Origin of the sequence: Nonomuraea sp. NPDC049624 (assembly GCF_040675255.1) — a bacterium.
Taxonomy (GTDB): domain Bacteria; phylum Actinomycetota; class Actinomycetes; order Streptosporangiales; family Streptosporangiaceae; genus Nonomuraea.
The window spans coordinates 486512-543333 of sequence record NZ_JBFAOR010000003.1; the positions used below are offsets into that span (position 1 = coordinate 486512).

Here is a 56822-nt window from a genome sequence, read left to right on the forward strand (position 1 = left end):
TCCGGTCCAGGCGGGCGGCGGCGTAGCCGAGCGTGGACAGCGCGACGACGATCAGAAGGTCTCCCGGCGACAGCGGCCGGGTGCCGAGCAGTTCGCGCAGCGGCGGCAGGTAGATCCCGGCCAGCTGCAGGACGAACGCGCCCGCCACGGCGAGCAGCAGCATCGGGTTGGCCAGGGTGCCGGGGCGGGTCCGGGTGCCCAGCGCCACGCCGAGCTGGGTGGCGCCGAGGGCGAAGAAGGCCATGCTCTGCCAGGGCCGCCCGGTCATCGACCCCCAGACGGCGACGCCGAGCGTGACGGCGGTGAGCACGACCGCGATGCGCAGGACCCGCTGCCACAACCCCGCCCCCATGATGCTCTGACCCGGCGGACGCGGCGGCTGCGACATGGTTCCCGGCACCGTCGGCTCGCCGCCCAGGGCCACGCCGGGCAGGCCGTGGGTGAGCAGGTTGATCCACAGGATCTGCGCGGGCAGCAGCGGCAGCGGCAATCCGAGGAACGGGCCCAGCACCATCACGGCGATCTCGGCCGCGCCGCCCGACAGGCCGTAGACCAGGAACCGGCGGATGTTGGCGTAGACCCGGCGGCCCTCCTCGACGGCGGCGACGACGGTGTCCAGGTTGTCGTCGGCGAGCACGAGGTCGGCGGCCTGCCGGGCGACCTCGGTGCCGCGCCTGCCCATGGCCACGCCGATGTCGGCGCGGCGCAGCGCGGGGCCGTCGTTGACGCCGTCGCCGGTCATCGCCAGGACCTCGCCCCGGGTGCGCAGGCTCTCGATGATGTCGAGTTTCTGCTCGGCGGTGGCCCGCGCGTAGACGCCGGCCGGGCCGTTGTCGAATGCGCCCGGTTCGCGGCAGTCGACGACCCGGTCGGCGGCGCCGATGATGCCCAGGTCGGCGGCCACGGCGCGGGCGGTGCCCGGATGGTCGCCGGTGATGAGGACCGTCCTGATGCCGGCCCGCGCACAGTCGGCCACGGCCGCGGCCGCCGCCTCACGTGGCGGGTCGAGGATCGCGACGAGCCCGAGCAGCCTCAGCCCGTCCTCCCGTACGGGCTGCGGGACGGCGTCCAGGTCGGTGCTCGCCACCGCGAGGACGCGGTAGCCGTCCCGGGCGTACCGGTCGGCGCGTTCGGCGGCGCCGGCGAGCAGCTCCGGGGCGTCGGTCAGCACGGACGGGCGCAGCAGCGCCTCGGGGGCGCCCTTGCAGATCAGGCGGACGCCGTCGCCCGGCAGCAGGTGCACCGTGCTCATGCGCTTGCGGTCGCTGTCGAAGGGCAGCTCGGCGACCCTGGGGAACCGTTCCTGCAGGCCCGCGCGGTCGAGGCCGAGCCGGGCGGCGGCGGCCAGCAGCGCGGCCTCGGTGGGGTCGCCGAGCGCCGTCCACTCGCCACCTGGGTCCCGGGGCGGGCGCAGGCGGGCGTCGTTGCACAACGCCGCGGCGGTCAGCAGCGCGGCGGACTCCTCCGGGTCCCCGCCGGTGATCTTGCCGTCGGGCGCGTAGCCGGAGCCGGTGACCGCGGCCTCGGCCGCCGGGGTCCACAGGTGCCGGGCGACCATCCGGCCCTCGGTGAGGGTGCCCGTCTTGTCGGTGGCCAGCACGGTCACCGAGCCCAGCGTCTCCACGGCGGGCAGGTTGCGGACGAGCGCGTCGCGGGCCGCCATCCGGCGGGCGCCCAGGGCCAGGCTCAGGGTCACGACCGCGGGCAGCGACTCGGGCACGGCGGCGACCACCAGGCTGATCGCGGTCACCACCATCAGCTCGACCGGCTGGCCGCGGACCAGGCCCAGGGCCAGCACCAGCGCCGACAGCAGCACCGCGACACCGGCCAGCAGCCGGCCGACCCCGACCAGACGGCGTTGCAGCGGCGTGAGACCGGCGCCCTTGACCATGAGTGAGGCGATGCGCCCGCTCGCACTCGCCGCGCCGATCGCGGTGACGACCGCCCGGCCCCTGCCGCGGGCCACGACGGTGCCCGAGGAGACCGCCGCGCCCGCGTCCTTGTCCACCGGGACCGACTCGCCCGTCAGCGCCGACTCGTCGACCAGCAGCGCCGCCGACTCCACCACCTCGGCGTCGGCCGGGACGATGTCCCCTTCGGCGAGCACCAGCAGGTCCCCGACCACGACGTCACCCGCCGGGACCTGCCGCTGGTGGCCGTCGCGCACCACACGGGCGTCAGGAGTGGCCAGCTCGGCCAGGGCCGTGATGGCGCGGTCGGCGCGCACCTCCTGCGTCACGCCGACCGCCGTGTTGACCACGATCACCAGGCCGATGACGGCCGCGTCGGTCCAGTCGCCGGTGGCGACGGTCAGCGCCGCCGCGATCAGCAGCACGATGATCAGCGGATCGCGGAGCTGGGTGACGACGCGCCGCCACAGCGGGGTGGGCGGTTTGCGCGGGAGCAGGTTGGGGCCGTCCCGTTCCAGGCGGACGGCTGCCTCCGCCGACGACAGGCCAGAGGACGAGGGCGTCACGTGGGTGTCCTTCCTGCCGTGGCCCTCGGGCCGGCGGAGTCGCTGCGAGGTGTCTTCAGGATCTAGTCTTCGCCCTGCTCAGGGCGGTAAACGTGCACCCTCCAGCCTCCGGGGACCGGCCGGACGGCGGCAGGGTCGAAAGTCACCGGAAGCGGGGCCTTCGGCACTGTTCCGCCCCCATCGCGCGGGCCGATCGTGGAGGTATGAGCATTCGCCTGATCGTGGCCGGGACCGACGGCACCGAGGACTGCGCGGCCGCGCTGCTGTGGGCCGCCGACGAGGCGGCCCGTCGCGGGACGCGGCTGGTCGTGGTGCAGGCCGCGGGGACGGACGGCGGGACGCCGGCGAGGCCGCCCGCCCTCGCCGGACGGCATGCGGGAAGGCCCTTCGGCCCTGGCCCGGCCGACCTTCGGCTCTGCGGGGGACGGCGGGAGGCCGGGTCTCTGGGTCGCGGTGCTGGCCCGCCAGCTGCGCTCGCCCCTGCTGATCCTGCTGGCGGTCACCGCCGCCGCGTCGTTCTTCCTCGGCGAGTCCACGGGCGCGATCATCATCGGCGTGATCCTGACGGTGTCGGTCGGGCTGGGCTTCTTCAACGAGTACCGGGCGGAGAAGGCCGCCGAGGCGTTGCACTCCCAGATCCGGCACCGCTGCCTGGCCCTGCGGGACGGCGGTCCCCGGCTGGTGGACGTGGTCACGCTGGTCCCGGGCGACGTCGTCACGCTGCGGCTGGGCGACATCGTCCCGGCCGATCTGCGGCTGGTGTCGTCGGCGGGGCTGGAGTGCGAGGAGTCGGTGCTGACCGGCGAGTCGATGCCCGTGGCCAAGGCCGTCGAGCCCGTCGGCCCGGACCGCCCGCTGGCCGAGCTGGCCAGTTGCGCGCTGATGGGCACCGTCGTGCACGCCGGGTCCGGCACCGGCGTGGTGGTGGCCACCGCCGGACGGACCGAGTTCGGGCGCATCGCGCTCCGGCTCGGCGACCGCCATCCGGACACCGCGTTCCAGATCGGGCTGCGCCGGTTCTCCATGCTGCTGGTGCGGGTCGCCGCCGCGCTCACCGCCGGGATCTTCGTCGTCAACCTCGTGCTGCACCGCCCGGTGCTGGACGCGCTGCTGTTCTCGCTCGCGATCGCCGTCGGCATCTCCCCGCAGCTCCTGCCCGCCGTGGTCTCGACCGGCCTGGCCGCCGGCACCCACCGGCTGGCCCGGCAGGGGAGCCGGGCCACTCGGCGAGCGGCAACCCCCTGGACGTCGCCCTGTGGGACGCGCCCGCCGCGCTCCGGCCCGGGCCGCCCGGCCGGCGGCTGGCCGTCGTGCCCTTCGACCACGAGCGCAGAACCGCCTCGGTCCTGGTCGAGGACGACGACGGCCGGATGATCGTCACCAAGGGCGCGCCGGAGGCCGTGCTGGCGCGCTGCGCCCCCGTCGCCGACCAGGCCAGGGCCGTGCTGGAGGCCGAGTTCGCCGCCGGCAACCGCGTGGTGGCCGTGGCCACCCGGCGGCTGACCGGCGACGCCGCCCGCCGGACGACCCTCAGCCAGGCCGACGAGCACGACCTCGCCTTCCGCGGCCTGCTGGTCTTCCTCGACCCGCCCAAGGCCGGCGCCGAGCAGGCGCTGCGCCGCCTGGCCGGCCTCGGCATCACCGTCAAGGTGCTCACCGGGGACAACCCCGCGGTCGCGGCCAAGCTGTGCGCCGATCTGGGCCTGCCCGCCGGACGGGTGCTGACCGGCCAGGACGTCGAGGCCGCCGACGACTCCCGGCTGGCCGCGCTCATCGAACAGGCCGTCGTGTTCGCCCGGGTCAGCCCGGAGCACAAGGCGCGCATCGTGCGGGCCCAGCGGCGCAACGGCCTGGACGTGGCCTTCCTCGGCGACGGCGTCAACGACGCGCTCGCGCTGCACGCCGCCGACGTGGGCATCTCCGTCGACGCGGCCACCGACGTCGCCAAGGACGCCGCCGACGTGCTGCTGCTGGAGAAGGACCTCGCCATCCTGGCCGACGGCGTCATCCAGGGCCGGCAGATCTTCGCCAACACCATGAAGTACGTGTTGATGGGGACGTCCAGCAACTTCGGCAACATGTTCTCCGCCGCCGCGGCCTCGGCGTTCCTGCCGTTCCTGCCGATGCTGCCGTCCCAGATCCTGCTCAACGACCTGCTCTACGACTCCAGCCAGCTCGCCATCCCCACCGACAACGTCGATCCCGAGCAGCTGCGGCGCCCGTCCCGGTGGGACGTGTCGTCGATCCGGCGGTTCATGTTGTTCTTCGGGCCGGTCAGCTCGCTGTTCGACTTCGTCACTTTCGCCGTCATGCTCGGTGTCCTGCACGCCGGGCCGCCGCTGTTCCGCACCGGCTGGTTCGTCGAGTCCCTGGCCACCCAGGTACTGGTGGTCTTCGCGATCAGGACCAGGCGGGTGCCGTTCTTCCGCAGCCGTCCGAGCCTGCCCCTGACGGTCGCCGCACTGAGCGTCGTGGTGCTCGGCGCGGTCATCCCGGTCACCCCGCTCGCCGGCGCCCTGGGCTTCCAGCCGCTGCCCGGCCCGTTCTTCGCGGTGCTGGGCCTGATGGTGGTCGCCTACCTGGCCCTCGTCGAGCTGGCCAAGCGCCGCTTCTTCCGGGCCGCCCCGGAGAGCCTGGCCGGGGGCGGCCGCACCGCCGCCCATCCGACGCATCGCAGGGCCCACCGGTTCAGCACGGTGGCCGCCGCCCTCGCCGCCGGACGTCCGCCCTCCGCCCCCCGAGAAGGGGACCAAGGTCCCTAGGGCGCGGGCGCGCATCCGGAAATCATCGTCATCATGACGACGACGCAGCACATCGACGCTTACTGGCGCGCGGCGAACTACCTGTCCGTCGGGCAGATCTACCTGCTGGACAACCCGCTGCTGACCGAGCCGCTGCGGCCGGAGCACGTCAAGCCGCGGCTGCTCGGCCATTGGGGCACCACCCCGGGGCTGAACTTCTGCTTCGCCCACCTCAACCGGATCATCGCCGAGCGCCGCCAGGAGATGATCTACATCGCCGGCCCCGGCCACGGCGGGCCCGCCGCCGTCGCCCATGCCTGGCTGGAGGGCTCCTACACCGAGCGTTATCCGGACGTCTCGCAGGACGTCGAGGGCATGCGGCGGCTGTTCCGCCAGTTCTCCTTCCCCGGCGGCATCCCCAGCCACGTCGCGCCCGAGACGCCCGGCTCCATCCACGAGGGCGGCGAGCTCGGCTACTCGCTCGCGCACGCGTTCGGCGCGGCCTTCGACAACCCGCGCCTGGTGGTGGCCTGCATCGTCGGCGACGGCGAGGCCGAGACCGGGCCGCTGGCCGCGAGCTGGCACTCCAACAAGCTGCTCGACCCCTACCGCGACGGCGTCGTCCTGCCGATCCTGCACCTGAACGGCTACAAGATCGCCAACCCGACCGTCCTGGCCCGCATCCCCGAGCAGGAGCTGCTCAAGCTCATGGAGGGGTACGGCTACCGCCCGCACCTGGTCGGCCCTTCACACGAGGAGATGGCCCGCACCCTCGACACCGTCTTCGACGAGATCGCCGCCTACAAGGAAGGCCGCCTGGAACGCCTCCCCATGATCATCCTGCGCACGCCGAAAGGCTGGACCGGCCCGCGCGAGGTGGACGGCAAGCCGGTCGAGGGCACCTGGCGGGCCCACCAGGTGCCGTTGGCCGGGGTCCGGGAGAACCCCGAGCACCTCGCCATGCTGGAGGAGTGGATGCGCTCGTACCGGCCGGAGGAGCTGTTCGACGCCGACGGCCGCCCGGCGCCCGTCCTGCTGGGGACGGTTCCCGAGGGGCCGCTGCGGATGAGCGCGAGCCCGCACGCCAACGGCGGCGAGCTGCTGCGCCCGCTCGCGTTGCCCGACTTCCGCGACCACGCGGTGGAGGTCAAGTCGCCCGCGACCCAGTCCACCGAGCCCACGCGCGTGCTGGGCGCGTTCCTGCGCGACGTGATCAACGCCAACCCGCACACCTTCCGGCTGATGGGTCCCGACGAGACGGCGTCCAACCGGCTGCAGGCCGTCTTCGAGACGACCACGCGGGCCTGGAACGCCGAGGTCGAGCCCACCGACGAGCACCTGGCCCCGGGCGGCCGGGTCATGGAGGTGCTGAGCGAGCACCTGTGCCAGGGCTGGCTGGAGGGCTACCTGCTGACCGGCCGGCACGGCCTGTTCAACTGCTACGAGGCGTTCATCCACATCATCGACGCCATGTTCAACCAGCACGCCAAATGGCTGCAGTCGGCGAAGAGGATCCCGTGGCGGCGGCCCGTCGCCTCGCTCAACTACCTGCTGTCGTCCCACGTGTGGCGGCAGGACCACAACGGCTTCAGCCACCAGGACCCCGGCTTCCTGGACGTGGTCGTCAACAAGAAGGCCGAGGTCGTACGCGTCTACCTGCCGCCGGACGCCAACACCCTGCTGTCCGTCGGCGACCACTGCCTCCGCTCCCGCGACTACGTCAACGTGATCGTCGCGGGCAAGCAGCCGGTGCTGGACCTGTTCACCATGGACGAGGCGGTCGCCCACTGCACCCGCGGCGTCGGCGTCCTGCCCTGGGCGTCCTCGGACGAGGGGGCCGACCCGGACGTGGTGCTGGCCTGCGCGGGCGACGTGCCCACCCTGGAGACGCTGGCCGCCGCGGCCATCCTGCGCGAGCACCTGCCGGAGCTGAAGGTGCGGGTGGTCAACGTGGTGGACCTGATGCGGCTTCAGCCGCCCTCGGAGCACCCGCACGGCATGCCCGACGCCGAGTTCGACACCCTGTTCACCACCGGCAAGCCGATCATCTTCAACTTCCACGGCTACCCCTCGCTCATCCACCGCCTCACCTACCGCCGCACCGGCCATCCCAACATCCACGTGCGGGGCTACAAGGAGGAGGGCACCACGACCACGCCGTTCGACATGGCCATGCTCAACGACATCGACCGCTACCACCTGGTCATCGACGTCATCGACCGCGTCCCCGGGCTCGGCGCCACCCAGGCGCACCTGCGCCAGCGCATGGCCGACGCCCGGCTGGCGGCCCGCGCGCACACCCGCGAGCACGGCGAGGACGCCCCCGCCGTCCGCGACTGGACCTGGTGACGCGCGAAGGACCGCCGGCCCGCGCGGCCGGAAAAGGAGGGCCAAGGTCCCGTCAAGGAGGGCCGCTGCACCAGGGGCGGCCGGCCTCGCGGGACCGAGGCTGAATGCCAGCGACGTCTGAAGGGATCAGGGCCATGGATCGCATCGTGCTCGGCTACGACGGCTCGGACTTCTCCGTCCAGGCCCTGGACTGGGCGCTGGACGAGGCCGAGCTCAGGAACCTGCCGCTGACCGTCGTCCACGCCTGGCAATGGCCGTACGGGGACGCGGACGAGGAGGCCAAGGCCCACCTGCGCAAGGCGGCCGAGCACGTCCTGTGGCACGGCGCCGAGTGCGCCCGCTCCACCAGTTCGGGCGTCCGCGTGGAGACCGACCTGTACGAGGGCCCGGCCGCCCAGCGGCTGGTGGAGCTGTCCGCCGACGCCACGCTCGTGGTGGTCGGCTCGCGGGGGCTGAGCGCGCTGCCCAGGGTGGTGGTCGGCTCGGTGGCCGGGTACGCCGCCGCGCACGCCGAGTGCCCGGTGATCGTCGTACGCGGTCCGGGGCCGCTGCCCAAGGCCACCCGGCCCGGCCCGGTCGTCCTGGCCGAGCGGGAGCCGGACGCGGCGGCCGTCGAGTTCGCGTTCGCCGAGGCGGCCATGCGCGGGCTGCCGCTCGCGGCCTCCGCCGACCTGGGGGAGTGGGCGGCTCGCCGTCCGGAGGTCCAGGTGGAGCAGGGTGAGCCCCGCGAGCGGGCGACGCTGGTCGTGGTCGGCCGGACGCGGGCGGCGCATCTCGGCACCGCGAGCTCCCTTCCGCAGCACGCGCCCTGCCCTGTCGCGGTGGTACCGGCGACCGCCCCCGAGAGCTCCTGAGACCTCCCGGATCACCCGGACGCGGGCGGCAGCCGCGGGTTCGGCACGGCCGCGGGCGTCACCGCGACCGGGCACCCGGACTCCAGCAGGGCGGCCTGCGTCACCGCTCCGAGCAGCAGGCAGGGAGGGGCCTCGTTCCCCCGGTTGCCGAGCACGAGGAGCGTGGCGTCCTTGGAGGCCTCCAGCAGCACGCGCGCGGGGCGTTCGGTCAGGAACTCGGTGACCACCGTCACCTCGGGACGTCTGCGGGCCAGGTGGGAGACGACTTCGCGGAAGCGGTTCTCCGCGCCCTTGCGCAGCGCGTGCGAGTCCACGAAGGGCAGCGGCTCCTGCCAGGACGACGACCCGCAGTCGGTCCAGCAGCACAGGGCCGTCACGGTGCCCTCGCGCAGGGCGGCCTCGTCCAGGGCGAGGTCGAAGGCGGCCAGGCTGGCGGGTGAGCCGTCCAGCCCTGCCACGATCCTGACGTCCTGGCGGGCGGGCGGCCGGAGCGGCGGCCGGACGACCACGACCGGCGTGACGCTGTGCGCGGGCACCTGGACGGCGGCCGACCCCACCTGAAGGCCCTCGAACCCGCCCTGCCCGCGAGATCCGAGCACCGTCAGCTCCGCCTCGCGCGCGGCCTCCAGCAACACCGCCGAGGGGGTGCCCCGGCCCAGGAGCGGCTGCACGTCCAGCTCCGGCGCCAGCTCCCTGGCCCGCCGGACGCCCTCGTCCACGACGCCGAGCGCCACCGGTTCGACGTGCCGCATGATCTCCTGGGCGACGGGCCTGGGGGCGTAGGGCCAGTGCAGGGCGTGGCAGACCAGGACGGGCAGCCCGCGCAGGCGCGCGTCGGCGACCGCCCAGTGCAGCGCGTGGCGGCTCTCGGTCGAGTCGTCGTACCCGACGAGCACGGGCCGGCCCGCGTGTGCGTCGATCACTGCCGCCTCCGGGAGCGAGATCTGTCCGGTCACCTGCCGGATGAGCCTGCCCGAGAGCGGCGGGACGAGCCCCACAGGCGCGGAGATTCTTGGCCTAGCCTGCTTGCCCGTCACGCAGCGGCGTCCCGAAGTTGGAGGGGAAAGCGGCGACTTTTGGTGGGTTTACGCCCCTTATATCCGTTTTGGCGGGTATGGGGACGTCGAAGGCGCGAAGGAGGCAGGATGCGCGGACGGATCGTGGCCGCGGTGGACGGCTCCGCGTCATCGACCGCCGCGGTGGAATGGGCCGCCGGCGACGCGCAGCGAAGAGGGCTGCCGCTCCGGCTCGTGCACGTGTGCGAACAGTGGGTGCTCGGCGTGGACGGCGCCCGCCACTGCGCGGGCGCGCTGGAGGCCGCCGCCGGCCGGGCCCGCGCGATCGGCGGCGGCGTCGAGGTCACCACCGAGATGCTGGCGGGCAACGTGATCGACGCGCTGATCGTCGAATCGGCCGCGGCCGACAGCCTGGTGCTGGGCAGCAGGGGCATGGGCGGCTTCGCCGGCATGGTGCTGGGGTCGGTGGGCCGGGCGGTGGCCGGGCACGCCTCGGGGACCGTCGTGGTCGTCCGCGGGGTGGTCGCCGTCCGGCACGACCTGGTAGTGGCCGGCGACGACGGCTCGGCGGGGTCGCGGCAGGCCATGGCGTACGCCGTCGAGCAGGCCCGTGCGCGGCGCGCCCGTCTGCACGTGGTCTACGCCTGGCAGGCGCCGGCGGTCTCGCCGTACTGGGCGGCCTACAGCCACCTGCTGGCCGACTCCTTCCAGGAGGAGGCCAGGGCGGCCCGGGCGCGGGTGAACCCGTGCCGGAGCGAGAACCCCGACGTCGAGATCACCGACGAGCAGGTGCGCGGGCACCCGGTGGCCGCGCTCACCGAGGCGGCCGCCGCCGCGGACCTGGTCGTGGTCGGCTCGCGCGGGCGGGGCGGCTTCTCCTCCGCGGTGCTCGGCTCGGTGAGCCACGGCGTGCTGCACCACGCGGCCTGCCCGGTCGCGGTGGTACGGCCGCGTGCGGAGCAGGCATGACGGGACCGGGGGGGTTCGGAGTGCCGGAGGAGGGGGCGTCATGGCCGGTGTGATCGTGGTGGGAGCCGACGGCTCGGCCCCCGGCGCCGCGGCGGTCGGATGGGCCGCCGACGACGCCGCGCGGACCGGCGCGGAGCTGCGGATCGTGCACGCTCTGGACCGGCAGCCGTACGCCGTCACCAGGTTCCCCGACTACGGCCAGGGCAACTACCTGCTGATGGCGGCGGCCAAGGTGCTGGAGGCGGCCGAGGTCACCGCGCGCGCCCGGCAGCCGTCGCTGCGGCTGCACGCCCAGGTCGTCGAGGGCACGCCCGCCGCCGTCCTGCTGGATCAGGCGCGGCAGGCGGACGAGCTGGTCATCGGCAGCCGGGGGCTGGGCGGGTTCGCCGGCGCGCTGCTGGGATCGGTGACCATGCACGTGGCCGGGCACGCCGCCTGTCCCGTGGTGGTGGTGCGCGCCGAGGGCGGCGGACCGGTCGGCGAGATCGGCGTGGGGATCGGCGACTCCGACGTCTGCGAGCCGGCCATCGGCTACGCCTTCGAGCAGGCCAGGCTGCGCGGCGCCCGGCTGCGCCTGATCCGCGCCTGGCAGATCCCCGTGCACGCCTTCGCCCCGGAGATCGCCTACGACGTGGACGAGGTCCGCGCCGCCCAGCACGAGGCGGTCCGCGCCAGGACGGCCGGATGGCGGGAGAGCTGTCCCGAGGTGACGGTCGTGGAGGACGTCCAGAGCGCGCACCCGGTCGAGGCGCTCACCGGGGCGCCCTGCGACCTGATCGTGGTCGGCTCCCACGGGCGGGGCGCGTTCGGCTCGCTGGTGCTCGGCTCGGTCAGCAGGGGGGTGCTGCACCACGCCCGCTGCGCCGTCGCGGTGGTCCGTCCCTAGAGGTCGTCCCTGGTCAGGAGGGTCGAGAAGCATGCAAGCTGAAATTATGAGGCAAACCCTGCGCTTCGGACGGGTGGCGGGGATTCCCGTCGGCGCTCACTGGTCCGCGCTGGCCATCGTCGTGCTCGTGGCGGTGGGTCTGGGCTCCGGGGTCCTGGCCGTCGCCGCCCCGGGCGCGGGCAGGACGGCGTACTGGGTCGCCGGCGCGCTCACGGGGCTGTTGCTCATGGTGTCCCTGCTCGCGCACGAGCTGGCGCACGCGCTGGTGGCCAAGCGGTGCGGCATGGAGGTGGAGTCCGTCACGCTCTGGGCGCTGGGCGGCGTCACCCAGTTCCGCGACGAGGCGCGCACGCCACGGGCCGAGGTGGTGACGGCGGCCGCCGGCCCCGCCGCCAGCCTGCTGCTCGGCGGTCTCGCCCTCGCCGTCACGGCCGTGCTGCCGCCCGGGGTGCCCAGGGCCGCCGTGGCATGGCTGGCCATGATGAACCTGATCCTGGGCGTGTTCAACCTGCTGCCCGGCAGCCCGCTCGACGGCGGGCGGGTGCTGCACGGCCTGATGTGGAGCCGCCACGGCGACCGCGCCCGCGCCGACGCCGGCGCCGCGCGGGCCGGTTACGCGATCGGCATGATGCTGACCTTCATCGGGTTCGTCGTGATCTGGGTGTGGAACCCGCTGGGCGGGATGTGGGTGGTGATCACCGGCTGGTACATCGCGGGCGCGGCCCGCGGCGAGATCATGAGCAGGGCGGCCCGGCGCGGCCTCGGGGGAGTGCTGGTGCGGGACGTCATGACGGCCACACCGGACCTGGCTCCCGCGTGGCTGACCGTGCAGGGGCTGGTCGACGCGGTGGTGCTCGGCTCACACCAGTCCGTCTTCCCCGTCGTGGGGTTCGACGGGGCGCCGCTCGGCGTGGTCTCGCTGGAGACCCTGCTCGCCGTGCCCGCCGAGCGCAGGGGGGACACCCGGGTGGAGACGCTGGTCGCCGCCCAGAAGCCGCCGCGCGCGCTGTCGCCGGACGACGACGCGGCCGCCCTGCTGGAACGTCCGTCGCGGGTCGGCGGCCTGTCGGCGGTGGTCGTCGAGGGCGGCCAGGTCACCGGCATGATCACCGACGCCGACCTGGGCAGGGCGCTGCAACAGGCCCTGCTGCGGCCCGCCGCCCCCGTGTGACGCGGGCCCACGGCGGCGGACGGTTCACAGGCCGTGCACGCGGCGGCCCGTGACCTGGTGCGGCACGACGCGGATGTAGAGATGGCGCTCCCCGCCCGCCCAGGGCGTGACGCCCGCGTCGGCCAGCTTGGCGACCTCGTCCTCGGGCACGTGGTGGGCGGGCCCCTGGATCAGCACGCTCCAGCCCTCCTTGCGCACCTCGTCGATCCGGTCCACCTGGAAGCCGATCATGATGTCCACGCCCTCCAGGCCGGTGCGCAGGTCCTGGTCCATGGGGCCGCCGCGGGACGTGCGGAACAACACGGCGCCCTCGTGCAGCCGGTAGTTGACGGGCAGCACCGTGGGCCCGTGCGAGCCGTTGAACGCGATCCGCCCGATCCCGCCCGGCGCGACCAGACGCAGGCACTCCTCGGGATCGAGGACCTCCAGGACCGGCTCGTCCGGGCCGGCGCCGGGGCCCGGCGGGCGGTCGCGGCCACCGCCCAGCAGGTCCTGCGGGGTCGTCTCCAGCGCGGTGGCCAGGCGGGTCACCGTGTTCCTGTCCGGGATGCCGAGGTGGCCCTCCAGGTACGTGACGTACCCGGGGGACATGTCGGCGCGCTCGGCCAGCTGGTCGACGGTGAGGCCCAGCCGGTCGCGGTGGTGGGCCACCCGGCGTCCGAAGTCGCCGCTGTTCGTCATGATCATCTCCTTCTCCGTGAGGACGAGGCCCGCACCGCCCGGCACGGGGACGCCGTCGACCCGCGTGCCGTCGTGGCCGGCCTCGATGGTGATCCGGCGTCCGCGGAACAGGACCGGCAACGAGAGCGTGCCGAGCCGTCCGGGCAGCAGCGGGTCGAGGAACAGGCCGTCGGGCCTCGGCTCCAGGCCCAGGTAGCAGCGTTGCAGCATGTCCACGGTCCCGGCCATCGCGCCCAGGTGCACGCCCTCGGCGGTGGTGCCGCCCTGGACGTCGTACACGTCCCCGACCAGCGCCTCGGCGAAGAACTGCCAGGAGCGCGCCCGGTCGCAGCGCGACAACACCCAGGCGTGCACGACCGCGCTCAGCGTGGAGCCGTGACTGGTGCGGTCGAGGTAGTAGGCGGTCGTCCGCGGGATCAGGCCGGGCTCGGCCGGGTAGCCGAGCCCGTCGAGGATCGCCAGCAGCTCGTCGGCGCCGAGCAGGTAGAACAGCATCAGCGTGTCGGCCTGCTTGGACGCCTTGTAACGGTTCACGTCGTCGCCGTCGGCCTCCAGGGCGCGGTCGAGGCGGCGGACGCCCGCGTACCGCTCCCAGTCGAGCTCGGCCAGCCCGGCGTACCCGGTGAACTGGCTGATGACGCCGTCGTGGAAGTCGACCCGCATGCGGCGGGTGATGTCCTCCCACCGCGCCGCCTCCCGCGCGCCGGCCACGCCGAGCCGGAGGGCGTGCCGCAGCAGCCACACGGTCATGACGTTGGTGTAGGCGTTGTTGGCCAGGCCCGGTTCGGCGGCGCCGGGGTAGGCGGTGTGGTACTCGTCCGGGCCCATGACGCCGCGGATCTCGTACCGGCCGGAGACGGGGTCGAGCACGGCCAGCGAGGCGAAGAACCGCGCGATGCCGATCAGCAGGTCGGCGCACCACGACGGCATGGAGCCGGTGGCCAGGCGGTACTGCCACACGTTGTAGGCGATGGCCAGGCCGACGTGGCGCTGCAGGTGGGAGACGTCCGGCAGCCAGCGCCCCGAGTCGGGGTTGAGATGGTAGGTCTGGGTCTCCTCCCGGCCGTCGCTGCCGCTCTGCCAGGGGAACATCGCGCCGTCGTACCCGGCCGACCGGGCGGCCGCGCGGGCCTCGGGCAGGCGGCGCCACCGGTAGCGCAGCAGGCCGCGGGAGATCTCGGGGAAGCGCAGGTTGAGCCAGGGCAGGACGAACAGCTCGTCCCAGAACACGTGCCCCCGGTACGCCTCGCCGTGCAGGCCCCGCGCCGGCACCCCGGCGTCGAGGTCGGCGGTGTGCGGCGACAGGGTCTGGAGCAGGTGGAAGATGTGCAGGTGGACGATCTGCGACAGCTCCGGCCCGTCCACGTTCAGCTCGGCCCGCTCCCACAGCCGCTCCCAGGCCGCGGCGTGCGCCTCCAGCAGCTCGGCGAAGCCCGGGGCCGTGGCCGCCCGCCGCAGCGCGGCCGACAGCGGGTCGTGCACGGCGGGATCGCGCGAGGTCAGCAGCGCGACGACCTTGGTGAACGTCACCGGCGCGCCCTCGGCGAGCGCCAGCACGTGCTCGCTGCCGACGTGATCGGGCTCCAGGGCGGGCGAGCCGGGGGAGGGGGCGTCGGCGCGGGCGGCCAGCGCGACGGTGACGCGGGAGGAGCGGGTGATCGCGGTCAGCCAGGTCAGCCCGTCGCGGTGGCCCGTCGCGTGCTCCGTCAGGTGGTCGCCGCGCAGGTCGCGGTAGCGTGCGACGCCGCTGTTGGTGACGCGCCCGTCCAGCCCGGCGCGGACGCGCAGCGGGCCCGACCAGTTCTCCGCGGTGAAGGTCGTCTCCAGGGCGGCCAGGGCGGGATCGGCCATGGAGACCAGGCGGCGTTGCCGCACCCGGGTGACCCGGCCGAGCGCGTCGCGCCAGCGCAGCTCCCGCCGCAGCACCCCGTGGCGCAGGTCGAGCTCCTGGGTGTAGCCGAGCAGTTCGGCCAGCTCGGGGCTGAACCAGTCCTGGCCGGGCGTGGCGAAGCCGAGCGGCAGCCAGTCGGGCAGGTTGACCAGGTCCTCGTTGATGACCGTCCGGCCGCCCACCTGCGAGGCCAGGCGGTCGTAGCAGCCCGCGTGGTAGGTGCCGGGCGTGCGGATGCGGCCCTCGGGCGTGGCTCCGCGGGTGGCGAAGCGGCCGTTGCCGAGCGTGCACAGCGCCTCGCGCAGCCCGGCCGAGCTCGGCGCGAAGCCCTCGTAGGTGAGCGTCCACGGGTTCCCCACGCCGAGGACGCTACCCACCTGCCCTTCCCCCAAGACAGGGACGTTGGTCACCTCCCCCGGGGGCGTACGACACTGATCCGGGCCCGATGGCGTTCCGGACCCGGCGAGGGCGTCGAGAATGAGGGGCATGACACGAGCTGTGTATGTCGCCGCCGGCGAAGCGGGAAGCAACAAGGGGACCGTCGCCCTCGGGCTGGTCGAGCTGCTGTCCCGGCAGGTGGGAAGCGTGGGCGTGTTCCGCCCCGTGGTACGGGCCGGGCGCGAGGACGGCCTGGTCAACACCATCCGCAGCCGGTTCCAACTCGCCCTGCCCTACGAGGCGTGCGCGGGCGTCACGTATGACGAGGTGCACGCCGACGTCGAGCGGGCGGCCGGCGACATCGTGGCCCGCTTCCGCGCGCTGGCCCGGCGCTGTGACGCGGTCGTGGTGGTCGGCACCGACTACACCGACGTGGGCGCGCCGACGGAGTTCGGGTTCAACGCCCGGCTGGCCGCCGACCTGGGCACTCCGGTGATCAACGTGGTGAGCGGCAGGGGCCGGACGGCCGCCCGCACCGCCGCGGCGGTCGAGGTGTCCGCCAGGGAGCTGGCCCACCATCACGCCCGGGAGCTCGCGGTCGTGGTCACCCGATCGACCGGCGGGCCGTTCACGTTCAGCCATGCGACGCCCGTGTTCGTGCTGCCGGAGACCCCTTCGCTGCGCGCGCCGACGGTCGCCGACCTGCTCGACGCCTGCGACGGCCGGTTCTTCCTGGGCGAGCGCGACGGGCTCGGCCGGGAGGCGAGCGCGCTGATGGTGGGCGCGATGTCGCTGCCCGGCATCCTGGAGCGGCTCACCGAGGGCGCGGCGGTGATCATCCCGTCCGACCGGGCCGCCGCGCTGCTGCCCGGCCTGATCGCCGCGCACACCTCGCCGGGCTTCCCGGCCCTGTCGGCGGTCGTGCTCACCGGCGGCACGGAGCTGCCCGGCTCGGTGGAACGGCTGCTGCGCGGCATGGAGATCCCGCTGCCGGTGATCGCCACCGGTCACGACACCTTCGACACCGCGACCCGGCTGTCGGCCGTGGAGGGGCGGTTCACGCCCGAGGCGGGCGGCAAGATCGACGCGGCGCTGCGCCTGTTCGCCGCGCACGTCGACGGCCCGCTGCTGCTGGAACGGCTGGACATCGCCAAGACCGACGTGGTCACGCCGCTGATGTTCGAGTACGAGCTGCTGGACCGGGCCCGCGCCCGGCGCAGGCACATCGTGCTGCCCGAGGGCGAGGAGCCGCGCATCCTGCGCGCGGCAGACATCCTGCTGCGCCGCGACGTGGCCGACCTCACCCTGCTCGGCGACGCCGAACGCATCAGGGTCCAGGCCGCCCAGCTCGGCCTCGACCTGGCCGCGGCCAGGGTGCTCAGCCCGTTCGACCCGGAGCTGCGCGAGCGGTTCGCGCACGCCTACGCCGAGGCGCGGGCCCACCGGGGGATGACCGTCGAGCTGGCCCGCGACACCGTCACCGACGTCTCCTACTTCGGCACGCTCATGGTCCACGCCGGCCTGGCCGACGGCATGGTCTCCGGCGCGACGCACACCACCGCGCACACGATCAGGCCGGCGTTCGAGATCCTGCGGCTGGGGCTGGTCTCCAGCGTGTTCTTCATGTGCCTGGCCGACCGGGTCCTGGTCTACGGCGACTGCGCGGTCAACCCCGACCCCACCGCCGAGCAGCTCGCCGACATCGCGATCGCCTCGGCCGGCACCGCGGCGATGTTCGGCGTCGAGCCCAGGATCGCGATGTTGTCGTACTCGACGGGCACCTCGGGCGCGGGCGCCGAGGTCGACAAGGTGCGCGCCGCCACCGAGCTGGTCCGTCAGCGCCGCCCGGACCTCCAGGTGGAAGGGCCGATCCAGTACGACGCCGCGGTGGACCCGGCCGTGGCGCGGGCCAAGATGCCCGGCAGCCAGGTGGCCGGGCACGCCACCGTCTTCGTGGTGCCCGACCTGAACACCGGCAACAACCTGTACAAGGCCGTCCAGCGCAGCGCGGGGGCGGTCGCGGTGGGGCCGGTGCTGCAGGGGCTGCGCAGGCCGGTCAACGACCTGTCCAGGGGCGCCACCGTGGCCGACATCGTCACCACCGTGGCGGTCACGGCCGCCCAGGTGCGCGACGAACCGGCGTCCTCGGGCCCGTCAGCCGGCGCCTGAGGCGCGCCACCGGCGGGCGGCGAGGACGGCGGCCAGCACGGCCACGACCCCCGCCCACGTGGCCGGATGGCTCCAGACGGCGGCGCCGGCCTGCTGCACGAGCACGAACACGCCCATGACGACGACGAACCAGCCGAACGCCGTGCGCAGCGCGTCCTGCGGGATGCGGCCCGCGAGCCGGCCGCCGGCCAGGCTGCCGATCACCGCGGACGCCGTCACGATCAGGGCGAGACGCCAGTCGATCGCGACGCCCGCCAGGTGCCCGGCGAGGCCGGCGAACGACTTCATCGCGATGACGAGCAGCGAGGTGCCGACCGCGACGCCCATCGGCAGCCCGCCCAGCAGGGCGAGCGCCGGGACGACGAGGAAACCGCCGCCGGAGCCGACCAGCCCCGTCACCGCCCCGACGACCAGGCCCTCCGCCGCGATGTGCGGCAGCGGCAGGTCGCCGTGGGCGGGCCGCGCCCGCTTCCTGGGGTTGCGGGGCCGGCGCAGCATCGCGACCGCCGTGGCCAGCATCATCAGGGCGAAGGCGACGAGCAGCGCCGTGCCGGGGACGTACTCGGCCAGGCGTCCGCCGCCGTACGCGCCGGCCATGCTGAACGCGCCGAAGAGCAGCCCGGTCCGCCAGCGGATCCGCCGGGCCCGCGCGTGCGGGACCAGCGCGGCCAGGCTGGTGACGCCGACGACGAACAGCGAGGTGGCGATCGCCTCCTTGGTGTCCTGCCCGGCCAGGTAGACCAGGATCGGCACGGTCAGGATCGAGCCGCCGCCGCCCAGCACGCCGAGGCTGACCCCGACGAGCAGCGACGCCGCGACGATCAGCACGGTCACGGGGTGCTCCGCAGCTCCGCGAGCACCGTGCGGATGTCGGTGCGCGGCCCGCGGTTGTAGGGCAGCCGGGACAGCAGGACGCCCATGGCACAGGAGTTGCTGACGGCCGCGTACGTCAGGCCCGCGCCGATCGCGGTGCCGATCAGGTGCGCGCCGGGCAGGAAGATCCCGGCCAGACCGGTGACCAGGACGACGGAACCGGCCACGAGCCGCACCTGGCGCTCGATGTCCCACCGCTCGGGCCCCCGCTCCAGGGACGCGCCGGCCGTCTCCCACGCGACGATGCCGCCCTCCAGGACGCGCAGGTTCGGCAGCCCGGCCTCGGCGAGGGCCTGCCCGGCCTGCGCGGCCCGCGCCCCGGAGCGGCAGACGAGCACGACGTCCTCGTCCAGGTGGGCCAGCAGCTCGGCCCGGTGCTCGCGCAGGGTGTTCAGCGGCACGTTGTACGAGCCGGGGATGTGCGCCGTGCGGAACTCGCCGGGCGTGCGCACGTCGAGCAGGCGCGGCGCCCGCCCTTCCTGGACGAGCCGCTGCAGCACGGTGGGGGTGAGGACGGAGGAGGTGTTCATGGTTCTTTCCTTCGCTGATACCCGGGGGGGGTATTGAGGAGACATATGTGTAGGACAGGGACGGGGAACGGTCCGGTCAGACGCCGGCCGGCTCGGCCGACAGGGCCCACGCGGCGTAGCCGCCGAGCACGTCGGAGACGTCCTGGAAGCCGCGGTGCCGCAGCAGGCTCGCCGCGACGGAGGAGCGGTGACCGCCCGCGCAGTGCAGGACGACGGGCCGGTCGGCGGGCAGCTCGCCGCTGCGGGCGGGCAGCTCGCTCAGCGGGATGTGCAGCGCGGCGTCGATGAAGCCGTTCGCCTCGCGCTCGCCCGCGGTGCGCACGTCCACGACGACGGGCGGGGCGTCGCCGGCGAGCGCGGCGCGCAGTTGCGCGGCGGTCAGGCGGCTGGCCGGGGCGACCTCGGCGGCCAGGGCCACCAGCGCGTCGTCGGGGTTGCGCAGGTAACCCGCGACGCGGTCGAAGCCGATCCGGGCCAGGCGGGTGACGACCTCCTCCTCGCGGTTCTGCGGCGCCATGACGACCAGCTCGGCGGCCGGGTCGAGCACGGTGCCCGCCTGCTCGGCGAAGCGCCCGTCGGCGGGCACGTTCACCGCGCCGCGCAGGTGCCCGGCGGCGAAGTCCTGCGGGTCGCGGGCGTCCACCACGACCGTGCCGGCGGCCCTCAGTTCGGTGAACCCGTCGAGGGTCAGCGGCACGGGCGCCGCCGAGGCGCCGTAGCGGGCGCGGTCCCTGCGGTTGAGGTCGGCGTCGTAGGCGAAGTAACCGGGGGCGGCGGGCTGCCCGGCGGTGACCAGCGCGACGAACGTCTCGCGGTCCATCGGCGCGCACGCGTAGTTGGTGGCCCGCTGCTCGCCGATGGTCGACTGCTTCTCGGCCGAGAGGTTCTTGCCGCAGGCCGAGCCGGCGCCGTGGGCGGGGAAGACCCGCACCGCGTCGGGCAGGCCCATGAGCCTGTTCTGCACGCTGTCGTACAACATCGCGCCCAGTTCCCCGGGGGTGACGCCGACGGAGGCGAGCAGGTCGGGGCGGCCGACGTCGCCGATGAACAGGGCGTCGCCGGTCAGCACCCCGTACGGGACGGGGTCCTCGGCGTGCTCGTAGACCAGGACGCTGATCGACTCCGGGGTGTGGCCGGGCGTCTCCATGATCTCCAGGGTGACGTCGCCGAGGGAGATGCGCTCGCCGTCGCCGAGCTTGCGGATGGGGTATTCGGTCTCGGCGCGGCGGCCGTAGCCGATCCAGGCGCCGGTGCTGTCGGCCAGCTCCAGGTGGCCGGCGACGAAGTCGGCGTGGAAGTGGGTGTTGACGACGCCGACGACGGTCAGGCCGTGCGCGCGGGCGTCGGCCAGGTACTCGGAGACGTCCCGCCGGGGGTCGACGACCACCGCGCGACCGGTCCCCTCGTCGGCGATCATGTACGACGCCTGCGAGAGGCAGTCCAGGTAGTACTGGGTGAAGAACACGGCAATCCCTTCGTGAGGAACGCGGCCAGGGGGTTGATACCCCGGGGGGTATCGCCTACCCGACAGTAGGTTCTCCGCGGAGAGGATGTCAAATACCCCCCGTGGTATTGCCCAGAATACCTGGGGGGGTATGGTGACCTGGACATATCCACCCGGCAATCCAGGCGCGAAGGGACCTCCGTCGTGCAGAACACCTCCGCTCCCGCCCCGGCCGGTCGGCCTCCCGTACGCCTAGGGCTCCGGGCGAACGCCCTGCAGTTCTCGCTGCTGGTCGTCGTCAACGTCGCCGTCGGCGGCCTGGTGGGCCTCGAACGCACCACCGTGCCGCTCATCGGCACCCACGCCTTCGGCCTGACCAGCGACCTCGCCGTCTTCTCCTTCATCGTCGCCTTCGGGCTCACCAAGGCGGTCACCAACCTGGCCGCCGGAGCGCTGACGGCCCGGTTCCGCCGCAAGCAGCTCCTGGTGGCCGGCTGGCTGATCGGGATCCCCGTCCCGTTCGTCCTGGCCTGGGCGCCCTCCTGGGGGTGGATCGTGGCCGCGAACGTCCTGCTCGGCCTCAACCAGGGCCTGACCTGGTCGATGACCGTCAACATGAAGATCGACCTGGTCGGGCCCGCTCGGCGGGGGCTGGCCACCGGCCTCAACGAGGCCGCCGGGTACACCGCCGTCGGCGCCACCGCCCTGCTCACCGGCTACCTCGCCACCCGTCACGGCCTGCGGCCCCTTCCCGAGCTCGTCGGCGTCGTCTTCGTCGCGGCCGGGCTGGCCCTGGCCCTGGCCGTCCGCGACACCGCCGCCCACGTGGCCCTCGAACTCGACCGGCACCCCCGGCCGGCCGGCGGGGACATCGGTCCGGCGGCCGCGTTCGCCCGCACGTCCTGGCGCGACCGCTCGCTGCGCGGCGTCAGCCAGGCCGGCCTGGTCAACAACCTCAACGACGGCCTCACCTGGGGCGTCTTCCCCCTCCTGTTCACCGACCACGGCCTGGGCCTGGCCGCCGTCGGCCTGATCAAGGGCCTGTACCCGCTGCTGTGGGGCGTCGGCCAGATCCCCGCCGGGCACCTCGCCGACCGCCTCGGCCGCAAACCTCTCATCGTCACCGGCATGCTCGTCCAGGCCGGCGGGCTCCTCCTGGCCGTCGCCCCGCTGGGCGACGCCCTGCTCGCCGGAGTCCTGTCCGCCGTCGTCCTCGGGCTCGGCACCGCCATGGTCTACCCCGCCCTCATCGCCTCGGTCTCCGACCGCGCCCACCCCTCCTGGCGGGCCAACGCCCTGGGCGCCTACCGCTTCTGGCGCGACGTCGGCTACGCGGCGGGAGCCCTGGTCGCCGGGGTGCTCGCCGACGTGCTCGGCCTCGGCGCCACGGTCGTCGCGGGGGCCGTCCTCACCGCCGTCTCCGGCCTGCTCGCCGCCCGCTGGATCACTGACCGTACGGCGGGCTGACGGGGGGCCCGTCCCAGGTCAAGCGCGTCCCAAGGTGCGGTCGGCATTGATCGCGCGGCCGGGGACGGCGGAAGCGCCCTTTGATCCACTCCTGGTTACAGTCCGTAGTGATCAGATCGCTCTGGGGGGAAGATGAAGAGTGTTCGCGTAGTCGCCGGCAGGATGGCGAAAGTGTTGTGCGCGGGGCTGCTCGCGGTCCCGTCGTCCCCGCTGGTCGTGCCCGATCCGTCGCCGGACACCTCGGTCGTGACGGTGCGCACCGGCGGCGACCGCACCGGCGACACCACCGTGGGGCCGCTGGCCGGGGTCGAGCTCGGCCTGTTCGCCACGCCCGACGCGGCCGTCCCGGTCGACGCCGACTGGGGCGTGTGCGTCTCGGACGACGACGGCGACTGCAGCTTCGTCGTCCCCGGCACCGAGCCGGGCGGCGACAACGCCGGCGCCCGCTTCTACGTCAAGCAGATCTCCGCCCCCGGCGGCTGGTACACCAACCCCGAGCTGCGCACCGGCCGCGGCAGCGGGTCGAACTCCGTCGCCACGCCGTACGTCTTCCAGACCCCCGCACTGGAGAGCGGCACCACGTACTCCTCCACCAGCGACTTCATGATCAACGACACCCGCGCGGACGCCACCGCCTCGACCGGGATCTGGCAGCAGTCACGGGTCAACCCCCGGCCCGATCTCACCTGCGGCCTCGACGTCGCGCTGCTGCTCGACCTGTCGGCCTCGGTGGGCAGCGCGCTGCCCGACCTAAAGGCGGCCGCCGACACCTTCACCGACGCGCTCACCGGCACCCCGTCCCGGATGGCGCTGTTCACCTTCGACCGCAACTCGCCCAGCGCCGGCACCACGAACAACCCCGACCTCATGCCGGTCTCCACCGAGGCGGGCGCCGAGGCGTTCAAGAACCAGTACGCCGACTGGCAGCTCGGCAGCGGCACCAACTGGGACCGCGGCCTGTGGGCGGTCGCCGAGGCCGCGCCGCGCTACGACCTGCTGGTGGTGCTCACCGACGGCAACCCCACCTACTACGACACCCTGCTCGGCGACGGCAGCAACACCCGCATCGCCGAGGTGGAGGCCGGGATCTTCTCCGCCAACGCGGTCAAGGCCGAGGGCACCCGCGTCCTGGCCGTCGGCGTCGGCAACGGCGTGACCGGCCTGACCGCGCTCAACCTGCGCGCCATCTCCGGCACGACCGCCTTCGACGGCTCCAACGCGGTCGCCGCCGACTACTTCCAGACCAGCGACTACGCCGCCGCCGGGCAGGCGTTGCGGGAGATCGTCCGCGCCCAGTGCGAGGGGTCGCTGTCGGTGATCAAGCAGCTCGTCCCGTCCGGCAACACCGGTGAGGACGTCACCGGCGCCACCCCGGCCGGCCCCGGCTGGGACTTCACCGCCGAGACCACCACGCCGGGCATCGGCGGGCTGCCCGCCACAGAGTCGACGACCGGCGACGGCACGGGGTCGGTCAACTTCGACCTCACCTTCAGCCAGACCGCGTCGGCCGACGTCACCGTCACCGAGGCCCAGCACCCCGGGCACACCCTGGTCACCCAGGACGGGCGCAACGCCGTCTGCCGCCTGATCGACACCAACGTCGAGGTGCCGGTGACCAACAGCGGCGGCCTCGGCTTCACGGTCGAGGTGCCCAGCGACGCGGCCGTCAGCTGCACCGTCTACAACCGCCCGCCCGCGCCGACCCCGACCCCGACGCCCACGCCCACGCCCACTCCGACACCCACTCCGACGGTGACCCCGACCCCGACGGTCACGCCGACGCCCACGGTCCCGCCGACCGTCACGCCCACGCCGACCCCGACGCCCACGCCGAAGCCCACGCCGACGCCGACGCCGAAGCCCACGCCGACCCGTCCGGAGCACTGCCACGGCGGGCATCCGTACTGGGACCACTGCGAGGAGCACCCGGGCTGGCACGACGTCTGCCACAAATCGGCCTTCGCCTGCCCGCACCCGCAGGAGTGGTCCATGCCTGACGAGGCATGGAACGAGGAGTGGTAGCCCGCAGGTAGACGCGTTCCCGGCACAAGGATTACCCGCGCCTTCGCGTCGGACCGCCGGCCGACGGGCAGCACCTGGGAGGGGCGGCTCGGGAACGGGGGCGGACGATGCGGGACGAAGCAGGCGGCGGGCCGGCGAGCGTGCGCCGTCGCGAGATGCTGGCCATGCCCGTCGCCCTGGCCTGCGGCTCGGCGATGCTGACCGGCTGCGACACCGCGCGGCCGGCCCGCAGTGCCGCGACGGCCAGCCCCGCCCCCGGCCCGGAGCGGGCCGGGGAGGCGCCGGTCACGCCGCCGGAGGACCTCATGCGCGAGCACGGGGTCCTCAAGCGCGTCCTGCTGGTCTACCGGGAGGGCGTCCGGCGGATCGGCGCCGGGGAGCGGGTGCCGGTCGGCCCCCTGCACGCCGGGGCCGGGATCATCCGCACGTTCATCGAGGACTACCACGAGCGGCTGGAAGAGCGTTACGTCTTCCCGCGCCTGGTCGGGGCGGGCAGGCTCACCGACGTCGTGCCCGTGCTGATCCGGCAGCACCGGCGCGGACGCGTCCTGACCGGCCGCATCCTGGACGCCACCGCGCGGCCCGTTCCCCAGAGCGTCCGCCGCGGCCTGACCGCCGACCTGGCCGCCTTCGTCCGCATGTACGAGCCGCACGAGGCGCGCGAGGACACCGTGGTCTTCCCCGCCATGCGGGCCGTCATCCCGCCCAAGGAGTTCGCCGAGCTGGCCGAGACGTTCGAGGACGAGGAGCACCGCCGATTCGGCGCGGCCGGCTTCACCGGCGTGGTCGCGCAGGTGGCCGACATCGAGAAGGCGCTCGGCATCTACGACCTCGACCAGTTCACCCCGCGCGGCTGACCCCGGCCGGTGCTCGCGGCGCGGGCCCGGTCAGGCGACCCGGGTGGCGGCGCGTTCGCCGAGCCTGCCGTCGTCCATGGACAGGACGGTGTCCACCTGGTCCAGGGTGGCCAGGTCGTGCGTGACCATGACGGTGGCCAGGTCGTTCTTCCTGGTGAGGTCGGCCAGCAGGGAGACGATCCGCTCGCCCCGGTGGTGGTCGAGCGCGCTGGTGGGCTCGTCCACCAGCAGCACCTCGGGGGAGTTCATCAGGGCGCGGGCGATGTTGACGCGCTGGCGCTCGCCGCCGGACAGCTGGTGCGGGCGTTTGTGCTCCTTGCCGTCCAGATCGACGGCCAGCAGCAGTTCCCGCGCCCGCGGGCCGGCCGCGCGCGGGGACTCGCCGGCCAGGTGCGCCATCACCAGCAGCTGGTCCAGCGCGGTGAGCGAGGGCAGCAGGTTGGCCTGCTGGAACACGATGCCGACGTGGTCGCGGCGGACCCTGGTGCGGGCCGCCTGGCCGGCTCCGGAGACGTCCTGCCCGGCGATGATCACGCTGCCCGTGGCGGGCGTGATCAGGGTGGCGGCGACGGCGAGCAGGCTCGACTTGCCCGAGCCGGACGGGCCGACCACCGCGGCGAACTCGCCCGCCGCGACGGCCAGGCTGACGTGGTCGAGCGCGGTCAGCGTGCGGTCGCCGTCGGGATAGGTCAGGACGATGTCGGTCAGCTCGAGTGTCATCGGGAGGCTCCCAGGGCGGTCAGCGGGTCGACAGAGGTGATCTTGCGGATGGCCAGCGCGGCCCCGGCGGCTCCGAGGACGATGAGCACGGCCACCGGCGCCACGGTGGTGGCCGCCGACAACACGAACGGCACCGTGCCCTCGGCCAGCGCGCCGAGGCCCGCGCCGAGCAGACCGCCCGCGCCCGCGCCGCCCAGCAGCACGATGACCGCCTGGGCGAGCGCGTCCCGCAGCAGGTAGCCCGAGCTCGCGCCCAGGGCCTTCAGCACGGCGACGTCGCCGCGCCGCTGGATCGTCCAGACGGTGAAGAAGGCCCCGATGACCAGGGCCGAGATCGCGAACAGGAACCCGCGCATGAGCTGCAGCGATCCGTTCTCGGAGGAGAACGAGCCGATCGCGGCGGGCGCCTGCGACAGCGGGACCGTCGTGGTGCCGAGCCGCGCGTCGGCCGCGGCCAGGCCGGCCGTGCCGCCGGAGGGCAGCCCGGCGCCGCCGGCGGGCAGCGCCAGGACGGTCGCCACGCTGTCGGCGCCGGCCTGGCGGCCCATCTGCTCCCAGTCGCCGATGCCGAGCCAGACGACGGGCGTGTGGCTGTAGGACGCCTGGCCGCCGACCCCGGAGACGGTGAAGTCCCGGCCCGCGATCCGCACCGTGTCCCCGGCGCCCACCCCGGTGTCGGCGGCGAGCGCCGCGGAGAGGACGACCTTCCCGTCGTCCACCGGCCGCCCCTGGGCGAGGACGCCGCCCGGCTGGACGCCGAAGAGCGCCACCCCCGCGCTCCCGTCGTCGCCGTAGCCGAGCCTCGACATGGACACGCCCAGCCGCTCGGCGGCGTCGCCGGTCGCCCGCCGCCACTCCTGCCAGGTCCGGTCGCTGACGCGGCTGTCGGCGAAGGACGGTTTCCCGCCGCCGGCGAAGACGAGGTGCCCGGCGGGCAGGCCCTCCACGGCCGAGATGTTCTCCCGCGCCAGCCCGGCGGTCAGGCCGGACAACATGGTCACCAGGAGGGTGATGAGGAAGACGACGGCGCCCATGAGAGCGAACCGTCCCTTCGCGAAGCGCAGGTCTCTGAGCGCCACGAACACGGCGCGTCCCCCGTTGCGGTTGAAGGTCACGTTGACGTGCTCCAGCGTGCGCGCCGCCGGAACGGCCGCGCATCGTGCATGCGGTCCGCCCGTAATACTTCTTTCGGACGATTTGTGGCGCAGGGCCGTCGCATACGCTTGGTGAGAGATGTCTGACTATCCGTTCCCGCCTGCCCTCCGCCTGCTGCGCTGGACCGTGCACGGCACGTTCGCGACCCTCCTGGCGATCGCGCTGGCCGGCGTCGCCGGGACCGGACGGCTCGCGCCGACGCTGGGCGGAGCGCTCCTCGGCGCCCTCTACGCGGCGGGCATCACGATCGAGGCGCGGCTGCCGCACTTCGGCGGGCCGACGCACCTGCTGCTGGGCCGGATCTGGCTGGTGCTGACCACGGCCGGGTGGGCGCTGCTCGCCCTGGCCGCGCCGCAGTTCGTCTGGCTGGCCTTCCCGCTCTTCTTCGCCTACCTGCACCTGCTGCCCCTGGCGGTCGCGCTGCCGGGCGTGGCGGCGCTGACCGTCGCGGCCGTGCTGGCCGCCGCCTGGCACGAGGGCCGGCTGACCGCCGCCCTGGTCATCGGCCCGACGATCGGGGCGGCGGTGGCCACCCTGATGGCGATGGTCTACAAAGCGCTGCACGCCGAGAGCGAGCAGCGCCGCCTGCTGATCGACGACCTGGTCCGCACGCGGGGGAGACTGCTCCAGGCGGAGGGCGACGCCGTCCGGCTGGCCGAGCGGGAACGCCTGGCCAGAGAGATCCACGACACCCTGGCACAGGGCATGTCCAGCATCATCCTGCTCCTGCGGGCGGCCCGGCGGGACCTGGCCGACGACCTCCCGGCCGCCGAGCGCCGCATCGCCGAGGCGGCGGACGCGGCCAAGGAGAACCTGGAGGAGGCCAGGAACTTCGTCCGCGGCCTGGCCCCCGCGGCGCTGCGGCACTCGTCGCTGGCCGCCGCGCTGCGCAGGGCCGGCGACTCCGCCGTGGCGGGCACGCCCATCCAGGCGCGCTTCGAGGTGTCCGGCACCCCGGCGCCGCTGCCCGCCGACTACGACGCGACGCTGCTCCGCGTCGCCCAGGGCGCCCTGGGCAACGTCAGCCGCCACTCCGGCGCCGCCCACGCCGGGGTGACCCTCACCTACCTGGACGACGTGGTCATGCTGGACGTCTACGACGACGGCCGGGGGTTCGACCCCGGACGTTCGGCCGGCTTCGGCCTGCGCGCGATGCGCGAACGGGTGAGCGCCCTGGGCGGCAGCCTCACCGTGGAGTCGGCCCCCGGCGAAGGCACGGCCGTCGTCGCGACCCTGCCGCTGCCGCCGCTGGAGGGGCCGTGATCCGGATCGTCCTGGTGGACGACCATCCCGTGGTCCGCTCCGGCCTGCGCGCCATGCTCGCCGGGCAGCCCGACTTCGACCTGGTCGGCGAGGCCGCCACCGGGCAGGAGGGCGTGCGGCTGGCCGCCGCGCTCGCCCCCGACGTCGTGCTGATGGACCTGCAACTGGGGACGGGCATGCACGGCAGCGAGGCGACCCGCCGGATCGTGGCCCTGGACGGTCCCCGCGTCCTGGTGCTCACGACGTTCGACACCGACGCCGACATCGTGGCCGCCATCGAGTCCGGCGCGACCGGCTACCTGCTCAAGGACGCCCCGTCGGAGGACCTGCACGCCGCCGTCCGGTCGGCCGCCGCGGGAGCCAGCGCCCTGGCGCCGAGCGTGGCCGCCCGCCTGCTGGGCCGGGTCAGGGCCCCCGACGCCACGCTCAGCCCGCGCGAGCTGGAGGTGCTCGGGCACGTCGCCGCCGGTCTGTCGAACCGGCAGATCAGCAAGGCGATGTTCCTCAGCGAGACCACGGTCAAGACCCACCTGGCGCACATCTACACCAAGCTGGACGTGGACTCCCGCACGGCGGCCGTCGCGGCGGCCTCGAAGCGGGGCCTCATCCGTTCGCCGTGAGCTCAGGCGGTGACGATGGCGAAGTCCGTTGGACATCGTGGTCCGGTGGCGTTCGTCCAGGTCGGTGAGGTGCCAGTCGATGGCGAAGCGCTCGTTCCAGGCGTCCGGGCCGTTCACCCGGATGGTCAGGGAGTCGAAGATCTGCTCGCTGGACAGCGCGGCGAGCACGTCCGGCGAGGTGGTGTCGGTGGCGCCGGGGGAGGGGCCGTCCTTCAGCTCGGCCGCGCCGGTGAGGTAGAAGTTGCGCCAGGTCGCCCTCCTCGACGTAGCGGCCGGCCAGGGCCACCACGGCCGAGGTGCCGCCGAACGACTCGACGTAGCGGCGGGCCAGCTCGACGGGCGGGTGTTCCCACAGGTGGGCGGGGTTGCCGTCGAACCAGCCGAGGTAGCGCTGGTAGACGGCCTTGACGTTGTGGCTGACCGAGCCGTAGTAGCCGTGGGTGTGCCAGACCTGCTCCAGCGCGGGCGGCACCTGCATGACCTCGGCGATCTCGGGGCCGGTCAGGCCCTGGTTGAGCAGGCGGAGGGTCTGGTCGTGCAGGTAGGCGTACAGGTCGCGCTGCTGGGACAGGAAGGTGACGATGTCGTCCCGGCCCCAGGTGGGCCAGTGGTGGGAGGCGAAGGCGACGTCGGCCCGGTCGGCGAAGAGCTCGACGGCCTCGGTCAGGTAGCGGGCCCACACCCGGGCGTCGCGGACCACCGCGCCGCGCAGGGTGAGCACGTTGTGCAGGTTGTGCGTGGCGTTCTCGGCCAGGCACAGGGCGCGGTGGTCGGGGAAGAGGAAGTTCATCTCGGCGGGGGTCTCGGCGCCCGGCGTGAGCTGGAAGACGACGCGCACGCCGCCGAAGTGGTCGACGTGGCTGTGGGTGTAGACGACCCCGGTGACCGGCCGGTCGCCGCGATGGCCGCGGTAGAGCCCGAGCGCGGCGGCGGCGCACTCGGCGGAGACCAGCGGGTCGATGACGACGACGCCGGTGTCGCCCTCGACCAGGGTCATGTTCGACAGGTCCAGGCCGCGCACCTGGTAGATGCCGTCGGTCACCTCGTACAGGCCCTGCCGGGTGCACAGTTGCGCCTGCCGCCACAGGCTCGGATGGGCGGTCGGCGGGCAGTCGCCGGCCAGGAAGTCGTAGACGTCGTTGTCCCAGACGACCTCGCCCCCGGACGTCCTGACCACGCCGGGGGTCAGCCTGGCGACGAAGCCGCGATCGGCCTGCTCGAAGTCCGCCCGGTCCTGGAAGGGAAGGTCTGCCATGTGAGCGTCCTGCCCTCGGCAGTCTGCGAAGAGGGCAAGGAGAGCCTCAAGAAAGAGCATCTCCGGCGGTGCGGCCGCCGGTCCGAGGAACGTTCCTCTCATGTGTGCTTCTCCGGCCGGCGTGCTGGCATGGGTGCGGAGCGCGGCCGCGGCCGCCGTGATCACCGGCGTCTACTTCGTCGTGCCGCTGCCGACCGAGAAACTCCAGGACGGCTCGCCCGAGCTGCGCGCCCTGGCCTGCCTGGCCGGGGTGATCACGCTGGCCTGGCTGCTGGGGCGGCAGGTGGCGCGCGCGCTGCGGCCCGGACGGTCCCTGGCCGAACAACTGGCGATGCTGCTGACCGTCGTCACCGTCGTGGTGGTCTTCTTCGCGGCGCTGTACTTCCTGATGGCCGCGCAGTTCCACGGCCTGCGCACCCGGGTGGACGCGCTCTACTTCTCGGTGATCACCCTGGGCACGGTCGGCTACGGCGACGTCGTCCCCCTCGGCCAGGGGGCCAAGGCCGTGGTCATCGTGCAGGTGATCTTCGATCTGATCGTCGTGACGTCGGCGCTCGCGCTCATCGTGGGCGTGTGGCGCTCGCACAGGTCGTCATGAGGGCTCCCCCTCCAGGCAGGGGACCGGGGACGCCGTGGCGGCACGGGGGTGCGTGGCCAGGTAGTCCTGGAGCTCGCGGTGCCGGAACTGGTAGGCGATCCCGGAGATCCGCAGCAGCCCGGCGTCGTAGCAGCCGTGCAGGAACCGTCCCAGCCGCCACGGCAGCCGGCCCCGCGTGGCCAGCAGGAGCCCCAGGTAGCGGCGGGCCAGCAGCGGCGACCAGGACGCCACCAGGGACATGCCGAACACCGCGCCCACCGCGGCCGCCGCGACGACCGGGATCCCCGCCAGCAGCTTCACGAACCAGATGCCCAGCATGAACCCGAATCCGGGGCCGAAGGTGAGCGCGGCCACGAGCGTCGAGACGACGTCGTTGCGGATGACCGTCCTGGGGTCGATGCCGTCCCAGGAGCCGGCGTATCCGCGCTGGACGTCTCTGCCGCTCGCCATCCCCACGCCGACCAGGAGGCCGAAGACGATCGGCGCCCACAGCGGCAGGGCGGCGCCGAACTCCATGATGACCGCCGCGCTCGTCAGGCAGCCGTACAGGGCGGCCAGCACGCCGTCCACGACGCTCCGCCTGCGGCTCTGCCCGCCGCGGGACCGGAGCAGGCCGTCCTCGTCCGCCGCGGACCACGCCTGCCGATAGGCCGTGACCGGTTCGGTCAGCAGGCGCACCGCCACCGTGCCGGGCAGCAGGAGCAGGGCGACGGCCATCACCGTCGCGCCCGAGATCCGGCCGTCCACGATCTCCACCCGCGAGAACACCGCGACGGCGGCGACGACGACGGCGGCGACCCCGGGAAGGCAGGTCGCCAGCGCCACCAGCGCGCCGAAGAACCGCGCCCGGTCGCCCGCCAGCGGCCACAACCGGTGCAGCACGAGGTCCGTGCCGGACAACACGCGCCCGTGGAGCGGCGGCCGGCCGGTGTTCGCGCGCAGATGAGCGGCCAGGACGGTCAGGTAGGCGTGCGTGCGCCCGGCGTCCGGCCCCTTGCCCGCCGGGTCCGCCGCGGCCAGGCGGGCGGGGATGAACAGGCCGAGGAGATGCTCCCGTGCGGACCGCTGGTCGGCGAAGCGCGTGAGGGCCTCGGGCGAGCGCACGTGGCGCCCGGTGACCGGGTCGCGTTGCTCGTAGACGCTGACCGCCAGGGTCAGCCGCCACGGCGTGCTCAGCGCCTCGGCCAGGACATGGCCGTCGCGGGTCAGCGCGTCGAGGACCGGCCGCCAGCGGTCGGGGTCCTCCTGGTCGGTGACGGCCTGGATGAAACGCCACGCCTGGTCGCCGGCCACCTTCCCCACGTCGACCCGGACGATCCCGCGGGGGACGGCCCGGTCGGCGGCCAGGGCGTCGTACTGGTCGGTGCGGCAGGTCAGGACCATGCTGCAGCGGTCAAGCCCGTGCTCGTAGTCCTCCAGGGCGCGCAGCGCCCGCGCGGCCCGCGACCCGTAGCCCGGCTCGTCGGTCTCGTCCATCTCGTCGAGCCCGTCCACGACGGGCAGGATGCGCTCCGCCGCCACGAGCGTGCGCGCGGTCACCGGCTTCAGGCCGTACGCGGCGGTCAGGTGCCGGGCGAGCATGTCCCGCACCGGCACGTCGGGATCCAGGCTCGCCGCGGAGATCCGCACCGGGACGCGGTCCTCGGGCCGCCGGCCGTCGAGCAGCCGGAGGATCAGCTCGATGGCGAGGACGGTCTTGCCCGAGCCCGCCACCCCGGTGATCACCAGCCGCCCCGGCCCGCCCAGCTCGCGGAAGTAGGCGGCCACCTGCTTCAGGTTGCCGGCCGGCGGCGCGGAGACGGCGCCGCCGGTGGGGTGGAAGGAGAAGCCGACGTCGATGACGGCGTCGCTGCCCTTGCCGCCCAGCAGCTGTGCCCGCTGGGCCCGCTCCTCGGCCAGCACCCGCCCGGCCAGCAGCGTGGCGGCCGCCTGCACGTCGGTGTCGGCCAGCCGCTGCGCCTGCCACCAGGAGATCGCGGCGATGCCCGTCCCGGCCAGCCCCAGCCCGGCGCCGACCGGGTCGACGTCGCCGGGATAGAGCGTCCACAGCCGCAGCGCGGCGGCCGCCAGCATGACCATCCCGGCCGCCACGCCCGCCCAGAACCACCATGTCTTCGTCCGCCGGCTCACGATCCCAGCATTTCGAAGCGGGCGCCCGTCGCGTGCGGGGAACGCGACAAAGATCCTCTTCATCCCGTACCGGCTCGCGGCCCGTGCAACCCCGCGGGCGGCACGTGCGAAACACAGGTATGTGGAACGCACACCGGACCGGCAGGCGACGGGCGCGGCCCTGAGATCGGCCCTGAGATCGGCCCTGAGATCGGCCCTGAGATCGGCGCTGCGGCCGGGCCGCGCGCTCGGCGTACTGTCGGTGCTGGCGATGATGGGCTGCCAGGTGGCGTCCGGGCTGGCCGCGCGGCCCGAGCGGCTCACCGGGGTGATCGTCGTGCTGCTGGCGGCGTGCGCCGCGGCCTTCGCCGCGGACGCCTGGGGCGCGGCCAGGGCGGCGGCCGCCTTCGCCGGGGCGGCGCTGACCGGGTACGCGGCCGAGCTGGCGGGGCTGCTCACCGGGTTCCCGTTCGGCTCCTACGGCTACAGCGACGCGCTGTGGCCGCAGGTGGCCGGGGTCCCCGTGGTGGTGGTGCTGGCGTGGGGCGGCATGGGGCTGGCGGCCCACGCGGTGGCGGTCGCTCTCGTGCCGTCCGGCGGGGTGGCCCGGGTGTGCGCGGGCGCGGGCGCGCTGACGGCGTGGGACCTGTTCCTCGACCCCCAGATGGTCCGGCTCGGCCTGTGGACCTGGGCGCGGGAGGGCTTCTACCGCGGTGTGCCGCTGAGCAACTTCGCCGGCTGGCTGCTGGTGTCGGCGCTGGTCATGGTGGTGGTCGGGCGGATCGTCCGCCCCGGCGCCCCGGCGCGCGGGCTGCTGGCGCTCTACACGGTCATGGCGGTGATGGAGACGGTGGGCTTCGCGGCGGTGTTCCAGCCGCCGGACCTGCTGGTCGCCGCCGCCGGAGGGATCACGATGGGCGCGTTCGCCGCGCCGGCATGGAGGCGGTCATGGCCGAGGTGACGGTGATCGGCGGCGGCATGGGCGGCATGGCGTGCGCGCTGCTGCTGGCCCGCCAGGGTCACGAGGTGCGGCTGTACGAGCAGTTGCCGCGGCTGGGCGGCAAGCTGGCCGAGCATCGCCGTGACGGTTTCACCTTCTCCCTCGGCCCGTCGCTGCTCACCATGCCGCGCGTGCTGCGCGAGCTCGGGCTGGACCGCGAGCTGGTCGAGCCCGCGCTGCTGTGCCGGTACCGCTTCGCCGACGGCACCGTCCTGGACGCCCACCGCGACCCGGCGCGCATGGCCGCCGAGGTCGAGCGGCTGGCGCCGGGCGAGGGCCGGGCCTGGACGGCCTTCCACCACTGGGCGCAGGGCTGCCTGCGGGCGGCGGAGCGGACCGTGTTCGCCGGGCCGCCGATCCGGCGCCAGGGAAGGCCGCGGCTGTCGGACCTGACCGCGGTGGCCCCCGCTCGCACCCTGGCCGGGCTGGCCCGGCGCCACTTCCGTGACCCCCGCCTCCGCCAGTACGTCGGCCGCTACGCCACGTACGCCGGATCGAGCCCGTACCGGGCGCCGGCGGCGCTGGGCTGCGTCCCGGCGCTGGAGCACGGGCAGGGCGTCTGGTACGCGCCCGGCGGTCTGGCCCGCCTGGCCGACGACCTGACGCTGCTGCTGAAGGCCGCCGGGGTGGAGATCTTCCTGTCCGAGCCCGTCGCCGCCGTCGAGGCCGACGCGTCCCAGGTCACCGGGGTGCGGCTGGCGAGCGGGCGCAGGGTGCGGGCCGACGTCGTGGTGGCCGGCACCGACGCCGCCGCCCTGTACGGCCGCCTGTCGCCGGACCGGCGGCGGCTGCGCCGGATCGCCCGGCTCGGCACCTCCTCCTCGGCCTTCCTGCTGCTGGCCGGGGTGGAGGGCCGCACGCCGGGGCTGCCGCACCATTCGGTGCTGTTCTCGGCCGACTACGAGCGCGAGTTCGCCGACATCTTCGACCGGGGCCGTCCGCCGCTCGACCCGACGGTCTACGTCGGCTGCTCGGCGGTGGACGACGCCTCCCAGGCCCCTGCCGGGGCGGAGAACTGGACGATGCTGGTCAACGTGCCGGCCCGGGATCCGGCCCGGTGGGGGATCGGGGTCGAGGCGTACCGGGACCTGGTGCTGGAGCGGCTGGCCGGGCGCGGCTGCGACCTGGCCGGCCGGTTGCGCTTCGTCGACGTCCTCACCCCCGCGGACCTGCGGGACCGGTACGGCTCCTGGGGCGGCGCGATCTACGGCAGCGCCTACCGGGGCAGGCTGGCGTCCTTCGCCCGCCCGGGCAACCGGGGGCCGAGACGCGGGCTGTACCTGGTGGGCGGCTCGGCCCATCCCGGCGGGGGCCTGCCGATGGTGACGCTGGGCGCCCGCATCGTCGCCGGCCTGGTGTCCCAGGACCTCGCGGGCGGTCCGCGATGAGGGCGCTGAGCGTCGCGCAGGGCGTGGCGGCGGCCGTCGTCGTGGCCCGGCTGGCGCGGGGGCGGCGGCGGCTGCCCGCGCTGCGGGCCCGTCCGGTCGCGGGCGAGGCGGTCTCCGTGGTGATCCCCGCCCGTGACGAGGAGGCCAGGATCGGCCCGTGCCTGCGCGCCGCGCTGGCCGCTCCGGGCGTCCGCGAGGTGATCGTCGTGGACGACGGCTCCCGGGACGGCACGGCGAGGCTGGCGGCGGCGCTGGGCGCCACCGTCGTCACCGCCGATCCGCTGCCGCCCGGCTGGGTCGGCAAGCAGTGGGCGCTGCGGCAGGGGGTGGCCGCCGCCCGCGCCGGGGTGGTGGTCACGCTGGACGCCGACGTCCGGCCCGCGCCCGGCCTGTTCGGGGCGCTGGCCGCGGCCCTGGACAGCTACGACCTGGTCAGCGCGGGCCCCCGGTTCGTCTGCGACGGCGTCCTGGAGCAGGCCCTGCACGCCTCCATGCTGGCGACGCTGGTCTACCGCTTCGGCCCCGTCGGCCCGCCGAGCCCGCCGCCGCCGCACCGGGTGATCGCCAACGGCCAGTGCATGGCCTTCCGGCGCTCCCGGATGACCGAGGCGGACGGCTTCGCGCTCGTCCGCGACCGGATGACCGACGACGTGGCGCTGGCCCGCCGCCTGGCCGCACAGGGCTGGTCGGTGGGCTTCCTGGACGCCGGCGGCCTGCTGGAGGTCGACATGCACGACTCGGCGGGTGAGTTGTGGCGGGAGTGGGGCCGTTCGCTGCCGCTGGCCGACGTGACCGGCCCCGGCCGGCAGGCGGCCGACCTGGCGGTCATCTGGCTGACGATGGCGCTGCCCGTGCTGCGGCTGGCCGCGGGCCGCCCGACCGGCCTGGACCTGGCGCTGCTGGGGCTGCGGCTGTCCCTGACGGCGGCGTTGCGGGGCAGCTACCGGCGGCCCGGGGCGAGCCTGCCGCTGTCGCCGCTGCTGGACCCGGCCGCCGCGGTCCGCCTGACGCAGGCCACCGTACGGCCGGTGCGCAGCTGGCGTGGCCGCACCTACGGCGACGCCGGGCTCGCCATCGACGGCGAGGCCGGCGGCGGCGTCAGCGGGGGGACGAGCGGCGGCGGCCGGCCAGCGCGGCCTGCCCGAAACGCAGCCCGATGAGGCACATCAGCCCCCCGGTGGCCGCCACCAGCTCGGCCGGCATGAACAGCAGCTGCAGCAGCGGCACCCCGAACACCGCCAGGCGCGCGCCCGCCGCGAACGACCGCGTCGCCAGCGCCGCCAGCGTCAGCGCCGCCACGGCCAGCCCGAACGCCGGCGGGCAGATGACCGCGACCCCGCCGGCGAAGGTGAGCACGCACCGGCCGCCCCGGAAGCCGGCGAACAGCGGCCACGCGTGCCCCGCCATGGCCGCCGCCACCGCCAGGTACACCGGCGCCACGCTCGCCCCCGACACCACGCCGAAGGCGGCGGTGTGGCCGCCGCCGATCGCCAGCGCGACCAGTGCGGCCAGAGCGCCCTTCAGCGTGTCTCCGGCGAACACCGGCACGCCCGCCCACCGCCCGAGCTGCTCCTTGACGTTCCAGTACCCCGGGTTGCGGTCCCCGACGTCGCGCGGATCGACGCCGTGCGCCCGCGCTGTCAGGACCGCGACCGGCACCGACCCCAGCAGGTAGCCGATGACGACCGACCCGAGCACCTCAACCATCGCGTCGTTCCACCTCGTCCGGTACGGCGGCAGGGGGGCGATGAAGCACATGGCCTTCGACCGGCCGCTGCTGCGCCGCCCCGGCGGCCCGCTCTTCTGGCGGCTGCTCGGCACCGGCCGGGGACGCTCGATGTCGCTGGGCGCCGACCTGCGGCGCTGGGCCCTGTTCGCCGTCTGGCGGCGGGAGAGCGACCTGGCGGAGTTCCTGCGCGACTCGCCGATCGCCGCCCGCTGGCGGACGGAGGCCGCGGAGTACTGGCAGACCCGGCTGGCCCCGCTCGCCTCGCGCGGCGCGTGGGGCCGGCGTGACCCGTTCGGCGGCGTGCCGGCCCGCGACGACGGCGGGCCCGGCCCGGTGGCGGTGCTCACCAGGGCCTCCGTCCGGCCCGGCCGGCTGGTCGCCTTCTACCGGTCGGTCCCGCCGGTCGAGGAGCTGCTGGGGCGGCAGGACGGCTGCCTGGCCTCGGTCGGCATGGGGGAGTGGCCGCTCGCCCGGCAGGCCACCTTCTCGCTGTGGCGGGACCGGCGGGCCGTACGGGACTTCGCCTACCGGGGCCAGGCCCACCGGCGGGTCATCGAGCAGGTACGGGCCCGCGACTGGTACGCCGAAGAGCTGTTCGCCCGCTTCGTCCCCTATGCCAGCGAGGGCCGCTGGGACGGGCGCGACCCGCTGAGCTGACCCCCTCATCCCGCCGCCGTGACGGCTGCCGCCGCGATCCCGGCCGCCGGATCCCGCTCCGCCAGCGTGTGGGCCACCACGCAGGCGCGGGCGATCGTGGCCGCCCGCGAGGAGCCGTGCGCGACCACGACGGTGCCGCGCAGGCCGAGCAGGACGGCGCCGCCGTGCGTCTGCGGGTCGTAGCGGCGCGCCACCTCGGCGAGCCGGTCGGGGGCGGCGATGCCGGCGTCGGCCACCATGGTCAGCGCCGTGCGCACGCAGCCCTCGACGTTCTTGAGCACGACGTTGCCGGTGAAGCCGTCGGTGACGATCACGTCCACCGTGCCGGCCAGGACGTCGTGCCCCTCGACGGGGCCGTGGAAGCGCACCGGCAGCGCGCTCAGCAGCTCTTCGGCCTCCCGGGCCAGCCGGTTGCCCTTGCCCGGCTCCGCCGCGATCGACAGCAGCCCCACCACCGGGTCGGCCACGCCGAGCACGGCCCGCGCGTACCCCACGCCGAGCAGCGCGAACTGGGCCAGCATGGCGGGGCGGGGATCGGTGATCGCGCCGGCGTCCACCAGCACGCTCGCCCCGCCCGGCAGCGACGGGAGCGCCACGGCCAGGGCGGGCCGCAGCACGCCGGTAGCCCGGCCGATGCCGCGCACCGCGCAGGCGACCACCGCGCCGGTGGCCCCGGCCGACACCAGCGCCCCGCCCTCGCCCCGTCCGACCAGGTCGCAGCCGATCGCCAGGCTGGAGGCGGCCAGCGCGGTCGCGCCCGCTCCCCGCTCGGTCATGGGCACGGCGTCCTCGGCGTGGGCCACCGCGATCTCGTCCGCGGCGCCGTGCCGCCGCAGCTCCTCGGCCAGCCGCGGCGCCGGGCCGACGAGGACGACGGGCACGCCGTGCTCGCGGCAGGCCAGCACCGCGCCCGCGACCACCTCGGCGGGCCCGTGGTCGCCGCCCATCGCGTCCAGCACCACGGGGGCCGCGCCGGTCACGGCAGCTCCACGCGGACGCGCCGCTCGGCCCGGCCCGACTCCGCGGAGGCCAGCAGGTGCCGGGCGAAGACGGCGGCCTTGCGGCGGCGCGGTACCCGAACCCGACCGGCCAGGACGTCGAAGCCGCGCCGCTCGATCTCGGCCAGGATGCCGCCGTACAGCTCGAAGGCGGCGCGCACGCACGGCCGCGAGGAGGCGACGAGCAGGCCGATGCCCTCGTCGGCGGCCCGGTAGTGCTCGCGGGCCCGCCCGGCCTCGAAGGCCAGCAGGTCGCGCACCGCCCGCCGGGTCCGCCGCTCGCCCAGCATGCCGGGCACGACGCCGAACTTGTCCAGGTCCTCCATCGGCAGGTAGACGCGGCCGCGGGCGAAGTCCTCGGCGACGTCGCGCAGGAAGTTGGTGAGCTGGAAGGCCAGCCCGAGCTGGCGGGCCGGCTCGCGGGCCGCCTCCTCGTGGCCGGGCGCCGGCTCCAGCACCGGCAGCATCATCGTGCCGATCGCGGCGGCCGATCCCGACATGTACCCCAGCAGGTCGTCGTAGGTCGTGTACCGGCGCACGGACAGGTCGGCGCGCATCGAGGCGAGGAAGGCGCGGACGTCGCCGTGCTCGATGCCGAAGGAGTGCACGGTGTGCAGGAACGCGGGCAGCATCGGATCGCCGGTCGCCGCCCCGGCCAGCCCGGCCTCGACCTTGGCGGCCAGGTCGTCGAGCGCGCGGGCGCGGTCGCCGGTCATGGTGAAGGAGTCGACGATCTCGTCGGCGTAGCGGGCGAAGCCGTACAGGGCGTGCACGTGCCGGCGTTTCCACTGCGGCAGCAGGCGGGTGGCCAGGTAGTAGGAGCGGCCGTAGCGGGCGTGGAGTTGTCGGCAGCGTTCGTAGCTGGCGGTGAGCGTCAACGGGCCTCCTTCAAGATGCGCTCGGCGGCGAGCCGGCCGGAGATCAGCACCGGGGGGATCCCGACGCCGGGCGCGGTGTACATGCCGGCGAAGTGCAGTCCCGGCACCCGCCGGGCGACGGCCGAGGGCCGCAGCCACGCCGTCTGGGTGAAGCGGTGGTCCAGCGCGAACGGGGTGCCCGCGCTGTGCCCGCGCGCCGCCCAGGCGGGCGGGTCGAGCACCAGCCGGGGCGCGCCGGACAGGTCGCCGTGGCCGAGCGCGGCCAGGCGGCCGAGCAGCCGCTCCTCCAGCTCCGGCCGCAACCGCTCCCAGTCGGCGGTCCGCAGGTTGGGCGCGGGTTCCAGGACGCTGAGCGTGGCCTGCCCGAGGGGCGCCGCCTCGCCGTCCGGTTCGGGATGGGTGATCAGCAGGCTGGGATCGGGTTGCGGACGGCCGGCCGCCAGCGCCGTGAAGGTCTCCTCCCAGACGCGCCCGAAGTGCAGGGTGTGGTGGGCCTGGCCGTCGAGGGGACGGTCCAGGCCGACGTGCAGCACCAGGCAGGAGGGGGAGTGGTGGGGGCGGCGCAGCCGCCAGTCGGCCGCCGGGCCGGGCAGCAGCCGCCGGGCGGCCAGGCGGTCGCAGGCCACGACCACCTGCCGCGCCGTGAGCCGCTCGCCGCCCGCCAGCAGCACCCCGGTGACGCCGTCGGAGTCCGTCTCGACCTGGTCGGCGCGGACGCCGTAGCGGATGTCGCCGCCCAGCTTCGCCAGCAGGGCCGCCATGGCCGAGGGGATGGCGTGCATGCCGCCGCGCCGCGGGAAGTACACGCCGCCGACGGTGTCCATGTGGGCGATGACGGCGTAGATGCCGAGCGCGCGCTGCGGCGCGAGCCCCACGTAGAGGGACTGGAAGGTGTGCGCCTTGATCAGCCGGGGGTCGCGCAGGTGGCGGGCGGCCAGGCGGTCCAGCCGGCGGAAGCCGCCCAGCCGGGCCAGCCGGAGCAGCGCGGCCGGCCGGGCCAGGGCGCGCAGCCGGCTCACGTCCGCGTCGATGAACGCCGGCCATTCCACCCGGAACAGCTCGTCGAGCAGCGCCCGGTAGCGGTCGTAGCGCGCCGCCTCGGCGGGCCCGCACACCGTCCGCACCTGCTCGGCCATTGCCTCGCGCTCGGGCAGGACGTCCAGCCGCGACCCGTCGTCGAAGACCATCCGGTACGACGGGTCCAGGCGGCGCAACGGCAGCCAGTGCCGCAGCTCCTGCCCGGCCGCGCCGAACACCTCCGCGAGCACGCCCGGCATGGTCAGCACCGAGGGTCCGGTGTCGAAGCGGAACGGCCCGAGGCGGGCGGTGCCGCAGCAGCCCCCGGGCTCGTCGAGGGCCTCGACCACGGTGACCTGATGCCCGGCGGCCGCCAGGTGGACGGCCGCGGCCAGCCCGCCCAGCCCGGCCCCGACGACGACAACCGGGCTCATCGGGCGGCCGTCCCACGCACGTGCCCGGCCTGCGAGGTCACCGTGTCCATGCACGCAGCTCCTTCTGTCGCTATGAACTGCTTTCGTGCCGGGAGCGCGCCCGGTTGCACGTCACCGGACAACGGGATCAAGCCGGACGCGCCCAGCCATGCGCCCAAGCACCCCGCAAGCGCGAAAAGATAGTCGGACACGTCGAGCGGCAGCGGGAACACCATGGACGAGGACACACCGGTCAGCGAGGACGCGGGATTCGGCATCGGAGCCGTCTCCCGGCGTCTCGGCATCCCCGCGCCGACCCTGCGCACCTGGAACCTGCGCTACGGCCTGGGCCCCAGCCGCCGCAGCCCCGGCGGCCACCGCCGCTACGGCGCCGCCGACGTGCGGCGGCTGGCCGAGATGAAACGCCTGATCGCCACCGGTCTGGTGCCGGCCGAGGCGGCCCGGCTCGCCCTCGCCCTGCCCGACACCCCTGCCGCGCCGCCGTCCGGCGCCCGGACGACGCCCGTCCCCTCCGGCGGCCTGCGGACGCCGCAGCCTCCCGGCGGGCGGCCCGCGCGGCTGCAGGTCGTCGCCGCGCTGGCCCGCGCCGCGATCATGCTCGACGGCCGCGCCGTCGCCGCCCTGGTCGAGGAGACGCTGGCCGCGCAGGGCGTGGTGTGGACGTGGGAGCACCTCTTCCTGCCCGCGCTCGACGCCGTCTGCCGGGGCCAGGACGCGACCGGGTCCGGCATCGACGCCGAGCACCTGCTGTCCGGCCACCTCCAGGCGGCGCTGCACCGGCTCGCCGGCGACGTGCCGCCGCAGTCCGACCGGCCGGACCGGCCGGTGGTCCTGGCGTGTGCCGAGGAGGAGCAGCACAGCCTTCCGGTGCACGCGCTGGCCGCCGCGCTCGCCGAACGCGGCGTGCAGACCCGCGTGCTCGGCGCCCGCACCCCCTACGCGGCGCTGGCGCACGCGATGCGGCGGCTCGGTCCCGCGGCCGTGTTCGTCTGGTCGCAGCGGGCGGAGACCGGCGACACCGCTCCGCTCGCCGCCCTGCCCGAGGTGCGTCCGGCCTGCCGGATCGTCATCGGCGGGCGCGGCTGGCAGGGCCGGGCCCCGGCGGGCGTCGTCAGGGTGTCGACGCTGCCTGACGCCGTCGCATGCGTCATGTCGACCTTGATTTGAGCCGCCCTTTCCCCCGATGAGCTTGTGACCGCCCGCCGCGCCTCGGTATGAATAAGTTTTGAATAGGTTTTTGCGGTGAGGGGCAGGCGCATGGACACCAGTGACGAGGAAGCGCTCGGCGAGTGCTACCGCACGCACGCTGCCTCCGTGCGCGCCTACCTGCGCCGGTTCGTACCCGCCCAGGAGGTGGAGGACCTGCTGCAGGTCGTCTTCGCCGACGTCTGGCGCTCGCGCGGACGGTACGACCCCGGGCGCAGCCAGGCCGCGTGGGTCTTCGCCATCGCCCACCGCCGCGCCGTCGACCATCTGCGGGTGCGGCGGTTGCTGACCGTGCCGCTGCAGGAGGCGGGCGATCTGCCCGGACGCGCCCGGCCGGCGCCCGACGCGCTCGGCGACCGCGACCAGATCGACCGCGCGCTCGCCGAACTGTCGGACGCCCAGCGGCAGGCCATCGAACTGGCCTACTTCGCCGACCTGACCCAGCGGGAGATCGCCGACCACCTGCGCGTGCCCATCGGCACCGTCAAGGCCCGCATCTCCCGCGGGCTGCACCGGCTCTCGGACCTCCTGGCCGGAACGGCCTGAGCCGAGGATGTATACGGCGTAAACGGCCATAGTTTACTCTGTATACATGCGAGCACCGGGGAAGGCGTGGAACGTCGACCGCGCCCGTTACGACCGTCTCGTCCGCGACTTCCTCTCCCCGGACGCCTCCCGGACCTGAGCCCGTGTGACGGGAGGATCGGCCGTGGTCAGCGGCCCGTCGTCAGCGTGACCTTGCCGCGGACGAGACCGCGCTCGGCCTCCCGGTGCACGTCGGCCAGCGCCTCCAGCGGTCGGACGGCCGCCGCGTACCGGGTCAGCCGTTGGCCTCCAGCAGGCGGGTGCCGAGTGAGGTCAGGTGGTGGTGGACGGCCCGGCCGTTGCGGCGGGTGGCGATCAGCCCGGCGTTGCGCAGCACGGTGACGTGCTCGGAGGCGGTGGACGCGCTGATCCTGAGCCGCCCGGCCAGCTCGTCCGTACGGCAGCCGTGCCCGCCGACGGCCCGCATCACCCGCGCCCGCGCCCGCCCGACCAGCGCGGCGAGCGTGTCGAAGGCCGGTGACGGCAGCACCTGCCGGCCGCCGTCGGGCATCGGGACCGTGAGCACCGAGCTGCGCCGGTCCCGGGTGGTCGCGATGCCCAGGTAGCGGGGCGAGGCGCCGGAGATCGGATGCAGCAGCAGGCCGCGTCCGCCGAGATCGACGGTGATCGGCGGCCCGCCCGCGACGACCATGCCGCCGCCGTCCCAGGACAGCCGCGGGCTGAGGGTGCTGAGCGCGGAGCCGAGCCCGATCCGCGCCACCGTCTCCTGGTAGGCGGCCAGGCGCGCTTCGAGCCGGCGGCGCATGCCGGGCCATTCCGGGGCGAGGAAACGGTGGAAGAGCACGTACATGCTGTCGGCCAGGGCCCGGCGGAACCGCGCCGGATCCATGTCCAGGTCGGGCCGTCCCGGCACCCCGCTGAAGCGCCACAGGTCGCCGCCGAACTCGCGCTCCTCGGGCGGGGTGTCCAGGGCGGCGAGCGCGTCGAGCTCGTCGGAGAGCGCCGCGGTCTCGATCGGCGGGGCCACCTCGGAGGTGACCAGCCCCTCGTGCAGGGTGACGCGGGAGGCACCGCGGTTGAGGATGTCGAGCAGCGGCAACGTCCGGCGCGGCACGGTCCTGGCGATGTCCCGCCAGATCGAGCCCTTCTCGGTCAGGTCGGGATGGTGGACGCTGAAGGCCGCGAAGATCGCGTGGGTCAGGGGCGAGACCACGAACCGGGTGGCCGCGAGGTCGCCCACCTGGAAGTTCAGACGCATGCGCCAATCGTCGCCCGATGATCCATTTCAAGCAATCGTCCGGTTGACGGGGAGCTCTTCGGCGGCGACGGCAGGCCCAAGCGCCACGAGCTCGGGCGACGTCGCCACCGTCGACACCGCCACCGTGTTCGGCCCGCCGTCGCAGGGGCCGCCGAACTAGGCCGGCTCGTCCTGGTCGCGATCCTCCGCCGGGGCGATCTGCAGGGGCGCCGTGGCCTCGCCGGTGAGCACGCGCCCCGGGCCCAGGACGTGGCCGAGCTGCCTGGCCAGCAGCGGGACGGTCGCCGGCGGCAGGTACGCGTCCGCGCCGGCGTCGAGCAGCCGCCGGACCGGGCCGTGGTACCGGACGCCGAGCTCCGGGTCCTCGATCTCGGTGACGACCACGCGGGCCTTCGGGAACATCGACCGGAGCCCGGCGATCAGCTGCGGGCTTCCGGCGGGCACCAGCAGCACGTCGGCCGTCGCCGGGGCGGCGTGCATGTCGAGCACCACGTAGTCGGCCCCGAGCCGGTCGGACAGGGCGACCCGTGCGGCGTTCGACAACTCCATCGCGGTGGCCACGACCGTCACGCCGTCGTGGCCGACCGGCGGCGGATCGGCGGGCTCGTCCGGCGCCGCGCGGCCGACGACGGCGCCCTGGACCACGTCGACGGTGCTGGAGATCGTCGCGATCGACGCGCCGTCACGCGTGAGGACCAGGCTCTCGCCGGGTTCCAGGGCGTCAATGAGCGCCACGACGTCCTCGGGCAGGCGGGCCACGTCGATCCGCGGCGCCGGACGGGCGGCGCGTGCGCGCCTCACCATGCCCGCGCCCCCGAGGCGCCGCCCGAGCGGATCACCATCCGGGCCCCCTTCCGATGCCGTGATCTTGTTGGACGCCCCCGCCCGGCCCTTGGTTCGGGCCGCGTCGAAGTTTCACCGGATCTAGAGCCCGAAGGCGCCGCCCTCGACGAGGATGAGCAGGCCCAGCCCGATCAGGACCACGGGCAGCAGGACGTGCCCCCACCGGCTCAGGGCGCGCGCGACCAGGGGACGGGCGGCGAAGAACCGTCCGGCCGCGCACCACACGCCGACCAGGACGAGGAACACGACGACGTACCCGGCGGTGGCGCCGGGACCGGAGGTGGCGAAGACCGGCACGTACACGCCGATGTTGTCGCCGCCGTTGGCGAAGGTGACCGCGGCGACCTCCAGCGTCCTCGGGCCGCCGGGCGGGTCGGCGTCCGGTTCGCCGTCGTCGCCGTCGCGGCGGCTCCGCCACGCCTGCCAGGCGGCCTTGACGCCCAGGGCGAGGGGCAGCAGCCCGAGGTACGGGATCAACGACCCGGGCAGGAAGGTCGCCCCGAAGCCCGCCGCCACGGCCACCGCCACGAGGGCGAGGAACCCCAGGTACTGGCCCGCCACGACCCGGACGGCGACGCCCCGCCTGCCCGCGCCCTGGGCGAAGAACAACGCCAGGATCAGGATGTCGTCGATGTTGGTGACGGCGAACAGCCCCGCGGCCTGCCCGACGATGCCCAGATTCACCAGAGAGGGTCCTTCTGTCCGGAGATGCCCGGATGACCCTATCGGGGCGCAGACGGGCCTGAGAGCCGTCGAGGCCGGCGTCCCACACCGGGCGGGTTCGGCCGAGATGCTGTTGGACACCGTGCCGGCGCGGCTTCGCTGTCGTCCACCGGACGCGGCCGGGCGGGCACGCCCGATGCGCCCCGGAGCGCGTCGGCCGCTTCCGCCGACCCCGATCGAAGGAGACCACCATGCGCGCACGCAGCGCACTCACCACCGCCGCGCTCGCCGCCGCCCTGACGCTGCCCGGCGGGCCGGCGCACGCCGGGCCGGACGCCCACCCGCGGGCGGCGGCGGACGGCCCCTGCCGGGCGGAGCAGACCCACCGCGTCGGCGGCACGGTCATCAGGTACGAGCAGTTCGGGGCGCGGTCCGTCTGCCTGCCCGGCACCTACCAGCACTGGCACCAGGTGCACATCCGCTGCGGGATCGAGCCGGAGCGCCCCGGGCCCATGGTGGGAGGAACGTCCGTCTCGGAGGAGTGGTGCCCCAAGAACACCCTGCTCCAGGACTACTGGGTCACCCAAGGCCCGCAGGAGGGCTGACCGGCGAGGGCGCGGGCAGGCCGTGCCTCCGCCGCGCCCAGGCCGGGGCCCACGTCCCGGCCTGGGGCTCGGCCGCCGCGGCGGCGAGGTGGGCGCGCAGGGTGGCCAGCGCCGGGTGCGGGTTGTCGCGGCGCCACAGGAGCGAGTGGGGGTAGACGGGCGTGGGGCCGGTCACCGGGATGCGGCGCAGCCCGTGACCGGCGGGCCAGACGAGCCGGGTCCGGTCACCCATGAACGTGGCCAGGGCCGGGGTGTCGGCGATGGTGTCGAGGAGCACGTCGGAGCCGAAGTTGGGGCCGGTCGCCTCGATGGTGAGGCCGAACTCGGCGGCCAGGTCGTCGTAGAAGGCGGTCCACTCCGTGCCGGGGGCGAGGCCGGGCATCCAGATCCGGTGTCCGGCGAGCCGGCCGAGGGTCACCGAGCGGGCGTCGGCCAGCGCGTGGCCGGGGCCGGTGAGGAGCTGGAGGGCCTCGTCGACCACCCAGGCGGACTCGACGTCGTCAGGAAGGGGCCGGCCGGGCATGGCGACGGCGCGGAAGGAGGCGTCGATCGTGCCGGACCGGATGGCGGAGACGGCCGCGTCGATGTCGAACAACATCACCACGTCGAGGTCGATGCCGGGGTGGGCGTGATGGAAGCCGCGCATCAGGCTCGACCCCACGCCGCGCGAGGCCAGCACGTCGACCCGCAGCGGACGGCTGCCCGCCCGTACGGACGCGACCGCCCGCTCGGCGACCCGCAGCAGCTCGCGGGCGTGCGGCAGGAACGCCTGCCCGTCGATGGTGAGCTTCGTGCCGCGCGGGGTGCGGGTGAACAGCCGCACCCCGAGGTCGCGTTCCAGGGCGGCGATGCGCTTGGAGACGGCCTGCTGGGTGACCGCCAGGTCGGCGGCGGCCTCCTGGAACTGCCCCGCCTCGGCGGCGGCGACGAAGGTCCGGACGATGTCGAGGTCCATACGCACACCTTACGGACACAACCACTGGTTGTGCAGATCGGGGCATCCAGTTGTTTGATCTCCTGGTCACCGGCACGATTGCATGCTCCCGATCGCATATCGGTTGTACGGGCGAAGGACGAGGAGCGTCGGACATGAGGGAAGGGCACCGGCTGGGCCGCCGGTTCGGATGGTTGTGGGCGGCGTACGGCACCAGCGCGCTCGGCACGTGGCTCGCCTTCGGCGCGTTCCCGCTGATCGCCGTCCAGGTGCTGCACGCCGGGCCGGCGGAGGTCGCGGCGTTGTCGGCGGTGGGCGCGGCGGTGGGCGCGGCCGTGGCGGTGCCGCTCGGCCCGTGGGTGGAGTTCCGCCGCAAGCGGCCCGTGCTGATCGCGGCGGACCTCGTGCGGTTCGCGGCGCTGCTGACGATCCCCGCCGCGTTCGCGCTCGGCGTGCTCACCTTCGTCCAGCTGCTGCTGGTCTCGGTCGTGGTGGCGGCGGCCGACATCACCTTCCGCGCCGCCTCCGGGGCGTACCTCAAGACGTTGCTGCCGGGCGAGCACCTGCTCGTCGCGAACGCCCGCCTGGAGTCCACGACCTGGACGACCACGATCGTCGGGCCGCCGCTGGGCGGCGCCGCGATCGCGCTGCTCGGCCCGGTCGCGACGGTGGTGGCCGACGCGGTCAGCTACCTGCTGTCGGCCCTGGGCGTCCGCGCGGCGGGCGGCGCCGAGCCGCGCCCCGGACGACGGGATCCCGCCCGCATGCGCGCCGGCGACCTGCTCGACGGCTGGCGCTACATCCTGGCCGACGCCGCGCTGCGCCCGCTGTTCCTCAACACCGCCCTGTTCAACGGGCTGCTGATGGCCGCCGACGCGCTGCTGGCCGTCCTGATGCTCGGCCGGCTGGGGTTCGCCTCGTGGCAGTACGGTCTCGCCTTCGCCGTGCCCGCGATCGGCGGGCTGCTCGGGGCGCGGCTGGCCCGTCCGCTGGTCACCCGGTTCGGGCAGCACCGCGTCCTGGTCGTGACCGGGACGCTGCGCGCGGTGTGGCCGGTCGGGCTGGCCTTCGTGGGGCCGGGCACCGGCGGGCTGCTGCTGGTGATGGGCGTCGAACTCGGGCTCATCCTCTGCTGCGGCGTCTTCAACCCCGTCTCGGCCACCTACCGCCTCGAACGCACCGCGAACGACCGGATCACCCGCACGCTGTCGGCCTGGTCGGTGACGACCAAGGCGTCGACCGCGCTGCTGACGGCCGCATGGGGGGTGCTGGGCGCGCTGCTCGGCCCCCGCACGGCCATCGGCCTGGCCGGCGTGCTCCTGCTGGCGACCCCGCTGCTGCTTCCCCGGCGCGCCGCCGCGGCCCGTCCCGAGCCGGTGCCGGCGTCCCACGCCTGAATCCCCCTCATCACCAAGGAGATAACGATGACCGTCACGTCCCCCGAGCTCGACCCCCGCACGACCGCGCTGCTCGTCCTGGACCTCCAGCAGGGCGTGCTCGCCTCGCTGCCCGGTCCGGAGGAGCAGGAGGCGCTGCTGTCCCGGGTGGCCGGCGCCGCCGCCGGCCTGCGCGCGCACGGCGCCGCCGTCGTCCACGTGCGGCTCGGCTTCACCGAGGCCGACTGGGCGGCGATCCCGGCCGCCAACCCGACGTTCTCGCTCATCGGGCGCGGACGCCTGCTGCACCACGCGGATCCCGGCACGGACTTCCACCCGCGGGTCGCGCCCGAGCCCGGGGACCTGGTCGTCCGCAAGACCCGGGTCGGCGCGCTGTCCACGACGGACCTCGACCGGCGGTTGCGGGAGCGCGGGATCACCACGCTGGTCGTCGCCGGGCTCACCACCGGCGGGGCCGTCCTGTCCACCGTCGCCGACGCCGCCGACCGCGACTACCGGCTGCACGTGCTGTCGGACGGGGTCGCCGACCCGGACCCGCACCTCCACCGGACGCTGATGGGCGGCGTGTTCCCGAGAACGGCCCACGTCGTCGACACCGCCGGGCTGCTGTCGCTCCTGCGCGCAAGCCGATAGCCGCGAACGTTCGATTTCACTTTCGTATCGCGGGCGGGCCGAATTACCCGCGCCCCCAATACTGGGTGCATGGCTCCCTCGAACGGCGACTTCGACGCGTTCGCCTCGATGATCGACGAAAGAGTCACGGCACGCAGGGCCGCTCCGGCGCTCGTCGTGAAGATCTATAAGGGCACCCGGGCGGCCGCCCCCGGCGTCGTGGTCAAGGCGCTCGCCCGCCGCCTGCGCACGGCCGACGACCGGCCGCTCGTCCCGTACGCCGAGGTCGACGCGGCCACCGGCCTGGACGGGATCGTCGTCCAGCTGGGGAACACGACGCCACGCGGCTGGGGCACGGTGCGTTTTCCCCGTTATCGGGTGTTGAAGGCGATAAAGGAAGGTGAGCAGGCAACCGGTGCACTAGAGCTGGCTTTTCACGACCTCCACCCAAATCTCGCCTATTTCGTCCGGAGCGCCAACCAAGTAGGCGGATTGTCATTGTTTTTCCAGGTTCTGCTGTTCATCGTGGCGGGCTGGGCTATCCGGGGAGTCTTCCGCTGGTCGTGGCGCCGCCGGACCCGCGGCTGGTTCCCCGGCCACATCGGGCATGACAAGGCCGACTTCTTCCCCGAAGCCGGCCGGCTCATGTGGGGCCCCGACCGGGAGAAGCAGGAGGGTGCCCTGCTCCGGGCGCTCCTGCGCGACCTGGAGGCGGCCTTCACCCCCAGGCTGTCACCGTGGCGGCGGCGTCGCCGCAGCAGGTTCGTGCTCTTCGTCACCGGCGACGCCGCGCTCACCGACCGCGTCGCCGAAGCCGTACGGGACACCCGCGTACGCCGCACGATCGTGATCGCCGCCCCGGCGTCCGACGCCGAGGCCCCGGGCCCGGACCTCAGGTGGACGGCGAGCGCTCTCGACGGCAGGACGGCCCTCGCCACGACGGCCCTTGCCACGACGGCCCTTGCCACGACGGAGGGCGTCATCCAGGGGACCGACGGCCTCGACGCCGCCGCCCTGGCGGGCCGCACCAGGATCCCCGTACGGCTCGGCAGCCCCGCGCTCGCCACGACGGAGGCCGTGGCGCAGGGCCTGGCCGTGGCCGGGCTGGCGGTCGTGCTCGCGATTCCCTGGCTGCCCCCGATCCGGCCGCCGGACACCTCCTGCCTCGCGCGGCCCGCGCCCGGCTCCGCGGGCCCGCCCTCCCCGGTCCCGGACGCCGCCGGGGCGCAGCGCCTCTACGCCGCGGACAAGCAGCGGATCGAGGCCGAGAACGCCAGAGTCGCGGCCAAGGAGAAGCAGGGGTACACCGTCAAGACCGTGGTGTACCTCGGCTCCGGCGTCGTGACCTTCGAGCACCCCGAGTACAACGGCGTGCTCCCCGAACTGCGCGGGATCCGGCTGGCCCAGCAGAAGATGAACGACATGGCCGAGACCACCCCGCACAGCCGGCGCAACTACGACGGCAACGTCTTCGTGCGGGTGAACGTCCAGGAGGCCGGCGCCGGGTACGCGAAGGCGCCCGAGATGGCGCGCAGGATCGCGGCCCAGCCGGACCGCAAGGTGCTCGGCGTCATCGGGCTGGGCGAGAGCAGGAAGGAGACGATCGAGGCCCAGCGGATCCTCGGCGACGGCGGCCTGCCCATGCTGGGCATCGGCGCCACCTCGGAGACCTTCCAGTCGCACCCGCTCTATCACCAGGTCTCCTACGACAACCCGGAGCAGGCCCGGCTCATCGCGGCCTTCGCCAGGAACGCCGGCGTCATCCCCGCCAAGGACGGCACCTGCGCCCCCGCCGCGTCGGCCGTCATCCTCGGCGACCCCGACGACGACTACAGCAAGACCCTCAGCGACGACCTCGCCGCCGAGTTCCGGCCGAGCACCCAGCTGTGGTTCTCGCCGTCGAACAAGAGCCCCCAGCCCGGCGGCAAGACGGTCTACAGCCTGTCGGCGCTGGCCGACGAGACGTGCGCGATCGTCGCCAAGGACCCGCGGCGCACCCTGGTCGTCTGGCCGGGACGGGCCCAGCGGCTGCGCGACTTCCTGCAGACCGTCAAGGGCAAGAACGCCTGCCCGAGCGCGCTCACCGTGCTGGCCGGGGCCGACGTCACCACCACGGTGGCGCGCGCGCAGCAACTGTCCTTCGACGGCGTCACGCTCTACTACTCGGCGCACGCGCTGCCCAGCCGGCCGCCGAACGAGATGGGCAAGGAGTACCTCGACCGCTACTCCGCCGCCTACGGCCACGACGCCTGGTACGACCACTGGCGCGGGCCGCTCGCCTACGACGCCCTCATGACCATGGCCACGGCCGTCAACACCGTCTGCCAGCTCAACAAGGCGGCGGGGTGCGGGCGGGGCTCGGTGCAGGTGCTGTCCTCCTTCGGCGTCGGCGGCGACGCCGGCCTGCGCGGCGCCACGGGGACGATCGTCTACCCGAGCGATCCCCGCAACGCGTCGGGCGCGGTGACCGTCGTGCCGTCCGACAAGAGGTTCCTCATCCTCCGCGACACCTCCCAAGGGCCGGTGGTGGCCATGGAGTGCGGCCGCCGCGACGGCGGCGACGTGAAGACCACCTGGGGCCCGCACGACGAGTTCGCCTGCCCCCGCCGCTGAGCCCGGTCACGCCCGCGCGCGGGGCGTGGCCGGGGCTCACCTGTCGCCGGGCTCCGCGGGGCAGGGGTCGCCGACGCGGACGGGCGGGACCGGGCAGAGCACCTTGCGACGCTGCTCGGTCAGGCCGCCGAGCCAGGACTCGTCGTGGACGTAGCCGTACCTGCTGCCCGCCCATACCGGGCCGTAGCGGTAGATGACCACGCGGCGCTCGCCGGGGTTGGTCCGGGTGGAGCCGCCGTGCATGAGCCCGTCCACGAAGAGCAGCGCGTCGCCCTTGTCCAGGTGGACGGGGATCGCGCCCGGCAGGGTGTCCATGCGGTCCCCCCTGGCGTAGTCGCCGGCCAGCGGGTGCCGGAAGTTCGACTTGTGCGAGCCCGGCACCACCATCGTCGCGCCGTCGCCCGCGCCGATGTCGGTCAGCGCCAGGATGATGTTGACCTGGCCGCACCGGAAGACGCCGTGGTCGTAGCGGTAGCCGCAGCGCAGCGCGGTGCGGTAGCCGCCGGAGTGCACGGGGTGGTGCCCGCCCGACTCGCGGATGGAGGCGATCGTCTCGTCGACGAAGACGCCCGGGATGTAGCTGTCCTCCTCGCCCGCGTAGTGCCTGACCAGGCCGAACCAGCTCGGGTGGTCGACCAGCTCCTCGAACGGCCGGCCCGCCGCCACCGCCTGGTGCAGCTCGAAGCCGGTCTCGGGGGTGTAGTCGCGGCGCTGGGCGCCCCGGTACCACTCGCCCCTGGCCAGGTGGCGGGGGAAGGCGTCGAACTCCTCGTTGAGCCGCCGCAGCAGATCCGCGTCCACGGCGTTCCTGAGGATGAGGTAGCCGTTGAGGTCGAACAGGAAGTCGTCCAGCTCGGACATGGTGGAACCTCCGGGGTGTGGTGAGATGCCGCCACTCTGCCGTGATGGGGTCGTTCTGGTCATCCACCCGGAAGATCGCAGATGTCGCATATCCTCAAGGTGTGCGATCTCTCGCCCAGGTCATCGGCCTGCAGGCGTTCCACGTGACGTCGGGCCCCATGCCCCGCTCCCACCTCCACCCCGAGGTCGAGTTCAACCTCGTCCTGTCGGGCACCGCCAGGTACGCGACCGTCGGCGGCGAGGTGGACCTGCCGCCCGGCCGGCTCGCCGTCTTCTGGGGCGGCTACCCGCACCGGCTGCTCACGGCCGAAGGCGTGGACTTCCTGTGGGCCACCGTCCCGCTGAGCGCCGTCATCGGCCACGACCCGCTGCGCGGCGCGGTCGAGCGGGCGCTGTCGGGAGAGTTCCTGTACGGCACCGCCGCCGAGGGCGAGCACGACCGCTTCCTCATGAGCCGCTGGGACCGGGAGCTGCGCCACGAGCCGGCCCCCGCCGTGGCCGAGGTCTGCCTGCTGGAGATGCACGCCCGGCTGGCCCGCCTGACCGGCGGGCCGCGCGGGACGGCGCCCGCCGAAGCGGCGGCGGCCGGATCGGCCGAGCGGATGCTGGCCGTCGTCGCCCGCCGCTACACCGACCGGCTGACGGTCGAGGAGATCGCCGAAGCCGCCGGGGTGCACCCCACCTACGCGGCCCTGGCCTTCAAACGCGCCCTCGGCATGCCCCTCTGGCAGTACGTCACCCGGCTGCGGGTCGCCCACGCCTGCCGGTTGCTGCTGGTCACCGGCTGGGGCGTGGACAGGGTCGCGCACGCCAGCGGCTTCCGGACGAGGTCGAGCTTCTACCGGGCCTTCGGCGAATCGACCGGCCTGACGCCCACGGAGTTCAGGCGGCGGGCGAGCGCCGACGGGGGGTGCCCTCCGTGACGCCCGCCGGGAGGCGCACGGTGACGCGCAGGCCCCCGGACGGGCGCGGGACGAGGTCGAGCGTCCCGTCGTGCGCCCGGACGATGCTGCCGACGATCGCCAGGCCCAGCCCGACCCCCGCGTGATCGGCGCGGACGCGGTCGGTGCCCCGCCGGAACGGCTCCACCAGCGTGGGGACCACGTCCGGGTGCAGCTCGTCGCCGGTGTTCTCGACGGTGAGGGTCACCGTCCCGGCGTGCACGGCGGTCGTGACCCACACCATGCCCTGCCCGGCGAGGTTGTGCACGATCGCGTTGTGCACGAGGTTCGTCGTCATCTGCAGCAGCAGCGCGGGCGAGCCGGTGGCGGGGGCCAGGTCGCCGGCGGTCTCGACGGCGAGGCCGCGCCGCTCGGCGAGGGGCAGCAGCGTCTCGACGGCCTCCTCGGCGATCAGCGACAGGTCGACGCGCTCGCGCGGGAAGGACCGCTGGTCGGCACGGCTGAGCAGGAGCAACGCCTCGGTGAGGTCGATCGCCCGGGTGTTGACCAGATGGAGGCGGTCGACGAGCTCGGCGGGGTCGCGGGTGGGGTCGGTGCGGGCGACGTCGAGCAGCGTCCGGGCGACGGCGAGCGGGGTGCGCAGCTCGTGGGAGGCGTTGGCGGCGAATCTGCGCTGCTCGGCGACGTGCGCCTCGAGCCGTACGAGCATGGTGTCGAAGGCGTCGGCGAGCTCGCGCAGCTCGTCCGCGCGGCCCGGCAGCCGGATGCGGTGGGAGAGCGAGCCGCCGGTGACTGCGCGGGCGGCGTCGGTGATGCGGGTCAGGGGCGCGAGCATCCGGCCGGCCAGCAGCCACCCGCCCACGAGGCCGAACACCATCAGGAACACCAGCACGAGAGCCGCGACCGGGGCGAACGACCGCAGGATGGCCGAGCGGTTGACCATGAAGTCGCCGGTGGAGTAGATGGCGTCGTCGGGCAGACCGCGCATGTAGTACACCCCGACGGCGCCGAGCGGCACGAGGCCCGCGACCACGAGGAACCCGGCGTAGCTCAGGGTGAGCTTGAGCCGCACGCTCAGCCCGGGGGCCCTACCCACGATCGTCCCCCTCGCTCCCGGCCGCCGGCGCCGTGTCGATGCGGTAGCCGACCCCCGGCACGGTGGCGATCACCCAGGGCTCGCCCAGGCGCTTGCGCAGGGACGAGACCGTGATGCGGACGGCGTTGGTGAAGGGGTCGGCGTTCTCGTCCCACGCCCGCTCCAGGAGCTCTTCGGCGCTGACGACCCCGCCCTCGGCCGCGACGAGGACTTCGAGCACGGCGAACTGCTTGCGGGTGAGCGCGACGTAGCGGCCGTCGCGGAAGACCTCGCGGCGGAACGGGTCCAGGCGCAGGCCCGCGATCTCGCGCACCGGCGGCCTGCTGTGGGCCCGCCTGCGGTCGAGCGCTCTGAGGCGGAGCACGAGTTCGCGCAGCTCGAAGGGCTTGGTGAGGTAGTCGTCGGCGCCGAGTTCGAAGCCGCTGGCCTTGTCGTCGAGCCGGTCGGCGGCGGTGAGCATGAGGATGGGCATGCCGCTCCCGGAGGCGACGATGTGCCCGGCGATCTCGTCGCCCGAAGGGCCCGGGATGTCGCGGTCGAGGACGGCGATGTCGTAGGCGTTGACGCTCAGCAGCTCCAGGGCGGTGTTCCCGTCGCCGGCGATGTCGGCGGCGATCGCCTCCAGGCGCAGGCCGTCGCGGACGGCTTCCGCCAGATAGGGCTCGTCCTCCACGATCAGTACCCGCATGCCCCTGACCGTACGGCCCGGGGCCTATCGCCGGCATATGAAAAATCCCATACGGGCCGGCAACGGCCCGCTGCCTTGACTGGCGGCATGATACCCAGCGGACCAGCACGAACGGCAGCCCGCCTGGCCCGACCGGCCCTGGTGGCCGCGCTCGTCGTCCTCGGTGTGATGCTCGCCGCCGGCGTCGTCGTGCATCAGGCGGCGACGTCCCCGGCCGTCTCGGCGTACGAGGAGGCCGAGGGGGCCGTGCCCGACGGCGCGACGGTCTTCGACGACGGGGTCCCGGCCGTCGCCGGCCTCGACGCCGACCTGCTCCGGGCCCTGCGCCGGGCGGCGGCCGCGGCGGCGGGCGACGGCGTCGAGTTCGTCGTCAACAGCGGCCGGCGTTCCCCGGCCTACCAGGAGCGGCTGCGCCTCGAGGCGGTCGCCCGGTACGGCTCGGCGCGGGAGGCCGCCCGATGGGTCGCCTCCCCGGACAGGTCGTTGCACGTGTCCGGGGACGCGGTCGACCTGGGGGCGGCCGCCGCCGGATGGTTGTCGGCGCACGGCGCCGCGTACGGGCTGTGCCAGATCTACCGCAACGAGCCCTGGCACTACGAACTGCGTCCGAAAGCCGTCGGCCGCGGCTGCCCGCGCATGTACGCCGACCCCACCCGCGACCCGAGGCTGCGGCGCTGACCCGCGTCCCGCTCAGGACAGGGGCACGCCGCGGTAGGCGCGCCAGAGCGCCAGGTCGTAGCCCAGGCCCAGGGCCGCGCCGAGCAGCAGGGGAGCGCCCAGCGCGGCCAGCGTGCCGGTCAGCATGGTGGTGGCGGCGATCGGCGCGACCGAGACGGCGACGCCGCGGGCCAGGCTGGTCATGCCGGCGGCGGCCGTACGCTGCCCCGGCGGGACGACCGCGGCCGTGAACGCCTGCCGCGCCGGTACGTCGATCTTGGACACCGTCTGGCGGAGCAGCAGCAGGACGACGGCGGTGGCCAGGTCCGGGGCGAACGGGATGCAGGCCAGCAGCAGGTTGGCCACGGTGTGCGGGAGGAGCATCGTGGCCAGCAGGCCGCGCCGGGCGGCCAGCACCGGCGCGGTGAGCTGGGCCAGCGCCGGCAGCAGGTTGGCGGCGAAGAACACCAGGCCCAGCTGGGTGGTCGTCGCGCCGAAGCGATGGGCGAACCACCAGGCCAGCACCGCCTGGACGGCCAGCCCGCCGGCCAGGGCGTCCAGGGCGGACAGTCCGGCCAGCAGCCGGACCTGGCCGGGCACCCGCCCGTGACGCCGTTCCGGGCCGGCGGGCGCGGTCCGGGGCGGCTCGGCCTGCGGCGTCAGGTTCCAGAACAGGGTCACGGTCCCGGCCGCCAGGAGCGCGTAGAGGGCGAAGGCGGCGTCGGGGGCCGACGTCCAGGTCTGGAGCCCGAGCGCGGCGGCGGCCAGCGCGCCCAGCGCGCCGGAGGCCAGGGCGGTGACGTTGTAGCAGGTGAAGACGGACGTGTGCCGGGCCTGGGGGCAGGTCTGGGCGAGGATGGCCTGCTCCACGCCGGAGAAGGGCGTGTTGTCGTTGGCGGAGGGCGAGATCGTGCCGATGAAGGCGGCGGCGATCAGGACGGGGTAGGACTCGCTGAGCGCGAACACGGCCCCGGTCACCGCCATCAGGCAGCCGCAGGCGACCAGCGTCCGGCGCCGCCCCCACATGTCGGCGAACAGGCCCAGCGTCAGGGGGCGGGGACGGGGTCGCCGTCCGGCCCGGTGACGGCGGTCACGGCCAGCTCGCCGGCCCGGCGCCGGAGCCGGGCCAGCATGTCCGCCGAGGAGTCGACGCCGTCGACGTCCAGGCCGCGCCGGCGCAGCTCCAGCAGGGGCTCGCCGTCCCCGCAGCCCAGCTCCAGCGCGGGGACGCCGGTACGCCCGACGAAGGCGGCATAGGGCTCCGGGTCCTGGGAGACGGATTTCAGCGGCCCGTAGAGCTCTGCGACCAGGCCGGTGTAGAAGTCAGCTGGATCCACCTTCGCCAC

48 protein-coding genes and 1 pseudogene (1 of these 49 cut by a window edge) are annotated in these 56822 nt (G+C 74.5%); 26 read left to right on the forward strand and 23 right to left on the reverse strand.

From position 1 onward, the window contains the following. Positions 1–2476 carry the 5' portion of a cation-transporting P-type ATPase gene (locus AB0J76_RS13670; protein WP_352329901.1) on the reverse strand. The gene continues 35 nt to the left of window position 1, outside the view, so 2476 of the gene's 2511 nt are visible here — the first part of the coding sequence; its start codon is at positions 2474–2476; its stop codon lies beyond the left edge, outside the window. A gap of 372 nt (positions 2477–2848) precedes the next feature. Between AB0J76_RS13670 and AB0J76_RS13675 the strand changes: the two genes are divergently transcribed. The 4 genes from AB0J76_RS13675 (at position 2849) to AB0J76_RS13690 (ending at position 8420) form a co-directional block, all read left to right on the forward strand. Further along, positions 2849–3850, forward strand: a complete 1002-nt coding sequence (locus AB0J76_RS13675; protein WP_352329900.1) for a hypothetical protein — start codon at positions 2849–2851, stop codon at positions 3848–3850. Further along, a complete protein-coding gene (locus AB0J76_RS13680) occupies positions 3787–5238 on the forward strand; it encodes an HAD-IC family P-type ATPase (RefSeq protein ID WP_352329899.1) in 1452 nt (483 codons plus the stop codon). The genes AB0J76_RS13675 and AB0J76_RS13680 overlap by 64 nt, the downstream gene beginning before the upstream one ends. Positions 5239–5271: 33 nt before the next feature. Then, positions 5272–7566 carry a phosphoketolase family protein gene (locus tag AB0J76_RS13685; RefSeq protein WP_364389547.1) on the forward strand — a complete coding sequence of 765 codons (2295 nt, stop codon included), beginning with the start codon at positions 5272–5274 and terminating at the stop codon, positions 7564–7566. 134 nt (positions 7567–7700) lie between these two features. Continuing rightward, the gene (locus AB0J76_RS13690; protein ID WP_352323733.1) at positions 7701–8420 is read left to right on the forward strand and encodes a universal stress protein; all 720 of its coding nucleotides are present in this window, start codon (positions 7701–7703) and stop codon (positions 8418–8420) included. A gap of 11 nt (positions 8421–8431) precedes the next feature. On the opposite strand, the gene AB0J76_RS13695 is transcribed toward AB0J76_RS13690, so the two are convergent. Further along, a complete protein-coding gene (locus tag AB0J76_RS13695; protein ID WP_352323732.1) occupies positions 8432–9343 on the reverse strand; it encodes a universal stress protein in 912 nt (303 codons plus the stop codon). Between the two features lie 222 nt (positions 9344–9565). On the opposite strand from AB0J76_RS13695, the gene AB0J76_RS13700 reads away from it, so the two are divergent. From AB0J76_RS13700 to AB0J76_RS13710, 3 genes are read left to right on the forward strand one after another with little or no spacing between them, the layout of a single operon-like run. Continuing rightward, the gene (locus AB0J76_RS13700) at positions 9566–10405 is read left to right on the forward strand and encodes a universal stress protein (protein WP_352323731.1); all 840 of its coding nucleotides are present in this window, start codon (positions 9566–9568) and stop codon (positions 10403–10405) included. A gap of 40 nt (positions 10406–10445) precedes the next feature. Beyond that, positions 10446–11291, forward strand: a complete 846-nt coding sequence (locus tag AB0J76_RS13705; RefSeq protein WP_352323730.1) for a universal stress protein — start codon at positions 10446–10448, stop codon at positions 11289–11291. Between the two features lie 46 nt (positions 11292–11337). After that, a complete protein-coding gene (locus AB0J76_RS13710; RefSeq protein ID WP_352323729.1) occupies positions 11338–12462 on the forward strand; it encodes a M50 family metallopeptidase in 1125 nt (374 codons plus the stop codon). Between the two features lie 24 nt (positions 12463–12486). Here AB0J76_RS13710 and AB0J76_RS13715 read toward each other — a convergent pair whose 3' ends face one another. Next, positions 12487–15393 carry a pyridoxamine 5'-phosphate oxidase family protein gene (locus AB0J76_RS13715; protein WP_352323728.1) on the reverse strand — a complete coding sequence of 969 codons (2907 nt, stop codon included), beginning with the start codon at positions 15391–15393 and terminating at the stop codon, positions 12487–12489. A gap of 127 nt (positions 15394–15520) precedes the next feature. On the opposite strand from AB0J76_RS13715, the gene pta reads away from it, so the two are divergent. Beyond that, complete coding sequence (pta, locus tag AB0J76_RS13720; RefSeq protein ID WP_352323727.1) at positions 15521–17581, forward strand: phosphate acetyltransferase; 2061 nt, start codon at positions 15521–15523, stop codon at positions 17579–17581. On the opposite strand, the gene AB0J76_RS13725 is transcribed toward pta, so the two are convergent. The 3 genes from AB0J76_RS13725 to AB0J76_RS13735 all read right to left on the reverse strand — a co-directional run bounded on the left by AB0J76_RS13725 (position 17567) and on the right by AB0J76_RS13735 (position 20449). Beyond that, entirely contained in the window at positions 17567–18415 is an 849-nt protein-coding gene (locus AB0J76_RS13725; protein WP_352323726.1) for a sulfite exporter TauE/SafE family protein, read from the reverse strand. The genes pta and AB0J76_RS13725 overlap by 15 nt on opposite strands. Beyond that, positions 18412–18984, reverse strand: a complete 573-nt coding sequence (locus AB0J76_RS13730; RefSeq protein ID WP_352323725.1) for a rhodanese-like domain-containing protein — start codon at positions 18982–18984, stop codon at positions 18412–18414. The genes AB0J76_RS13725 and AB0J76_RS13730 overlap by 4 nt, the downstream gene beginning before the upstream one ends. A gap of 76 nt (positions 18985–19060) precedes the next feature. Next, entirely contained in the window at positions 19061–20449 is a 1389-nt protein-coding gene (locus AB0J76_RS13735) for an MBL fold metallo-hydrolase (protein WP_352323724.1), read from the reverse strand. 183 nt (positions 20450–20632) lie between these two features. On the opposite strand from AB0J76_RS13735, the gene AB0J76_RS13740 reads away from it, so the two are divergent. The 3 genes from AB0J76_RS13740 (at position 20633) to AB0J76_RS13750 (ending at position 24774) form a co-directional block, all read left to right on the forward strand. After that, entirely contained in the window at positions 20633–21895 is a 1263-nt protein-coding gene (locus tag AB0J76_RS13740; RefSeq protein WP_352323723.1) for an MFS transporter, read from the forward strand. 162 nt (positions 21896–22057) lie between these two features. Next, positions 22058–23917, forward strand: a complete 1860-nt coding sequence (locus AB0J76_RS13745; protein ID WP_352323722.1) for a vWA domain-containing protein — start codon at positions 22058–22060, stop codon at positions 23915–23917. Between the two features lie 107 nt (positions 23918–24024). Continuing rightward, a complete protein-coding gene (locus AB0J76_RS13750) occupies positions 24025–24774 on the forward strand; it encodes a hemerythrin domain-containing protein (protein WP_352323721.1) in 750 nt (249 codons plus the stop codon). Positions 24775–24804: 30 nt separating this feature from the next. Here AB0J76_RS13750 and AB0J76_RS13755 read toward each other — a convergent pair whose 3' ends face one another. Both AB0J76_RS13755 and AB0J76_RS13760 read right to left on the reverse strand, forming a co-directional pair. Next, positions 24805–25494: an ABC transporter ATP-binding protein gene (locus tag AB0J76_RS13755; RefSeq protein WP_352323720.1), complete on the reverse strand. Its 690-nt coding sequence runs from the start codon at positions 25492–25494 to the stop codon at positions 24805–24807. Then, positions 25491–26579, reverse strand: coding sequence for an ABC transporter permease (locus AB0J76_RS13760; RefSeq protein ID WP_352323736.1), 1089 nt, complete (start codon positions 26577–26579; stop codon positions 25491–25493). Before AB0J76_RS13760 ends, AB0J76_RS13755 begins: the two co-directional genes overlap by 4 nt. A 148-nt stretch (positions 26580–26727) precedes the next feature. On the opposite strand from AB0J76_RS13760, the gene AB0J76_RS13765 reads away from it, so the two are divergent. Together AB0J76_RS13765 and AB0J76_RS13770 are read left to right on the forward strand one after the other, a co-directional pair. Further along, complete coding sequence (locus AB0J76_RS13765; protein ID WP_352323719.1) at positions 26728–27912, forward strand: sensor histidine kinase; 1185 nt, start codon at positions 26728–26730, stop codon at positions 27910–27912. Beyond that, complete coding sequence (locus AB0J76_RS13770) at positions 27909–28532, forward strand: response regulator transcription factor (RefSeq protein WP_352323735.1); 624 nt, start codon at positions 27909–27911, stop codon at positions 28530–28532. The genes AB0J76_RS13765 and AB0J76_RS13770 overlap by 4 nt, the downstream gene beginning before the upstream one ends. A 24-nt stretch (positions 28533–28556) precedes the next feature. Here the strand turns inward: AB0J76_RS13770 and AB0J76_RS13775 are convergent. Then, positions 28557–29787: pseudogene (locus AB0J76_RS13775) on the reverse strand (alkyl sulfatase dimerization domain-containing protein); the annotation flags it as partial. A gap of 100 nt (positions 29788–29887) precedes the next feature. Between AB0J76_RS13775 and AB0J76_RS13780 the strand changes: the two are divergent. Then, complete coding sequence (locus AB0J76_RS13780) at positions 29888–30385, forward strand: potassium channel family protein (protein WP_352323718.1); 498 nt, start codon at positions 29888–29890, stop codon at positions 30383–30385. On the opposite strand, the gene AB0J76_RS13785 is transcribed toward AB0J76_RS13780, so the two are convergent. Beyond that, entirely contained in the window at positions 30380–32515 is a 2136-nt protein-coding gene (locus AB0J76_RS13785; protein ID WP_352323717.1) for an NACHT domain-containing protein, read from the reverse strand. The two genes, AB0J76_RS13780 and AB0J76_RS13785, sit on opposite strands and share 6 nt — an antisense overlap. A gap of 121 nt (positions 32516–32636) precedes the next feature. Between AB0J76_RS13785 and AB0J76_RS13790 the strand changes: the two genes are divergently transcribed. The 3 genes from AB0J76_RS13790 to AB0J76_RS13800 are packed head-to-tail and all read left to right on the forward strand — an operon-like array spanning position 32637 to position 36042. Beyond that, positions 32637–33455, forward strand: a complete 819-nt coding sequence (locus tag AB0J76_RS13790; protein WP_352323715.1) for a carotenoid biosynthesis protein — start codon at positions 32637–32639, stop codon at positions 33453–33455. Further along, complete coding sequence (gene crtI / locus AB0J76_RS13795; protein ID WP_352323714.1) at positions 33443–34882, forward strand: phytoene desaturase family protein; 1440 nt, start codon at positions 33443–33445, stop codon at positions 34880–34882. The genes AB0J76_RS13790 and crtI (AB0J76_RS13795) overlap by 13 nt, the downstream gene beginning before the upstream one ends. Then, a complete protein-coding gene (locus AB0J76_RS13800) occupies positions 34879–36042 on the forward strand; it encodes a glycosyltransferase family 2 protein (protein ID WP_352323713.1) in 1164 nt (387 codons plus the stop codon). The genes crtI (AB0J76_RS13795) and AB0J76_RS13800 overlap by 4 nt, the downstream gene beginning before the upstream one ends. On the opposite strand, the gene AB0J76_RS13805 is transcribed toward AB0J76_RS13800, so the two are convergent. Continuing rightward, a complete protein-coding gene (locus AB0J76_RS13805) occupies positions 35981–36589 on the reverse strand; it encodes a glycerol-3-phosphate acyltransferase (protein WP_352323712.1) in 609 nt (202 codons plus the stop codon). The two genes, AB0J76_RS13800 and AB0J76_RS13805, sit on opposite strands and share 62 nt — an antisense overlap. On the opposite strand from AB0J76_RS13805, the gene AB0J76_RS13810 reads away from it, so the two are divergent. After that, a complete protein-coding gene (locus AB0J76_RS13810) occupies positions 36561–37268 on the forward strand; it encodes a spheroidene monooxygenase (RefSeq protein ID WP_364389553.1) in 708 nt (235 codons plus the stop codon). The genes AB0J76_RS13805 and AB0J76_RS13810 overlap by 29 nt on opposite strands. 5 nt (positions 37269–37273) lie before the next feature. Here AB0J76_RS13810 and AB0J76_RS13815 read toward each other — a convergent pair whose 3' ends face one another. Genes AB0J76_RS13815 through crtI (AB0J76_RS13825) form a run of 3 tightly spaced genes read right to left on the reverse strand, consistent with a single transcriptional unit; the run spans position 37274 to position 40595 of the window. Then, positions 37274–38248, reverse strand: a complete 975-nt coding sequence (locus AB0J76_RS13815; RefSeq protein WP_352330512.1) for a phosphate acyltransferase PlsX — start codon at positions 38246–38248, stop codon at positions 37274–37276. Continuing rightward, complete coding sequence (locus tag AB0J76_RS13820; protein ID WP_352330510.1) at positions 38245–39144, reverse strand: phytoene/squalene synthase family protein; 900 nt, start codon at positions 39142–39144, stop codon at positions 38245–38247. Before AB0J76_RS13820 ends, AB0J76_RS13815 begins: the two co-directional genes overlap by 4 nt. Further along, the gene (gene crtI, locus AB0J76_RS13825; protein WP_352330508.1) at positions 39141–40595 is read right to left on the reverse strand and encodes a phytoene desaturase family protein; all 1455 of its coding nucleotides are present in this window, start codon (positions 40593–40595) and stop codon (positions 39141–39143) included. The genes AB0J76_RS13820 and crtI (AB0J76_RS13825) overlap by 4 nt, the downstream gene beginning before the upstream one ends. 213 nt (positions 40596–40808) lie before the next feature. Between crtI (AB0J76_RS13825) and AB0J76_RS13830 the strand changes: the two genes are divergently transcribed. Then, positions 40809–41762 carry a MerR family transcriptional regulator gene (locus AB0J76_RS13830; RefSeq protein WP_364389556.1) on the forward strand — a complete coding sequence of 318 codons (954 nt, stop codon included), beginning with the start codon at positions 40809–40811 and terminating at the stop codon, positions 41760–41762. Positions 41763–41852: 90 nt separating this feature from the next. Further along, positions 41853–42347 carry a sigma-70 family RNA polymerase sigma factor gene (locus AB0J76_RS13835; RefSeq protein ID WP_352326341.1) on the forward strand — a complete coding sequence of 165 codons (495 nt, stop codon included), beginning with the start codon at positions 41853–41855 and terminating at the stop codon, positions 42345–42347. Between the two features lie 274 nt (positions 42348–42621). Here the strand turns inward: AB0J76_RS13835 and AB0J76_RS13840 are convergent, their stop codons facing one another. The 3 genes from AB0J76_RS13840 to AB0J76_RS13850 form a co-directional block, all read right to left on the reverse strand. Beyond that, positions 42622–43605 (reverse strand): hypothetical protein, encoded by a 984-nt coding sequence (locus AB0J76_RS13840; protein WP_352326340.1) that lies wholly within the window; start codon positions 43603–43605, stop codon positions 42622–42624. 156 nt (positions 43606–43761) lie between these two features. Then, positions 43762–44409, reverse strand: coding sequence for a hypothetical protein (locus AB0J76_RS13845; RefSeq protein WP_352326338.1), 648 nt, complete (start codon positions 44407–44409; stop codon positions 43762–43764). Between the two features lie 120 nt (positions 44410–44529). Next, positions 44530–45132: a cadmium resistance transporter gene (locus AB0J76_RS13850; RefSeq protein ID WP_352326336.1), complete on the reverse strand. Its 603-nt coding sequence runs from the start codon at positions 45130–45132 to the stop codon at positions 44530–44532. A gap of 230 nt (positions 45133–45362) precedes the next feature. Here AB0J76_RS13850 and AB0J76_RS13855 point away from each other — a divergent pair, with 230 nt between their 5' ends. Continuing rightward, entirely contained in the window at positions 45363–45716 is a 354-nt protein-coding gene (locus AB0J76_RS13855; protein ID WP_352326335.1) for a hypothetical protein, read from the forward strand. Here AB0J76_RS13855 and AB0J76_RS13860 read toward each other — a convergent pair. Continuing rightward, a complete protein-coding gene (locus AB0J76_RS13860; protein ID WP_352326333.1) occupies positions 45691–46671 on the reverse strand; it encodes a LysR family transcriptional regulator in 981 nt (326 codons plus the stop codon). The two genes, AB0J76_RS13855 and AB0J76_RS13860, sit on opposite strands and share 26 nt — an antisense overlap. 134 nt (positions 46672–46805) lie before the next feature. Here AB0J76_RS13860 and AB0J76_RS13865 point away from each other — a divergent pair, with 134 nt between their 5' ends. The 3 genes from AB0J76_RS13865 (at position 46806) to AB0J76_RS13875 (ending at position 51272) form a co-directional block, all read left to right on the forward strand. Beyond that, a complete protein-coding gene (locus AB0J76_RS13865; protein ID WP_352326332.1) occupies positions 46806–48047 on the forward strand; it encodes an MFS transporter in 1242 nt (413 codons plus the stop codon). 27 nt (positions 48048–48074) lie between these two features. Continuing rightward, positions 48075–48680, forward strand: coding sequence for a cysteine hydrolase (locus tag AB0J76_RS13870; RefSeq protein WP_352326331.1), 606 nt, complete (start codon positions 48075–48077; stop codon positions 48678–48680). A 69-nt stretch (positions 48681–48749) separates the two neighbouring features. After that, positions 48750–51272: a hypothetical protein gene (locus AB0J76_RS13875; protein WP_352326329.1), complete on the forward strand. Its 2523-nt coding sequence runs from the start codon at positions 48750–48752 to the stop codon at positions 51270–51272. Positions 51273–51308: 36 nt separating this feature from the next. Here the strand turns inward: AB0J76_RS13875 and AB0J76_RS13880 are convergent, their stop codons facing one another. Next, positions 51309–52133, reverse strand: coding sequence for a phytanoyl-CoA dioxygenase family protein (locus tag AB0J76_RS13880; RefSeq protein ID WP_352326327.1), 825 nt, complete (start codon positions 52131–52133; stop codon positions 51309–51311). Positions 52134–52234: 101 nt separating this feature from the next. On the opposite strand from AB0J76_RS13880, the gene AB0J76_RS13885 reads away from it, so the two are divergent. Continuing rightward, on the forward strand, positions 52235–53056 hold the full coding sequence (locus AB0J76_RS13885; protein WP_352326326.1) for a helix-turn-helix domain-containing protein: 822 nt from the start codon (positions 52235–52237) through the stop codon (positions 53054–53056). Here AB0J76_RS13885 and AB0J76_RS13890 read toward each other — a convergent pair. Together AB0J76_RS13890 and AB0J76_RS13895 are read right to left on the reverse strand one after the other, a co-directional pair. Continuing rightward, positions 53016–54131: a HAMP domain-containing sensor histidine kinase gene (locus AB0J76_RS13890; protein WP_352326325.1), complete on the reverse strand. Its 1116-nt coding sequence runs from the start codon at positions 54129–54131 to the stop codon at positions 53016–53018. The genes AB0J76_RS13885 and AB0J76_RS13890 overlap by 41 nt on opposite strands. Beyond that, positions 54124–54819 carry a response regulator transcription factor gene (locus AB0J76_RS13895; protein WP_352326324.1) on the reverse strand — a complete coding sequence of 232 codons (696 nt, stop codon included), beginning with the start codon at positions 54817–54819 and terminating at the stop codon, positions 54124–54126. The genes AB0J76_RS13890 and AB0J76_RS13895 overlap by 8 nt, the downstream gene beginning before the upstream one ends. A gap of 87 nt (positions 54820–54906) precedes the next feature. Between AB0J76_RS13895 and AB0J76_RS13900 the strand changes: the two genes are divergently transcribed. Next, positions 54907–55497, forward strand: coding sequence for a D-alanyl-D-alanine carboxypeptidase family protein (locus tag AB0J76_RS13900; protein WP_352326323.1), 591 nt, complete (start codon positions 54907–54909; stop codon positions 55495–55497). A gap of 12 nt (positions 55498–55509) precedes the next feature. Here the strand turns inward: AB0J76_RS13900 and AB0J76_RS13905 are convergent, their stop codons facing one another. Both AB0J76_RS13905 and AB0J76_RS13910 read right to left on the reverse strand, forming a co-directional pair. Beyond that, positions 55510–56526 (reverse strand): MFS transporter, encoded by a 1017-nt coding sequence (locus AB0J76_RS13905; protein WP_364389800.1) that lies wholly within the window; start codon positions 56524–56526, stop codon positions 55510–55512. Then, positions 56523–56813: a class I SAM-dependent methyltransferase gene (locus tag AB0J76_RS13910; RefSeq protein WP_352326322.1), complete on the reverse strand. Its 291-nt coding sequence runs from the start codon at positions 56811–56813 to the stop codon at positions 56523–56525. Before AB0J76_RS13910 ends, AB0J76_RS13905 begins: the two co-directional genes overlap by 4 nt. Positions 56814–56822: the final 9 nt, after the last annotated feature.

What these genes read in the sequence shown, in the direction of transcription:
- AB0J76_RS13675 (WP_352329900.1), top strand. Translation starts at nt 2,849, where the DNA reads ATGCGGGAAGGCCCTTCGGCCCTGGCCCGGCCGACCTTCGGCTCTGCG.
- AB0J76_RS13685 (WP_364389547.1), top strand. Translation starts at nt 5,272, where the DNA reads ATGACGACGACGCAGCACATCGACGCTTACTGGCGCGCGGCGAACTAC.
- AB0J76_RS13690 (WP_352323733.1), top strand. Translation starts at nt 7,701, where the DNA reads ATGGATCGCATCGTGCTCGGCTACGACGGCTCGGACTTCTCCGTCCAG.
- AB0J76_RS13700 (WP_352323731.1), top strand. Translation starts at nt 9,566, where the DNA reads ATGCGCGGACGGATCGTGGCCGCGGTGGACGGCTCCGCGTCATCGACC.
- AB0J76_RS13705 (WP_352323730.1), top strand. Translation starts at nt 10,446, where the DNA reads ATGGCCGGTGTGATCGTGGTGGGAGCCGACGGCTCGGCCCCCGGCGCC.
- AB0J76_RS13710 (WP_352323729.1), top strand. Translation starts at nt 11,338, where the DNA reads ATGAGGCAAACCCTGCGCTTCGGACGGGTGGCGGGGATTCCCGTCGGC.
- pta (WP_352323727.1), top strand. Translation starts at nt 15,521, where the DNA reads ATGACACGAGCTGTGTATGTCGCCGCCGGCGAAGCGGGAAGCAACAAG.
- AB0J76_RS13730 (WP_352323725.1), bottom strand. Translation starts at nt 18,984, where the DNA reads ATGAACACCTCCTCCGTCCTCACCCCCACCGTGCTGCAGCGGCTCGTC.
- AB0J76_RS13745 (WP_352323722.1), top strand. Translation starts at nt 22,058, where the DNA reads ATGGCGAAAGTGTTGTGCGCGGGGCTGCTCGCGGTCCCGTCGTCCCCG.
- AB0J76_RS13750 (WP_352323721.1), top strand. Translation starts at nt 24,025, where the DNA reads ATGCGGGACGAAGCAGGCGGCGGGCCGGCGAGCGTGCGCCGTCGCGAG.
- AB0J76_RS13755 (WP_352323720.1), bottom strand. Translation starts at nt 25,494, where the DNA reads ATGACACTCGAGCTGACCGACATCGTCCTGACCTATCCCGACGGCGAC.
- AB0J76_RS13765 (WP_352323719.1), top strand. Translation starts at nt 26,728, where the DNA reads ATGTCTGACTATCCGTTCCCGCCTGCCCTCCGCCTGCTGCGCTGGACC.
- AB0J76_RS13780 (WP_352323718.1), top strand. Translation starts at nt 29,888, where the DNA reads ATGTGTGCTTCTCCGGCCGGCGTGCTGGCATGGGTGCGGAGCGCGGCC.
- crtI (WP_352323714.1), top strand. Translation starts at nt 33,443, where the DNA reads ATGGCCGAGGTGACGGTGATCGGCGGCGGCATGGGCGGCATGGCGTGC.
- AB0J76_RS13800 (WP_352323713.1), top strand. Translation starts at nt 34,879, where the DNA reads ATGAGGGCGCTGAGCGTCGCGCAGGGCGTGGCGGCGGCCGTCGTCGTG.
- AB0J76_RS13810 (WP_364389553.1), top strand. Translation starts at nt 36,561, where the DNA reads ATGACGACCGACCCGAGCACCTCAACCATCGCGTCGTTCCACCTCGTC.
- AB0J76_RS13805 (WP_352323712.1), bottom strand. Translation starts at nt 36,589, where the DNA reads ATGGTTGAGGTGCTCGGGTCGGTCGTCATCGGCTACCTGCTGGGGTCG.
- crtI (WP_352330508.1), bottom strand. Translation starts at nt 40,595, where the DNA reads ATGAGCCCGGTTGTCGTCGTCGGGGCCGGGCTGGGCGGGCTGGCCGCG.
- AB0J76_RS13830 (WP_364389556.1), top strand. Translation starts at nt 40,809, where the DNA reads ATGGACGAGGACACACCGGTCAGCGAGGACGCGGGATTCGGCATCGGA.
- AB0J76_RS13835 (WP_352326341.1), top strand. Translation starts at nt 41,853, where the DNA reads ATGGACACCAGTGACGAGGAAGCGCTCGGCGAGTGCTACCGCACGCAC.
- AB0J76_RS13840 (WP_352326340.1), bottom strand. Translation starts at nt 43,605, where the DNA reads ATGCGTCTGAACTTCCAGGTGGGCGACCTCGCGGCCACCCGGTTCGTG.
- AB0J76_RS13845 (WP_352326338.1), bottom strand. Translation starts at nt 44,409, where the DNA reads ATGGTGAGGCGCGCACGCGCCGCCCGTCCGGCGCCGCGGATCGACGTG.
- AB0J76_RS13855 (WP_352326335.1), top strand. Translation starts at nt 45,363, where the DNA reads ATGCGCGCACGCAGCGCACTCACCACCGCCGCGCTCGCCGCCGCCCTG.
- AB0J76_RS13860 (WP_352326333.1), bottom strand. Translation starts at nt 46,671, where the DNA reads ATGGACCTCGACATCGTCCGGACCTTCGTCGCCGCCGCCGAGGCGGGG.
- AB0J76_RS13865 (WP_352326332.1), top strand. Translation starts at nt 46,806, where the DNA reads ATGAGGGAAGGGCACCGGCTGGGCCGCCGGTTCGGATGGTTGTGGGCG.
- AB0J76_RS13870 (WP_352326331.1), top strand. Translation starts at nt 48,075, where the DNA reads ATGACCGTCACGTCCCCCGAGCTCGACCCCCGCACGACCGCGCTGCTC.
- AB0J76_RS13875 (WP_352326329.1), top strand. Translation starts at nt 48,750, where the DNA reads ATGGCTCCCTCGAACGGCGACTTCGACGCGTTCGCCTCGATGATCGAC.
- AB0J76_RS13880 (WP_352326327.1), bottom strand. Translation starts at nt 52,133, where the DNA reads ATGTCCGAGCTGGACGACTTCCTGTTCGACCTCAACGGCTACCTCATC.
- AB0J76_RS13895 (WP_352326324.1), bottom strand. Translation starts at nt 54,819, where the DNA reads ATGCGGGTACTGATCGTGGAGGACGAGCCCTATCTGGCGGAAGCCGTC.
- AB0J76_RS13900 (WP_352326323.1), top strand. Translation starts at nt 54,907, where the DNA reads ATGATACCCAGCGGACCAGCACGAACGGCAGCCCGCCTGGCCCGACCG.